This is a genomic window from Microbacterium sp., assembly GCF_017305435.1.
Lineage (GTDB): Bacteria > Actinomycetota > Actinomycetes > Actinomycetales > Microbacteriaceae > Microbacterium.
On record NZ_JAFKIP010000004.1, the window covers coordinates 285,987 to 342,759 of the forward strand.

Here is a 56,773-nt window from a genome sequence, read left to right on the forward strand (position 1 = left end):
GCGCGCGTACAGCGGCAGATGCTGCAGGACCTCGGCCGCGAGCCCACGCCCGAGGAACTCAGCCGCGAACTCGACATGACCCCCGAGAAGGTCATCGAGGTGCAGAAGTACGGGCGTGAGCCGATCTCGCTGCACACCCCGCTCGGCGAGGACGGCGACAGCGAGTTCGGCGACCTGATCGAGGACACCGAGGCGGTCGTCCCGGCCGACGCCGTCGGTTTCACGATGCTGCAGCGTCAGCTGGAGTCCCTTCTGGACTCGCTCTCCGAGCGAGAGGCCGGCGTCATCCGGATGCGGTTCGGTCTCGGCGACGGCCAGCCGAAGACGCTCGACCAGATCGGCGACACGTTCGGCGTGACCCGCGAGCGGATCCGCCAGATCGAGTCCAAGACGATGGCGAAGCTGCGGCATCCCTCGCGCTCGCAGTCGCTGCGGGACTACCTCGAATGACCGACACCCCCAACGACGGCAAGGCGCTGTCGGTCACGATCGACGCGGGGACGTTCAAGCGCATCCCGATCCGCACGCGTGTCGTCATGCCGGGCGACGACCTGGATGCCGTCGTCACCGAGTACGCGCAGGGTCTCGTCCAGCCGGGCGACATCCTGTTCGTCACGGAGAAGATCGTCGCGATCACGCAGGGCCGCTCGTACGCGCTCGACGAGATCGAGCCGCGCGCGCTCGCGCGCTTCCTGTCGCGGTACGTCACCAAGACGTCGTACGGCATCGGCCTCGGCATGCCCGAGACGATGGAGATGGCCCTGCGCGAGTGCGGCACGCCCCGTATCCTCTTCGCCGCGGCCGTCAGCGCCGTGACGAAGCTGTTCGGGCGTCGCGGCGACTTCTACCGCATCGCGGGCGACCGCGCCCGCGCGATCGACGGACCGACCGACGGGACGATCCCGCCGTACGACAACGCGGTGGTGCTCGGCCCCACGGAGCCCGACGCGGTCTCCGCGCGGGTGAAGCGTCTGCTCGGCGACGTCGCGGAGGTCGCGGTCGTCGACATCAACGACATCGGCGGCAACATCCTCGGCTCGACCCTCGACAAGGCGGGGGAGCAGCGCCTCGTGCGCATCCTCGCCGACAACCCGCTGGGTCAGGGCACGCAGTCGACGCCGATGGGCATCATCCGCAAGGACTGAGTCAAAACCCCATCGCCGCGCGGTAGCGGGGCAGGTGACCGTGGCGGATGCCGCTCGCGGTCGGCTTGTTCTCGAACACGCCCGCGCCCCAGTTGCCCTCCACGAGCACGGGGCCGTCCGCGGTGACGACGACGTCCCATCCGACATAGCGCACCTCGGGGATGACGAGGGCGACCTGCGTGATCAGGTCGACGACCTCGGCCATCATCGGCAGCTGGAAATCGGCGATGCGGTACCCGGTCTCGGGGTGGGTCTCGAACAGGGCGCCGGACGTGTTGTAGCCCATGCCCATGGCGCGGCCGTCCTCATGCAGCGCGGTGTAGAAGCCGCCGAAGGACGCCTGATCGCTGACCTGCCCGCGCCCGAACTTCTGCGCCATGTTGACGATCGCGACGTTGCCGTCGTCGGTGACGAACGTCGTGACGCGTGTCGTGTTCGCGGTGCCCGGAGCGATCGCCTCGAGATCGGCGTGCTGGACGATCTGCTCCTCGATGAGCACCTCGCCCTTCGCGATGAGAGCGGCATGGAACGCGGCCCAGTCCTCGACATCCGCGGCGTGGTAGCGCCGAACGCCGGCGCCGGACTTGCTGACCGGCACCTTCGCGATGAACACGGGATGCCGCTCCGCGAAAGCCTCGAACTCGGCCGCGTTGCCATCCTCGAGTGCGAGCCACTCGCGCCGCAGGAAGCGGTCGAAGTCCTTGTTGAACGCGATCTTGTCCTGGAAGCGGTGCACCTGCGCGGGGTCGTCGTAGCGGTTGGAGAGCTCGAGAGCGAGCGGGCTCGTTACCCACGTCGCACGTTCGGCGCGCGTCAGGATCGCGAAGTCGAACTCGATGTAGTCGTTGAACCCGACGCGGTGACGCGCTGCCGACCAGAGCATGTCGGCCAGCACGAGAGGATAGCTCTTGTCGTGGATGCGGGCCGTTTCGCGGGCCCGGCCCGTCACCGAGGCGTAGTCGAAGCCGCGCGCACGCTCGAAGAGGACCTGGATGCGATGCAGGGGCGACAGGCCGCGCGAAGCCATGGAGAGTCCTCCGGGGACGACGAAAGGGATGTCGCCCAGTCTACGGGGGTGCGCTCAGCGGGCGTCGGCCAGGCGAGCGGTCTCGTCGTGCCAGCTCGTGGCGACGCTGCGCAGCTTCTCTTCGTACTTGCGGCCGTGGTGGGCGCAGAACAGCAGCTCGCTGCCGTTGACCTCGGCGGCGATGTACGCCTGCGCGCCACACGAGTCGCACCGGTCCGTCGCGGTCAGGCGGTACTCGAGGACGGCGGGCTCAGCGGTGGTCGACATGCTCATTTCGGTTCCTCCTCGATAGTGCGACGCGATGCGGTTGCCTCACATACAACCACGCGAATGTTGCGCAAATGCCGCGATCCGGTCACATTTCGCTGTGCGCGTACCCTGTCCGCGACCGGGAATATGTCGGGCGCGTGACGACCGCGTGTGTCGGCGCCGGGGCGTCCGCACCCGGGCATACGCTTGGAGATTGTGACCGCCGAGTATTCCGCCCATCACCTCCAGGTGCTCGAAGGCCTCGAGGCCGTCCGCAAGCGTCCCGGCATGTACATCGGCTCGACGGACTCCCGCGGCCTCATGCACTGCGTCTGGGAGATCATCGACAACGCCGTCGACGAGGCACTCGCCGGGTACGGCGCGCGCATCGACATCGTCCTGCATGCGGACGGCAGCGTCGAGGTGCGTGACCGGGCGCGCGGCATCCCCGTCGACGTCGAGCCGCGCACCGGCCTCACCGGCGTCGAGGTCGTCTTCACGAAGCTGCACGCCGGCGGCAAGTTCGGGGGCGGTTCGTACGCAGCGTCGGGTGGTCTGCACGGTGTCGGCGCGTCCGTCGTCAATGCTCTCAGCGAGCGTCTCGACGTCGAGGTCGACCGCGGTGGCAAGACCTACGCGATGTCGTTCCATCGCGGCGAGCCGGGGGTCTTCGCGGGGCCCGGACCCGACTCGCCCTTCACGCCGTTCGAGAAGGCCTCCGAACTGCGGGTCATCGGCAAGACGTCGCGCGGGGTCACCGGCACGCGCATCCGGTACTGGGCCGACCGACAGATCTTCACCAAGGATGCCGCGTTCCACCTCGACGAGCTCGAGCAGCGCGCGCGCCAGACCGCCTTCCTCGTCCCGGGGCTGCAGATCGACATCGCCGATGAGCGCGGCGACGAGGCATCCGCCACGTCTTACCGCTTCGACGGCGGGATCTCGGAGTTCGCCGACTTCCTCGCGCCCGACGCCGGCGTCACCGACACATGGCGACTCAGCGGATCCGGCACGTTCACCGAGACGGTGCCCGTGCTGCAACCCGGCGGTGCCATGGTCCCCACCGAGGTCGAGCGGGTCTGCGACGTCGATGTCGCCGTCCGATGGGGGACGGGCTACGAGACGGTGTCCCGCTCGTTCGTCAACATCATCGCGACGCCGAAGGGCGGCACGCATCTGGCCGGTTTCGAGCAGGGCCTCATGAAGGTCCTGCGCGCGCAGGTCGACCAGAACGCGCGCAAGCTGAAGGTCGGCAACGACAAGCTCGAGAAGGACGACATCCTCGCCGGCCTCACCGCCGTGCTGACGGTGCGGCTGCCCGAACCGCAGTTCGAAGGGCAGACGAAGGAGGTCCTCGGCACCCCCGCCGTGCGGGCGATCGTCGCGAACGTCGTCTCGACGGCGCTGACCGAGCGGTTCGCATCGACGAAGCGCGACGACAAGGCCCAGACCGCACTCGTCCTCGAGAAGGTCGTCTCGGAGATGAAGGCGCGCATCTCCGCGCGCACCCACAAGGAGACCCAGCGCCGCAAGAACGCGCTCGAATCGTCGTCGCTGCCGGTGAAGCTCGCCGACTGCCGCACGAGTGACGTCACCCAGACGGAGCTGTTCATCGTCGAGGGCGACTCGGCGCTCGGCACCGCCAAGCACGCGCGCAACAGCGAGTACCAGGCGCTTCTGCCGATCCGAGGCAAGATCCTCAACGTGCAGAAGGCATCGATCAGCGACATGCTCGGCAATGCCGAGTGCGCCGCGATCATCCAGACGATCGGCGCCGGATCGGGCCGCTCCTTCGATCTGGATGCCGCACGCTACGGCAAGGTCATCCTGATGAGCGACGCCGACGTCGACGGGGCGCACATCCGCACACTGCTCCTCACCCTCTTCTTCCGCTACATGCGCCCGCTCATCGAGGCCGGACGGGTCTACGCCGCGGTACCTCCGCTGCACCGCGTCGTCGTGATGAATCCGGGCTCCAAGCCGAACGAGACGATCTACACGTACTCGGAGCAGGAGGTGCACGCCCTGCTCGCGAAGCTGCAGAAGGCCGGCAAGCGCTGGCAGGAGCCGGTGCAGCGCTACAAGGGCCTGGGGGAGATGGATGCCGATCAGCTGGCGGAGACGACGATGGATCGCGCCGGTCGGCTGCTGCGCCGCGTGCGCGTGCAGGATGCCGAGGCGGCGTCGAGCGTGTTCGAACTCCTGATGGGCAGCGACGTCGCTCCGCGCCGGGACTTCATCGTCTCATCGAGCGACCGGCTCGACCGCGAGTCGATCGACGCCTGAGGCGCGGCCGCCGCGCGAGCGGCCAGAAATGCGCGGGGCCCGAAACCGAGCTGGGGGGATCGGTTTCGGGCCATCGCCGCGGCATCCACATGTCGTCCGTGATGACGATGGTGCGAAACGCTGCCATCGTCCCCGAAATCACGGAGTGACACGGATGATGCACGATGAAGGATCAGCTGGGGACCGGTCCTTCGGCATGACCTATCGTACGGAGACGCGCGTCATCGCACGCTGACCGAAAGACGGAATGCGCTCATACTTTCGTCTACTTCGCAGGAGGACTAAACTCACGCCTCGAGCGGCAGCGAAGCGGACACCACCCAACCGTCGGCACGTCGCTCTGACGAGAACGATCCGCCGAACACGCGGAAGCGTTCCCGCAGACGCATGATCCCGTATCCGGAGGAAGGGAGGCCCGCTGTGCGTGCGGGAGGGGAGTCGTCGCTGAACTCGAGATGGGCCCAGCCGCGCTCGACGGTGAGGGCGATCCGCACCTCGGTGGCGCCCGTGGCGTGCTTGAGGACGTTCGTCGCGCTCTCGCGGATCACGCGGGTCAGCGCGACGAGCGACGTGCTCGGGAGCCGGAGGTCGTCCGGGATGCGTGCACGCACGCGGATGCCGGCCTGGGCGAGCTCCTTCGTGACGGCGTCGATCGTTCCCTCGATGCCGTCGGGGGCGGGAATGCGCTCCGGAGCGAGGCTCTCCTCGCCCCGAACCATCCCCAGGACGCGCCGGATGTCGGTGAGCGCCTGCACGGCGGCTTCGCGGATGGCCGTCTGCGACTGCGTGCGGGTCTGTGTGTCCTCGGTGCGTTCGAGTACCGCCGCGTGGAGTGCGACGATGGTGATCTCGTGAGCGACGATGTCGTGCAACTCGTCGGCGATGAGGTCGCGCTCGTGGCGAAGCTGCTCGGCGACCTCCCTTTCGGCCGCCTCGAGTTGGGTGGTGAGCATCCGCGCTCTTTCGTATTGGGTCCGGATCGTGAGTCCGATGATGAGGCTCACGAGGCAGATGAAGGCGACGATCACGGCGCCCAGCGGTTGGAACGGAGAGTTGGGTCGCGCTGCGACGGCGACGAGCCAGATGACCCAGGCCGTCGCGTAGACCGCTGTCAACGCCGCGCTACAGGTGAACGCAGCGAGTCCGATGATCACCGCACCGACGAGAAGACTGTCCGTGACGTTCGTGATGCCCGCAGCGAGGGCGGCGACCGTGAGAACGATCGTCGCGATCGGTGGTCTCCATGCGAACAGGGCAACAGTGACGGTGGTTGTCGTCGTCACGACCGCGGAGACGACACTCGTCGTTCCGCCGTTCGTCGCTCGCATGATCGAGTCGAGCAGCAACGAGATCGCAACAAGCGCGATCAGCAGTCGCCGTGCCCGCGTCGGCAACGGGCGGTAGCCCCAGAAGGGGGTCCGCAGATAGCCGAGCAGGCGGGCTCGCAGATCAGTCACGTCGCGATTATGCCGCACGCACGTTCACGCGGCGTCTTACTTCCAGATACCAAGGTAGCGTCCAAGCCAATCCCACATTTCCATCACCTCCGCAAGGTCTCGAATCGATTCTTCAAACATCTGGCATTGCGCAATACAGACGTTTGGCGAGAGCGCTTGCGACTTTCGTCGGATATCCGTCGGGGTCTCTTCCGAGAATGCGGACCCGGGCCGCGCCTTTCGTAGGATGGCGATGTGACGGATGTGATTCGCGTGATCATCGTCGATGACGAGTCCCTGGTGCGCGCCGCGCTGCGCGTCTTCCTCGAGTCGGCCGACGGATTCGAACTCGTCGGCGAGGCGGACAACGGCGCCGACGCTGTGACGCTCGTGCGGGCCGTCAAGCCCGATGTGGTGCTGATGGACGTGCAGATGCCCACGATGGACGGGATCGAGGCGACGCGCCGACTGACGCAGGAGTTCCCGGGCATCAAGGTCGTGGCGCTCACGACCTTCTCCGCCGAGCGCGTCATCGTCCCGATGCTGAGCGCCGGGGCATCCGGCTACCTCGTGAAGGACACTTCGCCCGACCGCATCCTCGACGCCGCTCGACTCGCTCACGAAGGCGGGTATGTGCTGTCACCTCGCGTGGCCAAGGAGCTGATCTCCTCGGTGCAGACCGGCGACTCGGGCACTCCGCGCAGTCTCGGCCGTGACGAGGAGCTCACCGATCGCGAGCTCGAAGTCGTCACCCTGCTCGCGCAGGGGATGTCGAACGCCGAGATCGCGGCGGCGATGTTCGTCTCGGAGGCGACCGTGAAATCGCACCTCGGCCGGATCACGGCGAAGTGGGGCGTGCGGGACCGCATCCAGGTCCTCATCCGCGCGACGCAGCTGCGCCTCGTGACGCTGTCCTGACCGCGCCGACACGCGCGCTCAGGCGATGGGTGCGCCGACCGCGCCGATGACGGCATCGAGCGCCTGACCCGAGGCATCCCTCTTCGCACCCGGCTCCGGCAGCGGCCGCACGGCGCCGTCGGCGGCGACCGCGCGCGGCTCGGCGCCGATCCAGGCGAGAACGAGGGCGTCTTCTCCCTTGAGGAACCGCTGCGCACGTACGCCGCCCGTCGCGCGCCCCTTCGCGGGGAACTCGTCGAACGCCGATACCTTGGCGCTGCCGGCGTCGGTTCCCGCGATGGCCTGGGACGAACCGGCGACCGTGACGACGACGGTGTCCGCGGCCGGTCGCACGGCGGCGAACGAGATCACATCGACGCCCGGCGCCAGCCGGATCCCCGCCATACCGCCCGCTGCGCGGCCCTGCGGACGTACTGACGCGGCGTCGAAGCGCAGGAGCTGGGCGTCGGATGCCACGAACACGAGTTCGATGCCGTCAGGGGCGATCCCGGCCCCGACGACGCTGTCACCGGGCTTCAGAGCGACGATCTCGACGTCGTGCTTGCCGGCGGGAAGCTCCGAGGCGGCGACGCGCTTGACGACCCCCTGCCGGGTGCCGAGCGCGATGATCTCGTCGCCGAGGGGCACGATCGCCACGACGTGCTCGCCGGATGCGAGACCGAGGTACTGATCGGCGCGCGTTCCCGCCGCGAGCTGCACGGCGTTCGCCGGCACCGAGGGGAGATCGACGGGGGAGAAGCGCACGATCCGGCCCGCCGTGGTGACCGCGCCGAGATCGCCGCGCGTCGTCGCGTCGACCGCGGAGCGGATCGCGTCGTGCTTCGCTCGACGCGTCGGTGCGACGATGCCGCCCTCGGGCGAGAGCACGGCGCGGACCATCCGCCCTGTCGCGGAGAGGAACACGCGGCAGGGCTCATCGGCGATCTGGAGGTCGGCGGGCGCGGCGGAGCGAGACCGTGCGGCGACGGGTCCGCCGTTGAGGAGGAGGGTGCGGCGCGGGGTGCCGAAGGTCTCAGCCGCGGCATCCAGCTCTGTGGCGACCTGCGCGCGCAGCAGGGTATCGCTGGCGAGGAGGGCCTCGAGGTCGGCGATCTCGTTCTTCAGGGTGTCGCGTTCGGACTCGAGCTCGATGCGGGAGAAGCGGGTGAGACGGCGCAGCCGGAGTTCGAGGATGTACTCGGCCTGCAGTTGCGAGAGGTCGAACACGCTCATCAGGCGCGTGCGGGCCTGCTCTCCGTCGTCGGATGCCCGGATGACCTGGATGACCTCGTCGATGTCGAGGATCGCGATGAGGAGGCCCTCGACGAGGTGCAGACGCTCCTGCTTGCGCGCGAGCCGGTAACGGCTGCGACGGGTGACGACGGACAGCCGGTGGTCGAGATAGACCCGCAGCAGCGACTTCAGCCCCAGTGTCTGCGGCTGGCCGTCGACGAGCGCGACATTGTTGATGCCGAACGAATCCTCGAGCGGCGTGAGGCGGTAGAGCTGCTCCAGAACCGCGTTCGGGTCGAAACCCGTCTTGATGCCGATGACGAGCCGTAGGCCGTGATTGCGGTCGGTGAGGTCGTTGACGTCGGCGATGCCCGTGAGCTTCTTGGCGTTCACGGCGTCCTTGAGCTTCTCGATGACGCGCTCCGCACCCACCATGTAGGGCAGTTCCGTCACGACGAGACCCGTGCGCCGGGGGCCCAGGGATTCGATCGAGACCTTCGCCCGTGTGCGGAACGAGCCGCGACCGGTCTCGTAGGCCTCGGTGATCCCGTCGAGACCGACGATGATGCCCCCACCGGGGAGATCGGGCCCGGGGACGAACTCCATCAGCTCGGCGGTCGTGGCATCCGGGTTCTCGAGGAGATGGATGGCGGCGGCGACGACCTCGATGAGGTTGTGCGGCGCCATGTTCGTCGCCATGCCGACCGCGATGCCGGTCGCACCGTTGACGAGGAGGTTCGGGAACGCTGCGGGCAGCACCGCGGGCTGCTGGAACTGGCCGTCGTAGTTCGGGATGAAGTCGACGACGTCCTCGTCGAGATTCTCCGTGAGCGCGAGGGCGGCGGGCGCGAGCCGCGCCTCGGTGTACCGCGCTGCCGCAGGGCCGTCGTCGAGCGAGCCGAAGTTGCCATGCCCGTCGACGAGAGGCACGCGCAGGGCGAACGACTGCGACAGCCGCACCAGCGCGTCGTAGATCGCCGAGTCGCCGTGCGGGTGCAGCTTTCCCATGACCTCGCCGACGACGCGGGCGCTCTTCACGTGACCGCGATCGGGCCGGAGGCCCATCTCCGCCATCTGGAAGAGGATGCGTCGCTGCACGGGCTTGAGGCCGTCACGGGCGTCGGGCAGGGCACGCGAGTAGATGACCGAGTACGCGTATTCGAGGAACGAGTCCTGCATCTCGGAGGAGACGTCCACGTCCTCGATGCGGCCGTGGTCTTCGGGGATGGACTCGGTGCGGGGAGCTGCCATGGAACTGAGTGGACCTCGCGTCGGGTGAGGGCGGGTGCGGGGAAAGTGCGGTCGACCAGGGCCGTGCGTCGTCGTGTGCGAGACTGGCCCGGATGTCCCTCAGCCTACCCGCGGACCCGCCCGGAGCCCGGAGCCTCACCGATGTCGTGCCGGAGCTCGTGCGGTCGCTTTCGGGCGACCCGCACTGGTTCGCACCCGCGCGGTCGGCGGTTCTCGTGCTGGTCGACGGCCTCGGCCGCGGCAACCTCACCGCACGTGCCGGACACGCACGATTCCTGACATCGCGGATGGCCAAGAAGGATGCCGCGCGCACCGTCTTCCCGGCGACCACAGCGACGGCTCTGACGAGTCTCCTCACGGGTGTCGACGCCGGCATCCACGGCATCGTCGGTTATCGAGCCAGGATCCCGGGGACGCTGCAGGCGCCCAATCAGCTGCGCGGCTGGGAGACCGACGGACTCGACCCGCTCACGTGGCAGCGCGCCACGCCGATGCTCGAGCGCGAGGCGGCCGCCGGGCGGCCCTGCTTCGTCGTCAGCAAGGGCGTCTACGCGGGGACCGGCTTCACTCGCGCGATCCAGCGCGGCGCGACCTTCGTCGCCGCCGGGACGCCCGCCGAGCGCCTCGAGACGGCGCGGGGCCTCGCCGAGGCGCATGCGGGCGCGCTCGTCTACGCGTACGTGCCCGAACTCGACACGATCGGCCATGCACGCGGCTGGGAGAGCGACGCGTGGACGGCGGGGCTGGAGGACGTGGATGCCGCGCTGCGCGTGATGCACGACCGGGCGGCATCCGACGTCGGCGTCGTCGTCACCGCCGACCACGGCATGGTGGACGTCCCCGCCCACCGGCACGTCCTGATGGGCGCGAGCGATGCCCTGCTCGACGAGGTCGACCTCGTCGCGGGGGAGCCGCGCCTGCTGCAGCTCTCGGTGGCGGACGGCGCCGCGGAGCGGGTCGCGGCGCGCTGGCGCGAGGCGGAGTCCCACCGATCCTGGGTTTTCACACGCGGCGAGGCCGTCGCCGCGGGGCTGTTCGGAGCGCGGGTGGATGCCGAGGTGCTGCCGCGCATCGGCGACGTCCTCGTCGCCGCGCGCAGCGCCGTCGCCTACTATGACGATCGACTCGCCGACAAGAAGGCGCAGCGAATGATCGGTCAGCACGGGTCGCTCACCGATCAGGAGCGCATCGTGCCGCTCATCGGTCTCGGTGCGTTCGCCCGTCCGTAAGCTCAGCAACGTCCTTCGACGGGCTCAGGAACCGTCCTTCGACGTGCTCAGGAACCGTCCTCGGTGCGCGCACCGAAGACGATCTCGTCCCACGAAGGCATCGAGGTGCGGCCCTTGCGGCGCGAGTTGTCGGAGATGACGGTGTCGTCGAGCGCCTCGTCATCGGCGTCCTCGTCGGTATCGTCGTACCCCGGCTCGAGGGCGTCGAAGAGCGCCACCGGGCTCTGTGTGCGCTCGGCCTGCTCTTCGCTCGGCATCGGCTCGCGCTGCCCGCGTCGACGTCGCAGCGCCTCGAGCAGGTCGGCGGTCTCCGCGGAGGTGACGGATGCCTCCGGCGCGCGCTTGATCGCCGCCTCCTGCACGGCAGCGGTCACCGTCGGGCGCACGTCGCGCGTCACGATCTCTGCGTCGGGTTCGAGCCGTCGAGGCCCGAAGGCCCCGGAGTCGAAGCGGGACGAATCCTTCAGGGGAGAGGCATCCAGCGCACGCAGACGGGGGATGAGGCCCTCGGGCAGTGAACCCTGTCGCGACAGCTGCGTCGCATCGGAGTTCAACGGGGAGAGCGTGGAACGGCGCGGGTCGAACCCCCACCGCGCATCGTGGTCGACCTCGCTGGCCGTGAACTCGAGCTTCACGATCCAACCGCTCTCCTCGCGCCAGCTCGTCCATCGCTCGCCGGACGCGCCCGCATCGGCGAGCTTGCTGCGCACGGCGACGCCGAACGTCGGCTGCGCGCCCGGGTCCAGCTCGCCCGCGATGAGGACGGGCACGGCGAGGGCCTGATCGACGATGTGCTCGCGCTCGGCGAGGACGGGGCGTTCGTAGCGCTGGACGTCGGAGAGGCGCGCGCCCAGGAGCTCCGCGACATCCTGCGCCGACATGCCGGCGCGGATGTGGGACTGGATGTCCTTCGGGCTCACCCGCACCGTGCGCGGTTCGGCATCGCGCTGCGCGCGGCGCAACTGCGAGTGCAGGGTCTCGTCGACCGGCAGCGCGAACCGTTCACCGGTGTCGGTCGCGACGACGAGGACGCCTTCTTCGATTCCGATGACTTTGAGCTGCTCCATGCGAGACACGCCTCCAGATCCCTGCGATGGCACCGACAACAGTGCCGTCGCCATGGTGACACGCCGCGGGCCGGGCAGCGGGAATATCGCGGGCGCGCCGCGAGTTCTCAGTGGCGCACCCACCGGAGAGGGGAGCGTGAACGGTCACCATTTGCGTAATCCCTCCCGGTCGTGCAAACTAACGCCGCCGCTCGCCCACGAGGTGCGGCGGCACATGGCAGATTCTGGAAGTGAGAGCATGGCGACCGACTACGACGCCCCCCGCAAGACCGAAGACGACAGCGAGTCGATCGAGGCCCTGAAGGAGCGCGTGCCCGACAAGCTGTCCGGTGCGGTCGGTGATGAAGACGCCGACAACCCCTCGGGCTTCGAGCTCCCCGGTGCCGACCTGTCCGACCTCGAACTCGACGTCGTCGTCCTGCCTCCGCAGGAGGACGAGTTCACGTGCGTCGAGTGCTTCCTCGTGAAGCACCGCACGCAGATCGATCACGAGACGTCGTCGGGCGCGATCTGCATCGAGTGCGCCGCCTGAGCAGCGTCTCCTGAGACCGCCGCGCGGCCAGATCGTCGTGCGGTCAGGATGACTGGCTGCGGCGGATCGCCGCCGACACCCGGTCGGGCGTGCGGGTCGAGAACACCCACACGCTCACCGGGTCGCGATCGTCCCGCACCGGGACCACGACGACACCGTCGATACCGCCGCGCAGCAGGTGCCACGCCGTGCGGGGAAGCCCCGGGCCGCGGATCTCGCGCGCCTCGTCGCCGGTGAAGCCCTGCGGCTCGCCGAGGAGGCGAGCGGGGATGTGGGCACGACCCAGACGCAGTTCGCCGTCCCGGACCTCGATCACGGGCGCGGCGAGCACGAGAGCGACGAGGATCACGGCGGCGGCCACGAGTCCCGCGATGAGCGCGATCGTGGCATCCAATGGGACGAAGACGAGCGAGATCATCGGCGCGGCGACCGCAGCGCTCAGCAACGTCCACAGCGATGGGCTGAGGCGCTCGCGGTAGGTCGGGGCGGCGGCGACGCCGCGCGGAGCCGTGTGCGCGGCGGGCGGCATGTCGGCATTCATCGGGGGGTGCATTAGCCTCGTGGGGTGATCGAATCCGTGGACGTTCCCATTATCGCGGCGCAGGTCCCCGTATACGCCCATCCGGGGGACGCGGGCGCCGATCTCGTCTCTGCGGAGGCCCTGCGGCTCGGTCCGGGAGAGCGTGCGCTCGTCGCGACCGGCGTCCGCATCGCGCTGCCCGACGGGTACGCCGCTTTCGTCGTCCCGCGCAGCGGCCTCGCGGCCAAGCACGGCATCACGATCGTGAACGCGCCCGGTACGGTCGATGCGGGCTACCGCGGTGAGATCAAGGTGTCCCTTCTCAACACGGATGCCACCGAGCCCTATGACATCGCGGTCGGTGATCGCATCGCACAGGTGATCGTCATGCCGGTTCCACGCGTGCGGTTCCTTCCTGTCGACGAACTGCCGGACTCGGCGCGTGGCGAGGGCGGATTCGGATCCACGGGCTATCAGACAGGAGCAGGCGCATGAGCGACGAACTCGCGGGCAAGGCCGTGCTGGCCGATCGCGCGACGGCGGGACCCTTCGACGAATCCGAGGCGAACCCCGTCCGGCCCTATATCGACCTCGGCGGCATCAAGGTGCTGCCGCGTGAAGGGCTGAACCTGCGTCTCGAAGTCGAGGAGCAGACCAAACGCATCGTCGCCGTCGGCCTCGACTACGCAGACTCCACGCTGCAGGTGCAGCCGTTCGCGGCGCCGCGCTCGAGCGGGCTGTGGGACGAGACGCGGGAGCAGATCCGCCAGCAGATCCGCCAGCAGGGCGGCCGGGTCGAGGAGCGTGAGGGCCCGCTCGGCCCCGAGCTGCTCGCGGAGGTGCCGGTCGCGGCCGGGCCCGATGCGACTCCCGGCAAGCGCCTCGCGCGCTTCGTCGGTGTCGACGGCCCGCGCTGGTTCCTGCGCGGTGTCATCGGTGGCGCCGCGACGAGCGATGTGGATGCCGCGGCCAAGGTCGAGGACCTCTTCCGTTCCCTCGTCGTCGTCCGCGGCGGCACGCCGATGCCTCCGCGCGACCTCATCCCCCTGAAGATGCCGGCCGCGCCCGGAACGGCATGACGATGCCCGAGGCGCCCGAACCGGAGCGCACGCCCTCGGCATCCGAGCTGTTCGGCCAAGCCCTCGGAGGAGCGGCGCGACGCGCCGGCATGGACCCCGCGAAAGACGCGCACACAGGACACGTCGTGTGGGCGGCGATGGGCGGTTGGCGTGGCGTGCTGGAGTCGGTGCTGCCGGGCCTCGCCTTCGTCCTGCTGTTCACGTTCACGCAGAATCTCGTCCTGTCGCTCGTCGTATCGGTCGGGCTCGCCGCCGTCTTCACCGTCGTGCGGCTGCTGCAGCGCTCGCCCGTGAGCGCAGCCCTCGGCGGCCTGGTCGCCGCCGCCGTCGCGGCCGGATTGGCGCTGTGGACCGGACGCGGGCAGGACAATTTCGTCCCCGGGCTCATCACCAACGCGGCCTACGGGACGGCGTTCCTCCTCTCCGCCCTCATCGGCTGGTCGTTGATCGGCCTCGCGGTCGGGTTCCTCATGAACGAGGGCGTCGCCTGGCGTGCGGATGCGCGCAAGCGGCGCGTCTTCTTCTGGCTCGCGATCGCCTGGGCGGCGCTGTTCTATCTTCGACTCGCGGTGCAGCTGCCGTTCTACTTCTCCGGCGACGTCACGACCCTCGGGACCCTCAAGCTCATCATGGGGCTGCCGCTGTTCGCACCGCTCGTGGCCGTCACCTGGCTCGCCGTGCGCGCCGTCTATCCGAAGGCCGAGACGCCCGCGACGTCGTGATAGATTTATCTTGACATCAAGATAAATTCTTCCCGTCGCGCGGCATCCAGCCGGGTAAGGCAGACCTCACTAGCCGGAGGCGACGCGGGCGGGGAAGATGGAAAGACAGGCCGCGCATCGTCGTCGTCGCCTGCGCCCCCGACGAAGGAGAGCAACGTGTCCACTGTTGACAGCTTCGGTGCCAAGAGCACCCTCACGGTCGGTGGCACCGACTACGAGATCTATCGGATCGACACCGTCGCGGGCTACGAGAAGCTTCCGTTCAGCCTGAAGGTGCTGCTCGAGAACCTCCTGCGCACCGAGGACGGCGCGAACGTGACGAAGGCGCAGATCGAGGCGCTCGGCAACTGGGATGCCGACGCGGAGCCCGACACCGAGATCCAGTTCACCCCCGCGCGCGTCGTCATGCAGGACTTCACCGGCGTCCCCTGCATCGTCGACCTCGCCACGATGCGCGAGGCGGTCACCGCCCTCGGCGGCGATCCCGACAAGATCAACCCGCTCTCGCCCGCCGAGATGGTCATCGACCACTCGGTCATCGCCGACCTCTTCGGCAGCGAGAACGCGCTCGAGCGCAACGTCGAGATCGAGTACGAGCGCAACGGCGAGCGCTACCAGTTCCTGCGCTGGGGTCAGACCGCCTTCCAGGACTTCAAGGTCGTCCCGCCCGGGACCGGCATCGTGCACCAGGTGAACATCGAGCACCTCGCGAAGGTCATCTACGACCGCACGGGCCGCGACGGCGTGCTGCGCGCGTACCCCGACACCTGTGTCGGCACCGACTCGCACACGACCATGGTCAACGGCCTCGGCGTGCTCGGCTGGGGCGTCGGCGGCATCGAGGCCGAGGCCGCGATGCTCGGCCAGCCCGTGTCGATGCTCATCCCGCGCGTCGTCGGCTTCAAGCTGACCGGCGAGATCCCCGCCGGCGTCACGGCGACCGACGTCGTCCTCACGATCACCGACATGCTGCGCAAGCACGGCGTCGTCGGCAAGTTCGTCGAGTTCTACGGCAAGGGCGTGGCTTCGGTCCCGCTCGCGAACCGCGCCACGATCGGCAACATGAGCCCCGAGTTCGGCTCGACCGCCGCCATGTTCCCGATCGACGACGTCACGCTCGACTACCTGCGCCTGACCGGTCGCGACGACCAGACCGTCGCCCTCGTCGAGGCGTACGCGAAGGAGCAGAAGCTCTGGCACGATTCCGACAACGAGCCCGTCTTCAGCGAGTACATGGAGCTCGACCTCGGCACCGTCGTCCCGTCGATCGCCGGCCCCAAGCGCCCGCAGGACCGCATCCTCCTCTCCGAGGCGAAGAGCCAGTTCGAGAAGGACATCGTGAACTACGCGACGCCCTCCACCTCGCACTCGATCGTCGACCTGGAGTCGAAGCACTCCTTCCCCGCCTCCGACCCGGGTGCGGGCCCCGGCGACGAAGAGCCCGAGACGCGTGAGGTGCACATCTCCAGCGGCGCCCCCGCGACGGCATCCAAGCCCGTCAAGGTGACGACCCCCGACGGCACCGCGTACCTCCTCGACAACGGCGCCGTGACGCTCGCGGCGATCACGTCGTGCACGAACACGTCGAACCCCTCGGTCATGATCGCGGCGGGCCTGCTCGCCAAGAAGGCCGTCGACAAGGGACTCACGCGCAAGCCCTGGGTCAAGACGACGCTCGGCCCCGGCTCGAAGGTCGTCACCGACTACTACGAGAAGTCGGGCCTCGACAAGGCGCTCGAGGGTCTCGACTTCTACACGGTCGGCTACGGCTGCACGATCTGCATCGGCAACTCGGGCCCGCTCATCGAAGAGGTCTCCGCGGCGATCAACGAGAACGACCTGGCCGTCACGGCCGTCCTCTCGGGCAACCGCAACTTCGAGGGCCGCATCAGCCCCGACGTGAAGATGAACTACTTGGCATCCCCGCCGCTCGTCGTCGCGTACGCCCTCGCCGGCTCGATGAACTTCGACTTCGAGACCGACCCGCTCGGGAAGGACCAGGACGGCAACGACGTCTTCTTGAAGGACATCTGGCCCGCCCCCGACGAGGTGCAGGAGGTCATCGACGCGTCGATCTCGCGCGACCAGTTCATCACCCAGTACGCCACCGTCTTCGACGGCGACGAGCGCTGGAAGAGCCTCCCGACGCCCGAAGGCCCCATCTTCGAGTGGGATGCCGACTCCACCTACGTGCGCAAGGCGCCCTACTTCGACGGCATGTCGATGGACCTGACCCCGGTCAGCGACATCTCGGGTGCGCGCGTGATGGCGACCCTCGGCGACTCGGTCACGACCGACCACATCTCGCCGGCCGGCAACATCAAGGCGGGCACGCCCGCCGCGCAGTACCTCACCGAGCACGGCGTCGCGCAGAAGGACTTCAACTCCTACGGCTCGCGTCGCGGCAACCACGAGGTCATGATCCGCGGCACCTTCGCGAACATCCGCCTGAAGAACGAGCTCGTCTCCGCGGTCAACGACGGTCAGATCGTCGAAGGCGGGTTCACGCGCGACTTCACCCAGCCCGGCGGCCCGCAGTCGTACATCTACGACGCGTGCGAGAACTACCAGGCGCAGGGCACCCCGCTCGTCGTCTTCGGAGGCAAGGAGTACGGCTCCGGATCGTCGCGCGACTGGGCGGCCAAGGGTACGTCGCTCCTGGGTGTCAAGGCGGTCATCACCGAGAGCTTCGAGCGCATCCACCGCTCGAACCTCATCGGCATGGGCGTCGTCCCCCTGCAGTTCCCCGAGGGCCAGTCCTGGAAGAGCCTCGGCCTCGACGGCACCGAGATCGTCTCGATCGAGGGCCTGGAGGAGCTCAACAACGGCACCACCCCGAAGACGGTCAAGGTCACCGCCGCGCCGAGCGAGTTCTCGCCGGAGGGCAAGGAGACGGTCGTCTTCGACGCGAAGGTCCGCATCGACACACCTGGTGAGGCCGACTACTACCGCAACGGCGGCATCCTGCAGTACGTGCTGCGCTCGCTCGTCTGACACGCGCCGCATAACGCCCCGGCATCTCTCCCCGCAAGGGGGTGCGGATGCCGGGGCGTCGTGCGTCATCCGACGTAGACTCGGGGGATGAGTCTGCTCGCCTCGATCACCGGACCGCGCGACCTCGATGCGCTCTCACCGGAGCAGCTCGAGCAGCTCGCGCAGGAGGTCCGCGACTTCCTCGTCGAGAACGTGTCCCGCACCGGCGGGCACCTCGGCCCCAACCTCGGTGTCGTCGAACTCACGATCGCGCTCCACCGCGTATTCGACTCACCCAACGACCCCTTCGTCTTCGACACGGGTCACCAGTCCTACGTGCACAAGCTGCTGACCGGTCGGCAGGATTTCCGAGGCCTCCGCTCGCGCGGCGGACTCGCCGGGTACCCGCAGCGGTCGGAGAGCCCGCACGATGTCGTCGAGTCCTCGCACGCCTCCAGCTCGCTGAGCTGGGCCGACGGCATCTCGCGGGCGCTCACCCGGACGGGTCGCACGGACCGGCACGTCGTCGCCGTCGTCGGTGACGGTGCGCTCACCGGCGGCATGACGTGGGAGGCGCTCAACAACATCTCCGACGACAACGAACGCAACCTCGTCATCGTCGTGAACGACAACGGGCGCTCCTACGCTCCGACGATCGGCGGCATGGCCCGCTATCTCAACCGCGTGCGCACGACCGAGGGCTACGAGAACCTGCGACGCGGCTCCGACTCGTTCTTCCGCCGGCTGGGTCCTGCAGGCCGGGCCGTCTACCGCGGGGTGCGCGGCGGCACGCACGGGTTCCTCTCGCGGTTCACGAACAACGAAGCGCTGTACTCCAACCTCGACATCAAGTACCTCGGCCCGATCGATGGGCACGACCTGCGCGCTCTCGACGAGACGCTGCGGCTGGCCAAGGCCCACCACGCCCCCGTCATCGTGCACGTCATCACCGAGAAGGGCCGGGGGTACGAGCCGGCCCGCAACGACGAGGCCGACCAGTTCCACGCCGTCGGCAAGATCGACCCCGCGACGGGAGAGCCGCTGGGCTCCTCCGACGCCGTCGCGTGGACCGACGTCTTCGCCGATGCCCTCGTGGATGCCGGTGAGCGTCGCGAGGACGTCATCGCCATCACGGCGGCCATGTTGCGCCCCACCGGCCTCCAGCCGTTCGCGCAGCGCTTCCCCGACCGCGTCTACGACGTGGGTATCGCGGAGCAGCACGCGGTCGCCTCCGCCGCTGGTCTCGCCTTCGGGGGCCTTCACCCCGTCGTCGCGATCTACGCGACGTTCATGAACCGTGCGTTCGACCAGGTGATGATGGATGTCGCGCTGCACCGCGCCGGGGTCACGTTCGTGCTCGACCGCTCCGGTGTGACCGGCCCCGACGGGCCCAGCCATCACGGCGTGTGGGACCTCGCGATGCTGCAGCTCGTCCCCGGCATCCGCATCGCCGCGCCGCGCGATGAGAAGCGTCTGCGCGAGGAGTTCGACGAGGCGATCGCCGTCGCCGATGCCCCGACCGTCGTGCGGTTCCCGAAGGGTGCGGTCTCGCCCGAGCTCCCGGCAGTGGAGCGCCTCGCAGACGGCACGGACGTGCTGTGGCGGCACGGGGAGCAGGACGTGCTGCTCGTCGGCATCGGGCCGATGGCGGGGCTCGCGATGGATGTCGCGGGCCGGCTGCGGGCGCAGGGGATCGGGGCCACCGTCATCGACCCGCGCTGGGTCGTGCCGGTACAGCCGAGCGTCGTCGAACTCGCGGCATCCCATCGCCTCGTCATCACGATCGAGGACGGCATCCGCGTCGGCGGGATCGGCACGCGCGTGCGCCAGGTGCTGCGCGAAGCGGGGGTGGACACGGCCGTCGACGAGCTGGGGCTTCCGGACGCGTTCATCGATCACGCGTCGCGCGAGCAGATCCTCGAGGATGCCGGGCTCACGGCCGCCAAGATCGCTCAGGACGTCGTCGCCCAGGTGCTCGGCACGCGCATCCCCGTTGCGCGCCCCTCGACCGATACGGGGGCCATCTGGGCGGTCGCGCCAGAGTCCGCGCCGGCGGACGAGGAGCGCCAGGAACGCTGACGAGCGCACCGGCCCCGCCCGCGGGCGGAGGGGCGGTGGCGGGCGTGACAGCATGGAGGGATGAGCTCCACCGCGAACCTGACCCGCGACGAGACGGCGGCGCGGGCCGCTGCCATTCGACTCCAGACCGTCGACGTCGAGATCGATCTGCGCGACGCGGCGTCGGCGGATGCCGCGACGTTCCCCACCGCGTCGACGCTGGCGTTCACGGCATCCTGCTCGGAGACCTGGATCGACTTCCTCGGCGCGTCCGTCGACGAGGTGACGGTCAACGGTGCCCCGCAGGCGGTCGACTGGGACGGTGCGCGGGTCCGCCTCACCGGGCTGGTCGCGGAGAACACGGTCACCATCCGCGGGGCGGGGCGCTACAGCTCATCGGGGGAGGGACTGCACCGCTTCCGAGACCCCGTCGACGATGAGGTCTACCTGTACACGCAGTACGAGCCGGCCGACAGCCGTCGCGTCTATCCCGTGTTCGAGCAGCCGGATCTGAAGGCGCGCTGGCGCTTCACGGTCACCGCTCCGGACGGGTGGGAGGTCCTCTCGAACGGTGCGGAGACGGCGCGGGAGAGCGTCGACGGCGGCGCGCGGGTGACCTTCGCGGAGACCCTGCCGCTCTCGAGCTACATCACCGCGATCGCGGCCGGGCCGTACGTGCGCGTCGACGATGTGTGGGAGGGTCCGGACGGCGCCGTCCCGCTCGGAGTGCTGTGCCGCGCGTCGCTCGCGCCGCATCTCGTCGACTCGGGGGACGCCGCGGAGATCTTGGCCATCACGCGCCGCGGACTGAACTTCTTCGGCGGCGCCTTCGGCCTCGACTACCCGTGGGGGAAGTACGACCAGATCTTCGTACCGGAGTACAACCTCGGTGCGATGGAGAACCCGGGGCTCGTGACCTTCACCGAGCGTTACGTGTTCCGTGGCGCCGCGACCGTCGCGCAGCACGAGGGGCGGGCGAACACGATCCTGCACGAGATGGCGCACATGTGGTTCGGCGACCTCGCGACGATGCGCTGGTGGGACGATCTGTGGCTCAAGGAGTCGTTCGCGGACTTCTCGGGTGCGCACGCCGCCGTGGTCGCCGGTGGATTCCCCGATGCGTGGGTCACCTTCGCGAGCCGCCGGAAGGGGTGGGCGTACGCGCAGGACCAGCTGCCGACGACGCACCCGATCGTCGCCGACATCCCCGACCTCGAAGCGGCGAAGCTCAACTTCGACGGGATCACGTACGCCAAGGGCGCGTCGGTGCTGAAGCAGCTCGTCGCCTTCGTCGGGGAGGACGCCTTCTTCCGCGGGGCACGCCGGTACTTCGCGGACCACGCGTTCGGCAACACGACCCTCGATGACCTGCTGGAGGCGCTCGACTCCGAGTCGGGTCGTGACCTCCGGGCGTGGAGTGCGGCGTGGCTCCAGACGACGGGCATGTCGCGGATCTCCGTCGAGCGCGGTACGGACGGCACCCTCGCGGTCGTGCAGACCGACCCGCGCCCGCACCGACTGTCCCTCGGCCTGTACGCGTTCGAGGGCGACCGCCTCGTGCGGCGCGGGGTTGTCGACGTCGACATCGCGAGTGAACGCACCGCTGTCGCGGCGGGTGCTCTCCCCGCGGACGTCGACCTCGTCCTCCCGAACGACGGCGACCGGACGTACGCAAAGGTGCGCCTCGACGAACGGTCGACGGATGCTGCGGCCCGAGCCCTCTCGACGATCGACGACGCGCTCGCCCGCGCCGTGATCTGGGCCGCGCTGTGGGACGCCACGCGCGACGGAGAGCTGCCTGTCACGCGCTACCTTGACGTCGTCGCGCGGCACGCTCCGGCTGAGGACAACGCCGCTCTCCTCGCCGATGCGCTCGCGCACGCGCAATTCGCGATCGGGCACTACGCCGCCGCCGATCAGCGTGACGCGCTGTCGGACGCGTGGCTGGAGACCGCGTGGAACGCCCTGTGGGCGGCAGCCCCGGGGTCGGACGCGCAGCTCGCGTGGGCGCGTGCGGTCGGGGCCGCGGCATCCCGCAGCGACGGTCGCGCCGCGGAGCTCACGGCGATCCTCGCGGGGGCGGCGGACGCGCCTGCAGGCCTGCCGCTGGATCCCGAGCTGCGCTGGGACTGGCTCACTGCGCTCGCGGCGACCGGACACGCCGGTGTCGCGGCGGCGGACGCCGAGCTCGCGCGTGACGGCTCGTCGCAGGGCCGCACCGCGTACCGCACGGTGCTCGCTGCACGACCGGATGCCGAGGTGCGAGCGGCCGCGTGGCGTGCGGCTTGGGAGGACGAGAGTCTCACCAACGACCACCTTGACGCGACGATCGCCGGCGTCCGCCGCCGCGACGCCGCCGCGCGGCGGGAGCTCGTCGCGCCGTTCGATGAGGAGTACTTCGCGCGGATCCGGCCTGTCTGGTCGTCGCGCAGCATCGAGATCGCGCGTCGACTGGTGGTAGGTCTCTTCCCGGCATCCGACACCCTCGACATCGTGGATGCCTGGCTCGACGAGAACACGGATGCCGCGGGAGCGCTCCGCCGCCTCGTGATCGAGCAGCGCGACGGCTTGGCTCGCGATCTCCGTGTCCGCTCTGCTCAACCCGCCGCGCCCGAGCGCATCGAGACCGCGCGATAGCACCTCTCGCGCGGCTGGGGCGGTGCTATCGCGCGGTCTCGACGACGTCGGTGCCCACGCTGAGATCGGCGAGCGATCGCGACGCGGGCCGGGGGAGCGGCTCGGACCACCCGAGGGCTCGGCTGGCTGCGCTGCGCCAGCCGAGCGCGACGGCGACGGCCCCGCAGCTCACGTTCACGACGTAGAGCATCGGGGCGAAGCCGGTCAGCCCGCCCGCGTCGAGAAGGGAGTAGCCCGCGGTCGTCGCCGCCCCGACGAGGGCGCCGAGGAGAGCGAAGAGCAGGAGGTGGATGCCGACACGGCGGACGCGGCGGAGCGCCCGGCCGAGTGTCCACGCGAGGACGGCGAACAGCACCGTCGCCGCGGATGCCGCGGGCACCACGATCGGAAGCGCGACGGCGATGCCGATACCGCCGGTGCACACCGTCCAGACGATGGTCGTCAGGCTCATCGCCCAGATCCACGCCGACACGGCTCCCCGGAAGAACTCGCGCCCGGTGAACGCCATCGGATCGGCATCCGAGCGCGGCGAGACGGTCGCGTTCACGTGCGCACGTCCCCGATGAGCGCGAGCAGCTCCGCGAGAGGCTTTCGCACGAGCGGCATCCGCGCGAGCGGGAGAGCGAGCTTCAGCAGCGCGAGCCCGCGATCGAGGAGGGCGCGTGTCCGCTGCTGGCCCGGCGTGCCGTCGTACACCCACGACAGCGCGAGGAGCAGATGCGCGAGGAAGAGAGCTCGGGGGAGTGCTCCCTCGAGGTCGGCCGGGAGGCTGTGCTTCGCACCGCTGACCGCTTCGCTGAAGAGAGACTCGGTGATCGAACGGGCTGCGGCGGAGTCGTCGGACAGCGGGTTGATGGTCGAGCGCGGGGCGAGGGCTGCGGAGACGAACTCGGCCGCGTGCGAGTGATAGGGCCCGAGCTGATCCAGACCGGTCGTGTAGACGATGCGCAGCCGGTCGATGAGGTCGGTCGCGTGTGAGAGCAGGGGAGTTGCGGCATCCCGATGCTGCTCCTGGACCGCGACGTAGAGTTCCTGGACGAGATCGGCCTTCGACGCGAAGTGATAGTTGGTCGTGCCCACCGAGACACCCGCCTCGGTCGCGATCAGGCGGATCGTCGTCGCGTCGTAGCCGCGGTCGCGGAACGAGCGCAGTGCGAGATCGCGCAGGAGGGCCCGCGTCCGCTCGCTCTTGGGTGTCATGCGCGGAGCTTCAGAACTGAACATGTTCAGAAGCTAGCACACGGTGCAGCTCAGACGCGGCGCAGTTCAGACACTGCGCAGCGCTGTCACGGCGCCCGCCCACACGGCCTCGTCGCCGTCGTCGCCGTCGATGACCCGCGCGGTGATCGCCTCGGACAGGAGATACCCGTCGGTGAGGGCGTCACCGGTGATGACGACGGAGAGCAGCTCGATCCCGCATGCCGCGCGCACCCGATCGGCACAGGCGGCGACGACGGATGCCGAGAGGTCGGCGTTCACGGGCAGCACGGCGCCGTGATCGGCGCGGACGAGGTCGCGCAGCGCCGCGCCGACGAGGTTGCCCGTGCGTTCCGTGACGTGCACGACCTCCAGTTCGAAGACCCGCAGGTCGGCGCCGGTGACGTACGGGCGCCAGTCGAACGAGGCGTGCACGAGGTGCTGCCGCCCGCCGCCGGCCGTCAGCTGGCGCGCGGGCAGGTCCGTCGAGCGGACGCGCGTGTCGACGCGGCGATACCACGCGAGCACCGGGAAGACGGCGTGCGTGCCCGGCCCGAGGACGACGACCTCGCCCGCGTCGTTTCCGCCGCGGGTGCGGCGCCGGATGATCGGTCGCCCGTTGCGGGTGCGGATCGCGGCTTCACCCTCGTCGATCGTCACGACGAGCAGCTTGAACAGGGCCGGCACGACAAGCAGGACGGTCAGCACCGCGCCGCCGGTCTTGATGAGCGCATTCATGCTGCTCGTGCCGAACATCGACGTGAAAGCCTCGATCACACCCTCAGGATGCCGTGTCGCGCAGCGTGGATCCGCCGATTCGCACGCCGCGCGGGGAGTGTTCCGCCGCGCGTCACCGATTGTTCGTCGTCGCGTGTCCGGGAGAGACGGAAGACGCGAACGGGATCGGATGCCGCGCGCTGCGGCATCCGATCCCGTCGCGATCGTGCGAATCCGGCGCGTGGGCGCTCAGCCGCCGATGCCGCGGGTCCTTAAATCCCCTTGATCACGGGGTGGTGGAACGTGTCGCCGAAGGCGCGCTCCGACGCCCCCTCGCGGTCGAGGTAGGGCGACGCACCGCCGTCGATGAACGGCCACCCGGCACCGAGGATGAGGCACAGGTCGATGTCCTCGACCTCGGGCACGACGCCCTCGTCGAGCATCAGCTTGATCTCGGTGGCGAGGCCGTCCTGCACACGCCGCAGGATCGTGTCGGCGGATGCAGGGGCGGACCCCGCGGCATCCTTCACGATCTTCTGCGCGGCCTTCGTGAAGCCGGTGACGCGGCCGCCCTTGTCCTTCTCGACGACCTCCGGGAGCTCTGCGAGACGGTGGAAGTTCTCGTTCGCGTAGAAGCGATCGGGGAACGCGTGCACCATCGTGTCCTGGACGTGCGCGGCCACCTTCCAGCCGACCAGGTCGATGAGCTGGAACGGGCCCATCGGCAGCCCGAGCGGAGCGAAGGCCTTCTCCACGTCAGCGACGGGGGTGCCTTCATAGACGGCACGGGCGGCTTCGCCCATGACCTTCGCGAGGAGGCGGTTGACCACGAACCCCGGCGCGTCGGCGGTGAGGACCGCGTTCTTGCCGAGCCCGCGGGCCACGACGAACGCCGTCGACAGCGCTGCCTCCGTCGTGACGGGCGTCTTGACGATCTCGATGAGCGGCATGACGGCGACCGGGTTGAAGAAGTGGAAGCCGACGAGGCGCTCGGGGTGGGCGAGCTTCGAGCCGATCTCCTCGACCGACAGCGACGAGGTATTCGTCGCGAGGATCGTGTCCTCGGCGACGATCTTCTCGATCTCGCCGAACACGGCCTGCTTGACGCCGACCTCTTCGAAGACCGCCTCGATGACGAAGTCGCAGTCGGCGTAGAGGGTCTTGTCGGTCGTTCCCGTGATCAGTGCGCGCAGCTCGTTCGCCGTGTCGCCGTCGAGGCGTCCCTTCTGCTCGAGCTTGCCGATCTCGTCGCGGATGTAGGCCACGCCCTTGTCGACACGAGCCTGGTCGAGGTCGGTGATGAGGACGGGAACCCGGAGCTTTCGCACGAACAGCAGCGCGAACTGGCTCGCCATGAGCCCCGCTCCGATGATGCCGACCTTCGTGACCTTCTTCGCGAGGGCCTTGTCGGGCGCTCCGACGGGGCGCTTGGCGCGCTTCTGCACGAGGTCGAACGCGTACATGGATGCCGCGAACTGGTCACCCGTGACGAGGTCGGCGAGCGCATCGTCCTCGCGCGCGAAGCCCTCCTCCTTCGTGCCGGAGCGTGCCTTGTCGAGGAGGTCGAGCGCGACGTACGGGGAGCGGGGCACGGTGCCGATCTTCGACTCGAGCATCCCACGCGCCATCTTGATCGCGACCGGCCACTTGACCGTCCGCTCGATCTTGCCGGGCTGGTTCTTCCGCTCGACCTTGATCCTGCCGGTCAGCACACCGTCGGCCCACGCGAGGGAGCTCTCGAGGAACGTCGCGGCGGGGAAGATCGCGTCCATGATGCCCAGGTCGAACGCCTGCTGCGGCTTCAGCATGCGGTTCTGCTTGAGCGGGTTCGAGATGACGACCTCGAGCGCATTCTCGATGCCGATGAGGTTCGGCAGCAGGTATGCGCCGCCCCAGCCGGGGATGATGCCGAGGAAGACCTCCGGCAGCGCGATCGCCGCTGCCGAGGCATCCACCGTGCGGTAGTCGGAGTTGAGGCCGATCTCGAGACCGCCGCCGAGAGCGAGGCCGTTCACGAAGGCGAACGTCGGCACGCCGATCTTCTCGAGCGTGCCGAACACCTTGTGGCCGAGCTGCGCGACGAGCTTCGCGTTCGCCTTCGAGCCGACCTTCGTGATGTCGGACAGGTCGGCACCGGCGGCGAGGATGTACTGCTTGCCGGTGATGCCGACGGCCTGGATCTCGCCGGCTGCAGCGCGAGCCTTGAGGGCGTCGAGCGTCTCGCCGAACGCCGTCATCGTGGCGGGGCCGAGCGTGTTCGGACGGGTGTGGTCGCGCCCGTTGTCGAGCGTGATGAGCGCCAGAACCTTGCCCGAGGGCAGCGTGATGTCGCGGACGCGGGAGTGGGTGATGACCTCGCCCTCGGTGAGCGCGGTGATGGGGGAGAAGTCGATCTCGTCGTAGTTCGTCATGACGCTCAGCGCTTCTTTCCGTTGTAGTGCGGGTTCTCCCAGATGACCGAGCCGCCCTGGCCGAGACCGACGCACATCGCCGTGAGGCCGTAGCGGACGTCCGGACGCTCGGCGAACTGCGCCGCGAGCTGGATCATGAGGCGGACACCGGATGCCGCCAGCGGGTGCCCGAGCGCGATCGCACCGCCCCACTGGTTGACGCGCGGGTCGTCGTCGGCGATGCCGAAGTGATCGAGGAGCGAAAGGACCTGCACCGCGAAGGCCTCGTTCAACTCGAACAGGCCGATGTCGCCGATGGTGAGGCCCGCCTTCTTGAGGGCCTTCTCGGTCGAGGGGATCGGCCCGATGCCCATGATCTCGGGCTGGACGCCCGCGAAGGCGAACGAGACCATGCGCATCTTCGGTGCGAGGCCGAGTTCCTTGACGGCGGCGCCGCCCGCGAGCAGCGACATCGTCGCGCCGTCGGTCAGGGGCGACGAGGTGCCCGCCGTCACGCGCCCGTGCGGGCGGAACGGGGTCTTCAGCGCGGCGAGGTCCTCCATCGTCGTCTGAGGGCGGCGGCCCTCGTCCTCCGTGGCGAGGCCCCAGGTGCCCTCGGCGTCCTTGATCGCGACCGAGACGAGGTCCGGCTGGAACCTTCCCGCCTCGTAGGCCGCCTCCGCCTTGTGCTGGCTGAGCATGCCGAACCGGTCGCTGCGCTCCTTCGTGAGCTGCGGGAAGCGATCGAAGATGCGCTCGGCCGTGACGCCCATGTTGAGGGCGCCCGGGTCGACCATCCGCTCCGCGACGAAGCGGGGGTTCGGGTCGGCGTTGCCGCCGATCGGGTAGTGGCCCATGTGCTCGACGCCGCCGGCGAGGGCGATGTCGTACATGCCGGAGCCGATCGATGCCCCCATCATGGCGACGCTCGTCATCGCGCCCGCGCACATGCGGTCGATCGCGAAGCCGGGAACCGTCTGCGGCAGCCCTGCGAGGATCGCGACCGAGCGGCCGAGCGTCAGGCCCTGTTCGCCCGTCTGACTCGTCGCTGCGATGGCGACGTCGTCGACGCGGTCGGCCGGGACGTTCGTGTTCCGCGCCATGAGCCCGATCGTCGCCTTGACGGCGAGGTCGTCCGCGCGGGTGTTCCAGTACATGCCCTTCTCGCCGGCGCGCCCGAACGGGGTGCGCATGCCGTCGACGAAGTAGACGTCCGAGATCTCGGCCACACTGCCTCCAAGGTAAGTGAGATTGAGTACAGCCTAACGTGACACTCAGTCTCGCGAAATCGCTTGGTTCGATTCTACGAGACGGCACCCGCGTCGTCGCCGGTCGGCTGAACGGACTCGACAAAGGCGACAGCGATCTCCGGTGCGGTCGCGGCGATCTGCCACGGTCGTGCGCCGTGCGCAGCGAGTACGGCGGCGATGGATGCCTCGTCGGTCGGGGCCGGCGGAGCCCAGGCGACGCGCCGCAGCGTCTCCGGCGTGAGCAGGTTCTCGACCGGCATGCCGAGATCGGCGGCCACCTGGTCGACGCGAGGCTTGGCGGCTTTCAACCGTGCGTCGGCCTCGGGGTTGCGGTCGACCCAGGCGCGCACCGGCGGCAGGCCTTCGCTCGGGAGACGCTCGGGGGGAAGGGCGGTGTCAGCGCGGCCGGACTCGATCGCGGCCCACCAGCGATCGAGCTGAGTGCGGCTCGCGCGGCCGGTGAACTCCCTCACCTGGGCCAGATCGTGCTTGCTCTTCGGATCGGCGAGGACGGCGGCGATGAGCGCCCGATCGGGAACGAGGCGCCCGGGAGCGGTGTCCTCCGCGCGGGCGAAGTCCTCGCGCGCCTGCCACAGCGACCGGGCCACGGCGAGTGCGCGGCGTCCGCGGACGGTGTGCAGGCCGCTGAGCCGTCGCCACGGCTCTTCGCGCGGCGGCTTGTCGGGCCGCGTGCGCACGGCCTCGAACTCCTGCGTCGCGATCTCGGTCTTGTGCTGCTCCTCGAGCTCTGCGCGGAGCACCTCGAACACGTCGACGAGATGCAGCACGTCGAGCACCGCATACTCGAGCCACGGCTGGGGGAGCGGGCGCGTCGACCAGTCCGCAGCAGAGTGCGCCTTGGCCAACGTGATGCCGAGGGCGTCTTCGACGACCGCGCCCAGCCCGACCCGCTCGTGCCCGAGCAGACGCGCCGCGAGCTCGGTGTCGAAGATCGACGGCGGATCGAGGTGCAGTTCGCGGAGCGAGGGGAGGTCCTGGCTGGCTGCGTGCAGGATCCACTCCTCGCCGCCGATCGCGTCCTGGAGAACGGTCATGTCGCCCAGGGCGGGCGGGTCGAAGAGGAACGCGCCCGCTTCTCGCCGGTACACCTGTACGAGATAGGCGCGCTGCGAATAGCGGAAGCCCGACGCCCGCTCGACGTCGACCGCGACGGGGCCGACGCCGGAGGCCAACGCGTGCGACGCTGACGCGAGCTCTCCAGGGTCGGTGATGACGTGGTACTCAGGCACGCGGCATCCTGTGCGATCCGAACACGGCAATCCCTTCCGACCCCGGCGGCAGTCCCGCCAGCATGCATACCAATTCTGCCCACGCGTCGATGTGGGCGGTGAGCTCTCCCGCCGGCGACCACGAGGCGCGCAACTCGATCTGCGCGCCGTCGCCCTCGTCGGCGAGGCTCCCGAACCCCTTCGACAGCGTCTTGGTGGCGGTTCCGGATGCCGAGTGGAACCCGGCGCCCCGCGCCTCGAGCGCGTCCATCATCCATGACCAGGCTACGTCGGCGAGGAGGGGGTCGGTGCCGATCTCGGGTTCGAGCGGAGCCTGTGCGAAGCAGACGATCCGCCACGGGCCGTTCCACGCGTCGGGTTCGGACGGATCGTGGAGCAGGACGAGCCGGCCCGTTCCGTAGGTGGAGTCGATCCCCTCCGTCTCCGGGCGGACGTCGCCCGCGATCGCGTACGCGTGCGGCGCGAGGCTCGCCGGCTCGGGGATCTCACGCACGGCGAAGTCGGCGCGGAACGACATCTCGCGCACGGCATCGACCACCGCACGGAACGCCTCGGGCGCTGACGTCGCGCGGGGTTCATCCACGCAGTCAGACTAGAATGCAGGGACGATGAAGGCATCCAGGCGCGCCGTCGCCCCCGGCGCACGAGCCGCCCGCGACGCACGAAGCGGCCGGCCGCCCGCGTTCCGCACGGCGCTCGGGGCGACCGCCGTCGGACTGGCGTCGGCTCTCGTCGCGGTGACCGCCGGGCTCGCCTTCGTCACGGTGCGCGTCGCGCGTCGGGTCGTGATGCCCGCTCGCCGCGCAGCCGACACGCGCATCCTCGATGTCGACGTCGCCGCGCAGACGATCACGCTGGGTCGCACACCGGACACTGCCCTGCCCGGGAGGTACGGCCTGTTCACGACCGGCGCGACCGACTACCTGAAGATCGGCTCGGTCCTCGCGAGCGATGCGGGCTCGGTCAAGCGGAAGCTCCTCACGGAGGTCGAGGGGGATATGCACCTCGCGCCGGAGGCCGCGTTCAGCGGCTGGTACTTCCACCGGCCGGACGAGCTGCACCTCCCATATACGCAGGAGTACGTCCCGTCGGCGCTCGGCCCGTGTCCCGCGTGGCTCTTCCCTGCCGGGCCGGACGGTGACGCCGGCGACCACTGGGTGATCCAGATCCACGGGCGCGGCACGACACGAGCGGAGTGCCTGCGCGCCGTCCCGGTGTTCCATGCGCTCGGCATCACCTCCCTCATCGTTTCCTATCGCAACGACGGCGATGCGCCGCGCACCCGATCCGGCACGTACGCGCTCGGCGCGACGGAGTGGCGCGACGTCGATGCGGCGATCACGTGGGCGCATCGACGGGGCGCGCGTCGCATCCTCCTCATGGGCTGGTCGATGGGCGGGGCGATCGCCCTCCAGGTCGCGCTCGGGTCTGCGCATCGCGAGGAGATCGTCGGCGTCGTCCTCGACTCGCCGGTCGTCGACTGGCGCACCGTGCTGAACTATCAGGGGCACGAGCTCGGCCTGCCCGCCCCCGTGACGGAGCTGGCGATCGGGACCCTCGGCACCGAGTGGGCCTCGCCGGCGACGGGAGCCGACGGCGCGATCCCCTTCGACCGGCTGGACATGGTGGCGCGGGCCGCGGAGCTGCGGCATCCCGTCCTCATCCTGCACAGCGACGACGACGGCTTCGTTCCCTCCAGCGCGTCGCACGCTCTCGCCGCGGCGCGTCCCGACCTCGTCGAGCTGCAGAGCTTCACGACCGCGCGGCACACGAAGCTGTGGAACTACGACCAGCAGCGCTGGACAGATGCGATCGAGGACTGGCTGCGCCGGCACGATCCGACCTTCGCCGAGGAGAACGCGCCGTGAGCTCGCCCGTGCACCTGATCGACCGTTCGCCGCAGGTCTCCGGCGCCGAGATGGTCGCCGCGCTCGTCCCTCCGCCGCAGTTCGACGACGCGACCTTCGAGACGTACCGTGCCGACCCCGACTACCCGTCGCAGCAGGAGACGAAGGACCTCCTGATCGCGTTCAGCCGCGGTGGCGCGCCCGCGGAGCGCGGCGGGCTCTTCCGCCGCCCCAAGAAGGCGCCCGAGATGAAGCCCGGCGTCTACCTCGACGGCGGGTTCGGTGTCGGCAAGACCCACCTCCTGGCATCCGTGTATCACGCCATGCCGGCCCGTCGGAAGTACTTCGGTTCGTTCATCGAGTACACCGCGCTCGTCGGCGCGCTCGGATATCAGAAGACGGTGGAGCTGTTCCGCGGTGCGGATCTCCTCTGCATCGACGAGTTCGAGCTCGACGATCCGGGCGACACGATGGTCATGACGCGTCTCCTGGGCGAGCTCGTCCCGACGGGCACGAAGCTCGCGGCGACGTCCAACACCCCCCCGAACGCGCTCGGCGAGGGTCGATTCGCCGCGCAGGACTTCCTGCGCGAGATCCATGCCATGGCGTCGAGCTTCGAGACGCTGCGCATCGACGGCACCGACTACCGGCAGCGCGCGATCGACGGGCATGCGATCGCGCTGGATGAGGCGACCTACGCGCGGGAGCTCGCGGATGCCGCGGCGCGCGGCACCGTCTCCGACGACGACTTCTCAGCGCTGATCCGACACCTGGCATCCGTGCACCCCTCGCGTTACATCCGCGTGATCGACGGGATCACGACGATCGGCCTGCGGGACGTCTCCCAGCTCGAGGACCAGTCCGCGGCGTTGCGGTTCGTGGCATTCGTGGATCGCGCGTACGACGCGCAGATCCCGGTGCGCGCGACCGGCCGCCCGCTCGACGAGGTGTTCGCGCCCGAGATGCTGGGCGGCGGGTACCGCAAGAAGTACCTGCGCGCGATCTCGCGCCTGAACGCGCTGACGCATTCCTGACGCCGCGCCGGGCTGCCCGCCGCGCACCCGCGAAACGTGATGTTCACACGCACGCAGGTCTCGTAACGCCTCGGAAACACGACCTGCACGCCGCAGGAAACGCCACGTGGTCACACTGGGACTCGCCTCGACCCGGCGTCCCGAAACGCTCAGGGAGGGGAATCGAGTAACACAACCCCGAGTGAGGATCTCATGGACAGCGGAAACCTCGCGTGGTCTGTCGCGGCGACAGCCCTCGTACTTTTTATGACGCCCGGCGTGGCGTTCTTCTACGGCGGGCTCGTCAAGGCCAAGAGCGTCGTCAGCATGATGATGCTGAGCTTCGGCGCGATGGGCCTGGTCGGCGTGCTCTGGATCCTCTATGGATTCAACATGTCCGCAATCAGCGACGGTCCGACCTGGCTCGCCGGCAACCCCTTCTCGGACTTCGGTCTGGGCAGTGCTGACAGCGACACGCTCGTGGGAGCCACCTTCGGGGCGACCTTCGCGATCATCACCGTCGCGCTCATCTCGGGTGCCATCGCCGACCGCGCGAAGTTCGGCTCCTGGATGATCTTCGCCGGCATCTGGGCGACGGTGGTCTACTTCCCGGTGGCCGCATGGGTCTGGGGCGGCGGCTGGATCATGGAGCTCGGCGCGACCTTCGGCTGGGATGTCTCGGTCATCGACTACGCCGGCGGCACCGCCGTCCACATCAACGCCGGTGCAGCAGCTCTGGCTCTCGCCCTCGTCCTCGGCAAGCGCGTCGGCTTCCAGAAGGGCATCCACAAGCCGCACAACGTGCCGCTCGTCATGCTCGGTGCGGCCATTCTGTGGTTCGGCTGGTTCGGGTTCAACGCCGGCGCCGAAGGCACCACCGGAGCGCTCGGCACGGACGGATCGGTGGTCGGCCTCATCATCGTCAACACGCTGGGGGCCACGGCGGCTGCCATCCTCGGCTGGGTGGTCGTCGAGAAGCTCAAGGACGGCAAGTCGACCTCGGTGGGCGCCGCCTCCGGCGCCGTCGCGGGTCTCGTCGCGATCACGCCCTCCTGCGCCAACCTCGCTCCGGGCTGGGCTCTGCTGCTCGGCCTGATCGCCGGCGCCGTCTGCGCCCTGGCGATCGAGCTCAAGTGGAAGCTCGGCTACGACGACTCGCTCGACGTCGTGGGTGTCCACCTCGTCGGCGGTCTGATCGGTACGCTCTACCTCGGCTTCTTCGCCACCGACACCGGCCTGTTCCTCGGTGGTGGCTTCGAGCAGCTCGTCGTCCAGTTCATCGCGGCGTTCGCCGTCCTGATCTTCTCCTTCGTCGTCGCCTACGTCCTGGGCCTCGCGATCGAGAAGACGATCGGGTTCCGCGTCAAGAACGAGGACGAGATCGCCGGCATCGACACCGTCGTGCACGGTGAAGAGGGCTACGCGCTCGTCGACTGACCCGTGAGCACCGGAGGGCGTCGGACTGCGGTCCGGCGCCCTCCGTCATGTTCGGTGGACCCCGAGGGTCGTTAGGGTGGGGGCATGGCAGGCAGATCGGACGGCTACCTCGCGGGGCTCCTGAAGGGCATCGTCAACGTCTTCACCGGGGGAGCGGCGGTCGTCGACGAGCAGCTCCAGCAGGCGAAGAGGCGAGAGGATGCCGCCTCGTCGACGGATTCCGCGGGCCAGCACGGGCGGACGGCGACGATCGAGATCGCGCCGCCGCGAGCCGACGGCCTGCGCATCACATACGCGCCCGAGCGAGACGGCGACCCCGACGCCGGCGAGGTCGTGTGGACCTGGGTGCCGTACGAGGAGAACGACGGGCGCGGCAAGGATCGGCCTGTTCTCGTCGTCGGCCGTCAGAGCGCCGACCGCGTCTTCGCAGTGCGGCTGACGAGCAAGGCGCACGACGGCAACCGCGATTATCTGCCGATCGGTTCGGGCGCGTGGGACTCGCAGGGGCGACCGTCCTGGGTGGACATCGAGCGGCTCTACTCCGTGCACCACGAGGGGATGCGTCGCGAGGCATCCGCCATCGATCTGAAGCGCTTCGCCGTCGTCGCCCAGGCACTGCAGCGCCGCTACGGCTGGCAGGTCGGCGAGTAGCGGCTCATGCCTCGGTGGTCGTCGCGTGCGGCTCTTTCGGTGTCAATCGCAACCTTGATCAGCGGACATCCGCTCAGCGACCCCGGACACCAGTGACTCGAGTTCCGCCTGATCGAGTTGGTTCGTGGAAGACATCGTGATGGTCTCCAGGAGGAGGTCGCCACAGGCGGCGACCATGTTCGACATGACCCAGCTTCCCGCGTCGTCAGTGCCCGCGGCCTGGTAGGCGAACGAGTCCTCGCCGATGGCCTCGATCATCGAGCCGTTCCTCCGCGGCAACTGGCCGAGTGCGCACGGTGCGACGGACCGGCGCACCGCGTCGACGCTCGGCGCCGCGGCGCCGTCGAATCGCTTGAGGACGACCGCTACGCTCTCCCCTTCACGGTCCAAGAACTGGGAGGCGTGCGCAACGATCGTGGTGTCGGGCCATGCGAACGGAGCTCCGGTGCAGTCGGAGGATTCTCCTCCGACGTCGCCGTGGTCCGCCGTCACCGTCCAACCTGGGGCCTCCGACACGGTCACCATCAGGCGGTCGAGCGCCGTGCCTGTGCTCTCATCGAGCGAGCGGTCCGAGAGCAGAGGCGTGCAGGCGGTCAATGAAACTGCCACGAGGAGGACCGTCAGCGCCGTCGGAAGAGAGGGGATGCGCACGGAGTCAGCTTGCCATCCCAGGAGCAGAGAGGAGGGGAATGGACGGTGCGGGCCTCGATCGCATCGCATCGCGCCCAAGTGTGAGCATCCGCATCGGCGTGCTCATGCCTCGGTGGTCGTCGCGTGCGGCGCGAGGATGATGATCGCGGCGCCCAGGAGCGCGACGGCGGATCCGACGTAGTCCCAGACGGTCGGGCGGAAGCCGTCGACGACGATGCCCCACGCGAGCGAACCTGCGACGAAGACGCCGCCGTATGCGGCGAGGACGCGGCCGAAGTGCGCGTCTGGCTGGAAGGCGGCGATGAAGCCGTAGGCGCCCAGCGCGATGACGCCGAGCGCGGCGAACAGCCAGCCGCGGTTCTCCCGCACCGACTGCCAGATCAGCCACGCGCCGCCGATCTCAGCGACGGCGGCGAGGGCGAAGAGGGTGACGATGCGCAGCGTGGTCATGTATGCCAGTCTGCCGAACCCGTGTTTCCGCGTCGTGACGGGCCATGCGAGGAGAGGCGCGCGAATGAAAAGACCCCCGCCGAGGCGCGGGATGTGGTGGGCGATACCAGACTCGAACTGATGACCTCTTCCGTGTGAAGGAAGCGCGCTACCAACTGCGCCAATCGCCCGTGATCCGTGAGGACCGAGATCCGATGCTACCGGATGCCGGGCGCCCCGCCCAATCGACGCGCGTGACACGCGCGGGGGCGCACCGGTTTTGCGCTCGCGCGATCGTCGGCTAAAGTCATTCAAGTGCTCAGGGGAACCGGAGTGCGAATGCGGATGTAGCGCAGTTGGTAGCGCATCACCTTGCCAAGGTGAGGGTCGCGAGTTCGAGTCTCGTCATCCGCTCGAGTGCGGGGATCTCTTTTCGAAGGGGTCACTCCACGTGGGTCGAACCCCACACGGTGGCGTGGCCGAGCGGCTAGGCACCGGCCTGCAAAGCCGTTTACACGGGTTCGAATCCCGTCGCCACCTCGCCTCATAACTGAATAGCCTGTTTAGGCGCGATTGGCGCAGCGGTAGCGCGCTTCCCTGACACGGAAGAGGTCACTGGTTCGATCCCAGTATCGCGCACTCCTCAAAACCCCTGATGATTCAGGGGTTTTTTGCGTTTCCAGGACAATGATCCGCCGGCTGTGCCGTCCACGTGCGATTCCGGGGCTTCTCAAAGGAACACCCGCCAAGATGGGAGCGGCGCTGCGCGTGCATCGCTTCATCGACCAGGGGGAGAGGCCAATGGCATCCGAGGAGTTCGCCGGTCCTATCGACTACATCGTGTTCGCACTCGACGAGGGCGCTGACCTCAGCGCGGGTCTCGCCGCGATTCTCGAACGCGTCGACCAGGGCATCGTCGAGATCCTAGACATCGAGCTGATCGCGCGCGACGTGGACGGCCACCCCATGCGCCGCCATCTGGAGTCGACGGACTTCGACGGCGCGGAGAGTGACATCCTGGACGACGAGGATCTCGCCGGCATCGCGGATGCCCTCGGGGAGGGGCAGGTCGCTCTCGCGATCGTCTACGAGGACCGCTCACTCGCCTCGGCGGCCGCGGCCTTCCGCGCGCTCGGCGGAATGGAGCTCTTCTCCGGCGGGATCGCGGTCGACGACCTCGAGCGGAACCTCGATCGCGCCACCGCGGCGACGGCCTGATCGCCCGCACCTCTTCTCGCCCGCCTCGTCACGATTGAGATACAGACCATGAGCCTTCTCCGCACCGCCGCCCGCGCCCACGTCGCCACGCGCGTCATCGGGAGCACCCATCGCCGTCAGCAGCAGCGCTGGGCTGCGCAAGATGCCGCAGCCGCACAGACCGCACACGCCGCACCCCCGGCGACGCCCGCCCCGTCGGCAGAACCCGTTCCCGCACCCGCTCAGGGCTCGATGCTCGACCAGCTCGCGCAGCTCGGTCAGCTGCGCGACGCCGGCGTGCTGACGGCGCAGGAGTTCGAGACCCAGAAGCAGCGCATCCTCGCGGCAGGCTGAGACGCGCCGCGAGGGCTAGGCTCACGGCATGGCTCAGCTCGTACTCACCGTCGTCGGCGACGATCGCGCCGGACTCGTCTCCGCCCTCGCCGAGCGGGTCTCCGCCGCAGGTGCGAACTGGGAGCAGAGCGAGCTCGCAGAACTCGCCGGCGCGTTCGCCGGCATCGTGCTCGTGAGCGTGCCCGACGACCGTGTCGCCGAGCTCACCGCCTCCCTGCGGTCCCTCGACGGTCTGTTGAACGTCGCGGTGCACAGCGGGAGCGCCGTCGAGGGACGTCAGAGCGAACAAGCGCGCACCCTCGAGATCACCGTCCTCGGCAACGACCGCCCCGGGATCGTGCGCGATGTCACTTCGGCCATCGCCGCGCACGCGCTCTCGATCGACACGTTCCGCAGTCGCACCCTCGAGGCGCCTATGGCGGGTGGAACGCTGTTCGAGGCGACAGCTGGCATCCAGCTTCCGCACGATGCGGATGCCACCCAGATCGCCCGAGCGCTGGAAGCCCTCGCCGGCGAGATCCAGGTCGATCTCACGATCGCGTGATGACCGGCGACGCGACGGACGGTGACGAGGTCGGTCGCCTCGCCTCCGCGATCAGAGCGGACCTGCGCGCACACGCCGATCCGCTGCGCGCCCCGGGCCAGCAGGCGTACATGAAGTCCGCGATGCCCTTCCTCGGCGTGAGCGTGCCCGTCGCACGGCGGATCGCTCGCACGCACGCGCGTCACGTGCGGCCCGAGGTCCTGCGGCGGACGGCGGGTGTGCTGTGGGATGAGGCATCCCAGAGGGAGGAACGGTACGCCGCGCTGGCGCTCCTCGGCCTCGACGGGCTGCGAGGCGACCCGGAGACGGTTCCGCTCATCGAGCACATGGTGACGACGGGCCGCTGGTGGGACATCACCGACGAGCTCGCCCATCGGGTCGCGGACCTGCTCGACGCCGATCCGCTCCCGGCCGCCGCGCTCGTCCGCGCCTGGAGCGTGGACAACGACCTCTGGCTCCGCCGGCTCGCGATCATCTCCCAGCTCGGGCGGCGCGACGACCTCGATCGCGACCTCCTCACGGATGTCGTCGAGCAGAATGTGGACGATCCCGAGTTCTTCATCCGGAAGGCGATCGGCTGGGCTCTGCGCGACGCCGCCCGTGCGCACCCGGACTGGGTGCGCGAATTCGTCGCCACGCACACGCTCAGCCCCCTGAGCGTGCGGGAGGCGACCAAGCACCTGTGATCGGCGCGGCCCGTATCAGCGGAGCGCGAGCGGAACCACGGCGGCGGCCACGATGACGGGCGCGGCGACGAGTCCGGCCAGCACGTACCGGCCCCACGGCACCTCGATGTCGAGCGCGCGGAGCCGTTCGTGCCACAGCAGGGTCGCCAAGGACGCCCACGGGCTCACGAGGGGACCGGCGCCGACGCCGATGAGCAGAGCGGCGAGGCGCACGGGCGAATCGGCGACGGATTCGAGCGCCAGGTATGCGGGGAGGTTGTTGACGACGTTCGCCGCGACCGCGCCGACACCCGCGAGCCGCCACAGCTCGAGGAGGCCGTCACCGGTGCCGGTGGCGGCGCTGAGGAGGGCCGGCAGCCCCCAGGCCTCGAGCGCGCCGACGGCGAGGAAGAGTCCCGAGGCGAAGACGACGAGCTGCCAGGGCAGGAGCGCGAATCGAAGGAATCGGGGCGAGCGCCATGCGAACACGAGGGCGAGGGCGACGGCCGCGCCGACGGCCGGAATCCAGGGCGGGATGCCGCTGACGAGGAGCGGCAGCATCACGACGAGGACTCCCGCCGCCCACCGCAGGAGGACCGGGTCGCTCACGCGGGGCGCCCGGGCCACGGTGAAGCGGCCACGCAGGGCACGGCGATGCCAGATCCACAGCAGGGCGACCGTCACCACGACCGCGACCACCGCGGACGGGCCGAGCAGGGCGAGGAACGCTCCGGCACCGCCCCCGAGCCGATGGTCGGCGAGGAGGTTCGTGAGGTTGGACACCGGGAGGAAGAGGGATGCCGCGTTCGCGAGCCAGACCGTCGCGAACGCGAACGGAAGCGGCGGCAACCGGTTCGACCGCGCGACGGCGACGACGACGGGGGTGAGAAGGACAGCCGTCGTGTCGAGGGAGAGGAACGCCGTCACCACGACGGCGAACACGACGATCGAGAGCCACAGCACGACGACGCGGCCGCGCGACAGACGCGCGAGACGCGCGGCCACGAGATCGAACACGCCCGCGTGGGCCGCGAGCTCGGCGACGACGGTGACCGCCACCACGAACAGCAGGATCGGCCAGACGCGGTCGGCGATCGCGAGCGCGTCGGCGCCCGGGAGCACACCGAAGACGACGGCGCCGCCTCCGAACAGCAGCAGCGTCGCTCCGATCACGGCCTGCATCACGGCATCCATCATGGACCGTGCCGCGGCGATAGACTGGCGATATGGGACAGAGCCGGATGATCGATGTCGCGTCCCGTATGCGAACGTCGGGCACGCGGACGCCCGGTGCACGAACGATCCGGGCCTGAGCGGGCGGGGCGCGGCAGCGCCCGAAGCTGAGCATCCCATCCGATCCATCCTCTGGAGACCCTCCCTTGACTGACGTCTCACCCGCGGCGGACGTGACCTACCCCGCCGACGGCTTCACCCTGTTCCCCGACCGCTCCGTCATCGCACTGCGCGTGAACGGCGACCTCAAGGACCTCGCGACGCTCGTCGCGGAAGGCGACACGGTCGAGCCCGTCACGGTGTCGAGCCCCGATGGACTCGCGATCCTGCGGCACTCGACGGCACATGTGCTCGCCCAGGCCGTCCAACGCATCCGGCCGCAGGCGAACCTCGGCATCGGCCCGCCCATCACCGACGGCTTCTACTACGACTTCGGCGTCGCCGACCCCTTCACACCGGAAGACCTCAAGGCGATCAAGAAGGAGATGGAGCGGATCGTCCGCGAGAACCAGCGGTTCGTCCGTCGGGTCGTCACGGAGGACGAGGCGCGCGCCGAGATGGCGGACGAGCCGTTCAAGCTCGAGCTCATCGACCTCGCGGGCGGCCCGGGTTCGGGCGCGAACGCCGCCGAGGGTGCGTCGGCCGAGATCGGCGCGGGCGAGCTGACGGTCTACGACAACGTCACCCGTGACGGCGAGACCGCGTGGCGCGACCTGTGCCGCGGCCCGCACGTGCCGTCGACGCGCCTGGTCGGCAACGGCTGGGATCTCACCCGCATCGCCGGCGCCTATTGGCGCGGCAGTGAGAAGAACCCGCAGCTGCAGCGCATCTACGGCACCGCATGGCCGACGAAGGACGAACTGCGCGCGTACCAGCAGCGTCTCGAGAAGGCCGCCAAGCGCGACCATCGCAAGCTCGGCAAGGAGCTCGACCTGTTCTCGTTCCCCGACGAGATCGGGTCGGGACTCAGCGTCTGGCATCCCAAGGGCGGCATCGTCCGCGGCGAGATGGAGCAGCACGCGCGTCGCCGTCACATCGCGGGCGGCTACACCTACGTGTACACGCCGCACATCTCGAAGGAGGATCTCTTCCTCACGTCGAACCACCTCGTGACGTACAAGGAGGGCATGTTCCCCCCGATCGTCATGGACGAGGAACGGGATGCCGAAGGCAACGTCACGAAGCAGGGTCAGGACTACTACCTGAAGCCCATGAACTGCCCGATGCACATCCTCATCTACAAGGAGCGCGCGCGCAGCTACCGGGATCTGCCCATGCGGCTCGCAGAGAACGGCACGGTGTACCGCAACGAGCTCTCCGGAGCTCTGCACGGCCTGACCCGCGTCCGCGGCTTCACGCAGGACGACTCGCACCTGTTCGTCACCGAGGATCAGCTCGAGACCGAAGCGACCCGTGTGCTGGAATTCGTCATCTCGATGCTGCGCGACTTCGGACTCGACGACTTCGAGCTCGAGCTCTCGATGCGCGACGACGAGAAGAGCAAGTGGATCGGCTCGGACGAGTTCTGGGAGTACTCGACCAACGCCCTCCGCAACGTCGCCGTGGCATCTGGCCTCAAGCTCACCGAGGTTCCCGGCGAGGCGGCGTTCTACGGGCCGAAGATCGACCTGAAGACCCGCGACGCGATCGGACGCACGTGGCAGCTGTCGACCGTGCAGGTCGACCCGAACCTGCCTGAGCGTTTCGGTCTGGAGTACACCGGTCCCGACGGCGAGAAGCACCGGCCGATCATGATCCACCGGGCGCTGTTCGGTTCGATCGAGCGCTTCTTCGCGATCCTGCTCGAGCACTACGCGGGCGCGTTCCCGGTGTGGCTCGCGCCGGTGCAGGTCGTCGGGATCCCGGTCGCAGACGACTTCGCGCCGTACCTCGACGACATCGTGGAGCGCCTGCGCGCGCGCGGAGTGCGTGCCGAAGTCGACCACTCCGCCGATCGGATGCCGAAGAAGATCCGCACCCACACGACGCAGAAGGTGCCCCTGCAGCTCATCGCGGGGGAGCAGGACCGCTCCGCCGGCACGGTGTCGTTCCGCTTCCGCGACGGGTCGCAGACCAACGGCATCCCCGTCGACGAGGCGATCGAGAAGATCGTCGGAGCGATCGCGGCGCACGCCCTCGTCAACACCGCGGAGGATCTCGCGTGACCGACCGGGACGCCCGCGACACGCCCTGCCCCGACCTCGAGCAGGCGGCCGAGTTCGCGGGCGTCCCGGACGGCTTCCAGCGGCTGTGGACGCCGCATCGCATGGCGTACATCAACACGGGCGCGGATGCGCTCCGGGGGACCGGATGCCCCTTCTGCGCGGCGCCGCAGAAGTCAGATGCCGACGGACTGATCGTGTACCGGGGTGTCACGTCGTACGCGTTGCTGAACCTGTTCCCGTACAATTCCGGGCACCTCCTCGTCTGCCCGTACCGTCACATCGCGACGTACGACCAGGCAAGCGCCGAGGAGGTCGCCGAGATCGGCGCGATCACCCAGACCGCGATGCGGGTGCTGCGCCAGGTGAGCAACTGTGACGGCTTCAACATCGGCATGAACCAGGGCGCCGTCGCCGGTGCCGGCGTCGACGAGCATCTGCACCAGCACATCGTGCCGCGGTGGGGGAGCGACGCGAACTTCTTCCCGATCATCGCGCGGACGAAGGCCCTGCCACAGCTGCTCGGCGAGGTGCGCGAAGCCGTGGCATCCGCCTGGCCCGCCTGACCCCCCCCGCGCGCCGCCCTCTCCGACCGTGAGACCGCACTGGCGCGCCGAGACAGCTGCCCCCGGCTGCAGTCTCGGGGCAGCACTGCGGTCTCGCGGGTGGGAGAGGGGGCGTCAGCGCACGCGAGTGACGGGGAACTGCTCGCGCGGGTGGGCGTAGAACTCCTGCGCCTCGACAAGCTGCAGCTCGCGCTGCCCCGAGTCGTAGGTGAGCTGCAGCAGGTCGTAGACGCTCGAGACCGTCTTGGACAGTGCGGATGCCGCATCGCCCGACGCGCGGTAGTGCGCCGTGAACAGGGCCGCCGTGACGTCGCCCGACCCGTTCGCCTTCATCGGGATGTGCGGGGTCTGCACCATCCACGCCCCGTCGTCGTCGACGGCGAGCATCTCGATCGTCTCGCGGCCGTCGTCCAGCGTGGGGCGGTCGGGGCGCTCGACGCTCGTGACGAGCACCGTCCGCGGTCCCATCGCCCGTGCGGCGTCCGCCGAGGCGAGCGTCGAGTGGAGATCGCCGGGCTCCGTGTCGGTGAGAAAGCCCAGCTCGAACTGGTTCGGCGTGATGATGTCGGCGTGCGGGACGACGCGTTCGCGAAGCAGGATCGGGATCGCCGGGGCGACGAAGCATCCGCTCTTGGCGTTCCCCATGACGGGGTCGCACGAGTACACGGCATCCGGGTTCGCCGACTTCACCCGCGCGACGGCGTCCAGGATCACGTCGCCGATGCCGTCGCTGCCCTGATATCCCGAGAGGACGACGTCGATCTCGCCGAGCACGCCGCGCTCCTCGATACCGGTGATGACGTCGCGGACGTCGTCCGGCGAGATGAGCGGTCCACGCCACGCGCCGTACCCGGTGTGGTTCGAGAAGTTCACGGTGTACACGGGGAGCACTTCGACGCCGATGCGCTGCAGGGGGAAGACGGCGGCCGAGTTGCCGACGTGACCGTAGGCGACGGCGGACTGGATCGAGAGGATCTTCATCGGGATCATCCTGCTTTCGTGAGGGTGGCCGCGCGGACGGCGTCGGCCAGGTCGGATGCCAGACGCTCGAGATCGGCGTCGGTGAGATCGTGCACCGTGAGGCGCAGGTGATGGGCGGCGGCGGGATCGCTCAGGACGAACTCGTCGCCCGGGCGGGCGAGCCACCCACGGCGCATGAGCTGTTCCGAGACGGCGCGGGCGGGGGCAGTGAGGGGGACCCACAGGCTCAGGCCGTCGCGCGCGACGGTCGGAACCCCCGCTGCGGTCAGCGCCGCCGCAGCAAAGGCGTTCCGTAGCGAGTAGTGCTCGGCGGCGGCCGCGACCGCCGCGCGGGCGTGCGGATCGGTGAGCAGCTCGAGCCCCAGTCGCTGCAGCAGGTGGCTGACCCACTGCGAACCCGGATTGAGGCGGCGGGCGAGACGTTCGGCCGTGTCGGGGTCGGAGGCGGTGACGGCGAGGCACATGTCCGGGCCGAGGAACTTCGACACCGACCGGATGAGCGCCCAGCGCTGGTGATCGGGTCCGATGACCGAGTGGAAGGGCTGTGACGACAGGAGCGAGAAGTGATCGTCCTCGATCACGAGCACGTAGGGGTGGTCGGCCAGCACCGCGCGGAGCTCTGCGGCGCGCCGCGCGCTGAGGCTCGCGCCCGTCGGGTTCTGCGCGCGCGGCGTGCACACGACCGCTCGCGCCCCGGCATCCAGTGCGGCCTCGAGCCCCGCGACCGTCATTCCCTCCGCGTCGACGGGCACCGGAATCGGACGGTATCCGCCGAGACGCACGGTATTGAGACTCGCGAGGAAGCAGGGGTCCTCGAGCGCGACGGCGTCGTCGCGGGTGAGCGTCTGCGCGAGGAGGCGCTCGATCGCGTCGGAGGCGCCGCCGGTGACGGTGAGGCGCAGCGGGCGCTCGTCGGCGACCGCCTCGCGCATCCACGCGGTCGCCCACTCCGCGAGGTCGGGGTCGATGACGGGCTCTCCGTAGAGGACGGGCCGAGACGCGATGCGGCCGAGGGCGGCGCCCGCGTCGGGGATGAGCGCGGCGTCGGGGTTGCCCGTGCCGAGGTCACGCAGAACCGTGCCGCGGGCGAACCCCTCCTGGGCGACGAGGGTGCGTGCCGCCACGCGTGTGCCCGCGCGTCCGCGTGCCTCGACGAGGCCGGCCTGGGTGAGATGACGGTAGGCGGCGACGACGGTGTTGCGGTTGACCTGCAGCTCGTCCGCGAGCGCACGCACCGGGGGCAGCGCGTCGCCGGGTGCGAGCTCGGCGCGCTCGATCTGCTGCCGCACGCTGTCGGCGATCTCGGTCGCCGTGGCGCCGATGATGAGCATTCATCCCCCCTCGTCGGCGTCCATCCTATGTGACAGGTCATGCTACGTTTTGGCCTAGGTCAAATGCTGGCCTTGTGTTCTGATCAGTCCCCGTCGGCAAGGAGCCCCGCGATGTCCACGTCCACCACCGGATCCTCCCGCGTCAAGCGCGGCCTCGCCGAGATGCTCAAGGGCGGCGTCATCATGGACGTCGTCACGCCCGACCAGGCGAAGATCGCCGAGGATGCCGGTGCCGTCGCGGTCATGGCGCTCGAGCGCGTGCCCGCGGACATCCGCGCGCAGGGCGGCGTGTCGCGCATGAGCGACCCGGACATGATCGACGGGATCATCGACGCCGTCTCGATCCCCGTCATGGCCAAGGCGCGCATCGGCCACTTCGTCGAGGCGCAGGTGCTGCAGGAGCTCGGCGTCGACTACATCGACGAGTCCGAGGTCCTCTCGCCCGCCGACTACGTCAACCACATCGACAAGTGGAGCTTCACCGTGCCGTTCGTGTGCGGTGCGACGAACCTCGGCGAGGCGCTGCGCCGTATCACCGAAGGGGCCGCGATGATCCGCTCGAAGGGCGAGGCCGGCACGGGCGATGTCTCCGAGGCGATGAAGCACATCCGCAAGATCCGCGGGGAGGTCGCGGCTCTCGCCGCGCTTCCGAAGGACGAGCTCTTCGTCGCGGCGAAGGAGCTCCAGGCTCCGTACGGGCTCGTCGCCGAAATCGCCGAGACGGGAACTCTGCCGGTCGTCATGTTCGTGGCAGGCGGCGTCGCGACGCCGGCGGATGCCGCGATGATGATGCAGCTGGGTGCGGACGGGGTGTTCGTCGGCTCCGGCATCTTCAAGAGCGGCAACCCCGCCGCGCGCGCCGCGGCGATCGTGAAGGCGACGACCTTCTTCGACGACGCGAAGGTCATCGCGGAGGTCTCGCGCGGACTCGGTGAGGCGATGGTCGGCATCAACGTCACCGATCTGCCCGCCCCGCACCGCCTCGCCGAGCGCGGCTGGTGACCCTCGTCGTCGGATCGGTGGGGCGGATGGATACTCGTGCGCGCCGCGAGGCGGCTTCACCCCCACGGCTCCGACGTCCGGCGCGACCACCGCGGGCCGCGGCATGAACCGGGTGGGTGTCCTCGCCCTGCAGGGCGACGTGCGCGAGCATGCGCGGATGCTGACGGCGCTCGGCGCGCAGGTCACGCTCGTGCGGCGGCCCGATGAGCTGGCCTCGGTGCGGGGCCTCGTGCTGCCGGGCGGCGAGTCGAGCGTCATCGACAAGCTCGCGCGAGCGTTCGGGCTGCAGCAGCCGATCCGTCGCGCCATCGCCGCCGGCATGCCCGTCTACGGCACCTGCGCGGGTCTCATCCTGCTCGCCGAGCGCGTCGTCGACGGCATCGCCGGCCAGGAGAGCTTCGGCGGTCTCGATGTGACGGTGCAGCGCAACGCCTTCGGCGGTCAGGTGGAGTCGTTCGAGACCGAGCTGACCGTCGAGGGCTTCGACAGCCCGACCCACGCGACATTCATCCGGGCGCCCCGGGTCGTCGAGGTCGGCCCTGCCGCCCGCCCGATCGCGGCGCTCCCGGACGGAACGGTCGTCGCCGTGCGGCAGGAGCACCTGCTCGGTACCGCCTTCCACCCGGAGGTGACGGGGGAGCCACGGTTCCATGAGCTCTTCCTCGACGCCGTCCGCTCGGCATAGGCCGCTCGTGTCGGTGCCAGGCTGTAGCGTGCTGGCATGACGACCTGGGTAGCGCTCCTCCGCGGAGTGAACGTCGGCGGCATCACGATCCGGAGCGCCGACCTCGGGGCGCTCTTCCGCGACCTCGGCTTCGACGGCGTGAGAACCGTGCTCGCGAGCGGGAACGTGCGGTTCGAGGCGGATGCCGAGGCATCCGCCCGCGCGGAGCTGAAGACCCGGATCGAGGCGGGTCTGCGCGAGCGCTTCGGCTACGAGGCCTGGATCGTCCTCGTGACGCTCGACGAGCTGCAGCAAGCGATCGACGACTTCCCGTTCGATGCGACCGATGCCGCGCGGCAGCCCTACGTCGTGTTCACGAGCGACGACGCCGTCCGCGACGAGCTCGTCGCGGCGATCACGGATCTCGACTTGGGCATCGACCCGGCCCGAGCCGGCATCGCTGTCGTCTACTGGCACCCCGCGAAGGGCTCCTCGACCGATACTCCGTACGCCAAGCTGCTCGCGAAGGCGCGGTTCGCGGCATCCACGACGACCCGCAACCTCCGCACCCTCGCGAAGATCACGGGCTGATCACCGTAAACTGGCCTGTATGTCCGGACACTCCAAATGGGCCACGACCAAGCACAAGAAGGCCGTCATCGACTCGCGCCGTGCCAAGTCGTGGGCGAAGCTCATCAAGAACATCGAAGTCGCCGCGAAGCTCGGCGGCCCCGACCTGCAGGGCAACCCGACCCTCTTCGACGCCGTTCTGAAGGCGAAGAAGACCTCTGTCCCGAAGGACAACATCGACCGCGCGATCAAGCGCGGGGCGGGCATCGGCGGCGAGTCGGTCGAGTACACCTCCATCATGTATGAGGGCTACGGCCCGAACGGCGTCGCCCTCCTGATCGAGTGTCTGACCGACAACAAGAACCGCGCCGCCGCAGAGGTGCGTACGGCGCTCTCGCGCAACGGCGGCACGCTGGCCGATCCGGGTTCGGTCGCGTACAACTTCAGCCGCAAGGGCGTCATCGTCGTCTCGGGCGAGGGGACGACCGAGGACGACGTCATGATGGCGGCGCTCGAGGCGGGGGCTGAGGAGATCGAGCCGCACGCCGACGGGTTCGAGGTCGTCACAGAGGCATCCGATCTCGTCGCCGTCCGTTCGGCGCTCGTGGATGCGGGCATCGAGTACGACTCCGCCGACGTCGAGTTCGTGCCGAACCTCAAGGTCGAGATCGACGCCGACACGGCGCGCAAGATCTTCCGGCTGATCGACGCGCTGGAAGACAGCGACGACGTCCAGAACGTCTTCAGCAACTTCGACCTGTCCGCCGACGTCCAGGCGGAGCTCGAAGAGGACGACTGACCCGCACCGCGTTTCGCAGCGCGGGTCCGCCGGGTCGGGCCCCTAGCGTGGAACGGTGACATCCGCTCTCCGCGTCCTCGGCATCGACCCCGGCCTCACCCGCTGCGGTGTCGGCGTCGTCGATGTGCGGGCGGACCGGGCGGCCTCGCTCGTGCACGTCGGAGTGATCCGGTCGGACACCGACCTGCCGATCGGGGAACGTCTCGCCGTCATCGCGGCAGGCCTGCGCGCCGTCCTCGCCGAGCACCGTCCCCATGTCGTCGCGGTCGAGCGCGTGTTCGCCCAGCAGAACCGCGCGACCGTGATGGGTACGGCTCAGGCCAGCGGCGTCGCCCTGCTCCTCGCCGCCGAGCACGGGCTGCCGGCGGCGACGCACACGCCGTCCGAGGTGAAGGCCGCCATCACCGGTTACGGGTCGGCTGAGAAGCTGCAGGTGCAGACGATGGTCGCGCGGGTCCTGCGCCTCGACGCGCTCCCTCAGCCGGCGGATGCCGCGGATGCGCTCGCGATCGCGCTGTGCCACGCCTGGCGACGCGGCGCACCGCAGGCGGGCGCGGCCGCAGACGGGGCGCTGACGCCGGCGCAGCGCGCGTGGGCGCAGGCGGAGAAGGCGGCGGCGCGCCGCTGATCCGGCCCGGCGCGTGGCGTGGATCCGCGCCGATGCGTGTCGCTCGAACAAACGTCCGAAGCCGCCCGTAGGGTGGGGACATGATCTCCTCCCTCCGCGGTGTCGTGCTGCATTCGGACGCCGACTCGGTGATCGTCGAGGTCGGCGGCGTGGGGTTCTCCGTCGCGGTACCCGTCGATGTCGCGCGCGGTCTGCGCGCGGGCGACGACACGTTGCTGCACACGAATCTCGTCGTGCGCGAGGACGCCCTGTCGCTGTTCGGGTTCGCCGCACGCGACGAGCTCGACACGTTCACCCTGCTCCTCAGCGTCTCAGGCGTCGGGCCGAAGTCTGCCCTCGGAGTCCTGTCGGCGCTGAGCGTCGCGCAGATCGCCGAGGCGGTCGCGAACGAGGACGACGCCCCGTTCCGCCGCGTGTCGGGGATCGGGCCGAAGACGGCGAAGCTGATCGTCGTCCAACTCGCCGGCAAGCTCCATGCTCCGGTCTCGCTCACCGCGGGCGCTGCGCCCGGCGTCGCGCCCGCCGCCGTCAGTGCGAAGGTGGTCGCCGCCCTCATCGCCCTCGGCTGGAGCGAACGCGTGAGCACCGAGACGGTGCACGAGATCGCCGGGACGGCGGCGGCATCCGATCTCGGCTCCGTGCCCGCCCTGCTGAAGCTCGCGCTCGCGCAGCTCGGCCCGAGCAGGACGGAGCGGACGAGTGTCTGACGATCCAGCCCGAGATCCGGGATTCGTCGAGGACGAGACGGAGCTCGCCGTCGAAGGCGCCCTGCGTCCGACGTCGCTCGCCGAATTCGTCGGGCAGCAGAAGGTGCGCGGTCAGCTCCAGCTGCTGCTGGATGCCGCGAGGATCCAGCAGCGTCCCCCCGACCACATCCTGCTGTCGGGCCCGCCCGGGCTCGGCAAGACGACGCTCGCGATGATCGTCGCCCACGAGAGCGAGCGGCCGCTGCGACTCTCCAGCGGACCGGCGATCCAGCACGCGGGCGACCTCGCCGCGCTCCTGTCGAGCCTCGTCCCCGGCGAAGTGCTGTTCATCGACGAGATCCATCGCATGGCGCGGTCCGCGGAGGAGATGCTGTACCTCGCCATGGAGGACTTCCGCATCGACATCATGGTCGGGAAGGGCGCGGGCGCGACGAGCATCCCGCTCGACCTCGCCCCGTTCACGCTCGTCGGCGCGACGACGCGGTCGGGACTGCTCCCGAACCCGCTTCGCGATCGCTTCGGCTTCACGGCGCACCTGGAGTACTACGAGCCGGAGGAACTGGAGCGCGTCGTCGCGCGGTCGGCGGGCTTCCTCGGTGTCGACGTCCCAGCCGCCGCCCGTGACGAGATCTCACGGCGCTCGCGCGGCACACCGCGCATCGCCAACCGACTGCTGCGGCGGGTGCGTGACTACGTCATCGTGCACGGGGCGGGGGAGAGCGCGACCGAGGCGGACGTGTCGGCCGCGCTCGAGCTCTACGACGTGGACGCGATCGGTCTCGACCGCCTCGATCGTGCGGTGCTGGATGCCGTCGTGCGTCGCTTCCGCGGCGGCCCGGTCGGCCTCTCCACGCTGGCCGTGACGGTCGGCGAGGAAGCCGAGACGATCGAATCGGTCGTCGAGCCGTATCTCGTCCGGATCGGATTCCTCGGTCGCACGCCGCGGGGGCGCGTCGCGACGCCGGAGGCGTATGCGCATCTGCGCGTGCCCCAGCCGGGGGAGCCCGCGATCTTCGATGACCTATAATCTCTGAAGGTCGGTTCCTGAGCCTGTCGAAGGCCTGCCGCGCTTCTTCGCGCATCTCGCGCGCACCCGAAAGGTCGTACCCATGGATTGGATCCTGCTCGTCGCGATGGCGGCGCTGCTCATCTTCATGTTCTGGAGCTCGCGTCGTCGCGCTGCCCGCATGAAGGCCGAGCAGGAGGCGAAGGCACGGGCCATGCTCCCCGGCGTCAAGGTGCTGCTGCAGGGCGGTCTCTACGGCACACTCGTCCAGTACGACGGCGATGATCTGTCGAAGGCTGCGCGCGTAGAGCTGGCCCCGGGCGTCGAGGTCGAGGTGCACAGCCAGGCGATCCTCCGCGTCGTCGACGAGGAAGAGGGCACCGTCACCGAGGACGAGTTCATCGAGGCCGAATCCGACGCGGCCGAGTACGTCGCGGACGTCGCCGACGGCGAGATCACGTCGATCAGCGACGATGCGCAGAACGCTCACGCCGCCGCCGAGAAGAAGGTCGCCGAGAAGAACATCGCCGACGGCACCGAGCCCGGCGACAAGCCGCAGGCCTGATACACCGCTTCCCACCACCGCTGCGCGGTATCGACGAAGAAAGCTGACCCTCCGTGGCCACACCCACCCCTGTGCGTCATGCCTGGCGCGCACTGACCGGCCTGCTCGCGATCGTCGTGGTGCTCTTCGGCGTCAACGCGCTCGGCGTCTACGCGTTCGGCAAGAGCTCGTGGACGCCCGAGCTCGCCCTCGACCTGCAGGGCGGCACGCAGATCATCCTCTCGGCCAAGACGCCCGACGGCGCGGCGCCCACGACGGAACAGATGAACCAGGCGGCCGCGATCATCCGGCAGCGCGTCGATGCCTCGGGCGTCGGTGAGACCGACATCACGACCCAGGCCGGCAACCAGATCGTCGTGCAGATCCCCGGTCCCGCCGACGACGAGACCCGCGACCGCATCGCGGCATCCGCCCAGATGCAGCTGCGCGCCGTGCTGTACACGACCGCGGCATCCACGTCCTACGTCGGGGAGGACGGCAACCAGACGCCGTACCCGACGCCGGACCCGAGCCTCGTCGCGACGCCCACCGCGTCGCCGACGAACGGCAGCGACCTCAACTGGGTGACCCCGGCGCTGCAGGCGCAGTTCCTCGCGTACGACTGCAGCAACCCCGCGAACGACCCGGCGAACGCTCCGAAGGATCAGCCGGTCATCGCGTGCGACCCGGCAGGCACAGCGAAGTACATCCTCGGCCCCGTCGAGCTCGACGGCTCATCGATCACGGATGCCACCGCGGGCATGAACACGCAGAACGGCCAGTGGGTCGTCAACGTCGTGTTCGACGCGGACGGTGCGAAAACGTTCGGCGAGGTCAGCCAGCGCCTCTACGCGTTCACGCAGGCGGGCCAGACACCGCAGAACCAGTTCGCGTTCGTGCTCGACGGCGCCGTCATCTCCGCCCCGTCGATGAACGGCGTGATCCTCGACGGCAAGCCGCAGATCTCCGGCTCGTTCACGCAGGAGAGCTCCAAGACGCTCGCGGACCAGCTGAAGTACGGCGCACTGCCGCTCAGCTTCGAGGTGCAGAGCACCAACTCGATCTCGGCGACGCTCGGCTCTCAGCAGCTCCAGATCGGCCTCATCGCGGGCCTCATCGGTCTCGCGCTCGTCGCGCTGTACTCGTTGATCGTCTATCGCGCGCTCGGCTTCGTCATCATCGCGTCGCTCGCGGTCATGGGCATCCTGACCTACATCACGCTGTGCATCCTCGCGTGGCGCATGGGCTTCCGCCTGTCGCTCGCCGGTGTCGCAGGCCTGATCGTGACGATCGGCTTCACAGCCGACTCGTTCATCGTGTACTTCGAGCGCATCCGCGACGAGCTGCGCGACGGCAAGTCGATCACGGGCGCCGTCGAGGACGGCTGGGGCCGCGCGAAGCGCACGATCTACATCTCGAAGTCGATCAACATCCTCGCGGCCGTCGTGCTCTACATCCTCGCGGATGCCACGGTGAAGGGCTTCGCCTTCACCCTCGGGCTCACGACGCTGATTGACATCCTGATCTTCATCCTGTTCACCCATCCCGTGATGCAGCTGCTCGCGCGAACACGATTCTTCGGCGGGGGCCATCCTCTGTCCGGCCTCGATCCCGAGGCCCTCGGCGCGGTCTACCGCGGCCGCGCGCAGTTCCGCGCTCCGGTCGCCGAGACCGCCCAGGGCGGCGCCGCACGACGCGCGAAGCGCTCGCGTGGTGAGGCCGAGCGCCGCCAGACGATCGCGGAGCGCAAGCAGGCGGAGCTCTCGAGTAGCCGCTCGACGACGGAGGGGGACGACTGATGCGCTCCATGAACCAGCTCGGCAACGACCTCTACACCGGAAAGACCTCGTTCCCGTTCGTCGGGCGCCGACGTCTGTGGTTCATCATCGCGGCGATCCTCGTGATCGGCGCGGCGCTCGTGCCGCTGTTCCGCCCGATCCAGTTCTCGATCGAGTTCACCGGCGGTTCGCAGTTCACGGTGAGCGGCATCAGTGCGCCCGACCAGGCCCTCGCGACGAGCGCTGTGCAGTCGGTGGTGCCCGGCACCACGACGAAGGTCACGACGATCGGCGCCGCCGACGGCGAACAGTCCATCCGCGTGCAGACCGATCAGATGACCGACGAGGAGACCCGCGCGGTCTCCGCCGCCCTCGCCGAGGCGTACAGCGTGTCGGCGGACGAGGTGAGCTCGTCGTTCATCGGCCCCAGCTGGGGTCAGGACGTGACACGCCAGTCGCTGTGGGGCCTCGCGATCTTCCTCGCGCTCACGTTCATCATCCTCGCGGTGTACTTCCGCACCTGGAAGATGTCCGTTGCGGCCATCGTCGGGCTCGTGGACGTGCTCGTGGTGACGGTCGGCGTCTATGCGCTGTTCGGCTTCGAGATCTCGCCCGCGGCCGTCATCGGCTTCCTGACGATCCTCTCCTACTCGCTCTATGACACGACGGTCGTCTTCGACAAGATCCGCGAGAACACGCGAGAGGACGGCGAGGGATCGGGGCGCACGTTCGGCGAATCGGTGAACCTCGCGGTGAACCAGACGCTGATCCGCTCGATCAACACGACGGTCGTGGCGGCGATTCCGACGGGGGCGATCCTCTTCATCGGCGCGCTCTGGCTCGGCGCGCAGACGCTTACGGACATCTCGCTGTCGATCTTCGTCGGAACGATCGTCGCGGCCTACTCGACGCTGTTCGTCGCCGCTCCGCTGTTCTCGCTCCTGCGCGAGAACGAGCCGGCCATCAAGGCTCGCGATGCCCGTGCCCTTGCAGCGCGCGAGCGGGCCGCCGTGGCGGCGTGACCTGCGCATAGTGAGCGCATAGCCAGCGCTTCACCGACGCATGATCAGTGGGCACCTGCCCCGGGCGTAGGATTGTGGGATTGCTTCGAGCGGAGGTGAGCGGATGACCGAGACGGTGCCCGCCGCCGCCCCTGGAGCGACACCGCCGCCGCAGAGTTCCTCTCTGCGGCGGCTCGTTCCGCGCATCTTCTCCCGCGCCCCATCGCGCGACGGCGTGGAACCGCTGATCCGCACGGTCCGCACGCATCACCCCAAGGGCGACACGTCGATCATCGAGCGGGCCTATCAGGTCGCAGCACGCGCCCACGCGACGCAGAAGCGCCAGAGCGGCGAGCCGTACATCACGCACCCGCTGGCGGTCGCACAGATCCTCGCCGATCTGGGGCTGGGTCCGCGTGCGATCGCGGCGGCGCTGCTGCACGACACCGTCGAGGACACCGACTACAGCCTCGATCAGCTGACCGCCGACTTCGGCGACGAGGTCGCGATGCTCGTCGACGGCGTCACGAAGCTCGACAAGGTCAAGTACGGGGATGCCGCGCAGGCCGAGACCGTGCGGAAGATGATCGTCGCGATGTCGAAGGACATCCGCGTCCTCCTCATCAAGCTCGCCGACCGCCTCCACAACGCCCGCACCTGGGGGTTCGTCCCTCCGGAGAAGGCGGCGAAGAAGGCCACCGAGACCCTGGAGATCTACGCTCCGCTCGCGCATCGCCTCGGCATCCAGGCGGTCAAGAGCGAACTGGAGGATCTCTCCTTCGCGGTCATGCACCCCAAGCTCTACGCCGAGATCGATTCCCTCGTCAAGCAGCGCACTCCGCAGCGCGAGGAGTACGTGCACACCGTCATCGATGCCGTCGAATCCGATCTGCGCGAGCTCCGCATCCGCGGACGGGTCATGGGGCGTCCCAAGCAGCTGTACTCGGTGTACCAGAAGATGGTCGTGCGCGGGCGCGAGTTCGACGACATCTACGACCTCATCGGCATCCGCGTCCTCGTCGGGACGGTGCGCGACTGCTACGCGGTGCTGGGCTCGATCCACGCGCGCTGGACGCCCATCCCCGGGCGATTCAAGGACTACATCGCGACGCCGAAGTTCAACCTCTACCAGTCGCTGCACACCACGGTGATCGGACCGGGCGGCCGGACCGTCGAGATCCAGATCCGCACGAACGAGATGCACCAGCAGGCCGAGTACGGCGTCGCGGCGCACTGGAAGTACAAGGAGCGGATGGCGGGGAAGACCCCCGACGCGAAGTCCGTCGACGCCGATATGGCGTGGCTCGCGCACATCTCCGACTGGCAGGCCGAGACTGCCGATCCGGGCGAGTTCCTCGACTCCCTGCGCTTCGAGATCGGCGCGAAGGAGGTCTACGTCTTCACCCCCAAGGGGCGCGTGATCGGCCTCCCGGCGGGGGGGACCCCCGTGGACTTCGCCTACGCGGTGCACACCGAGGTCGGCCACCGCACGATGGGTGCGAAGGTCAACGGACGCCTCGTGCCGCTCGAGACCCCGCTGGGCTCGGGTGACGTCGTCGAGGTGTTCACGTCCAAGAACCCCGATGCCGGCCCCAGCCAGGACTGGCTGACCTTCGTCAAGTCCACGCGCGCGCGCAGCAAGATCCGCGGCTGGTTCACGAAGGAGCGTCGCGAGGAGGCCGTCGAGCAGGGCAAGGATGCCATCGCGCGGGCGATGCGCCGGCAGAACCTGCCGCTGCAGCGCCTGATGAATCAGGACTCGTTCACCGAGGTCGCCCATCAGCTCCGCTACGAGGATGTGACAGCGCTCTACGCCGCCGTCGGTGAAGGACACGTCTCCACGCAGTCGGTCATCGAGAAGGTGACCGCGCTCGTGAGCTCGGAGGAGGATACCTCCACGGGCCCCATCGAGATCCCGCACGTCGGGCGCTCGCGCGCGCCTCGCGGGGGCGACTCCGGCGTCCTCGTGCGCGGCGCGCCGGACATCCTCGTGAAGCTCGCGAAGTGCTGCACCCCCGTTCCCGGCGACGAGATCGTCGGCTTCGTGACGCGGGGCAGCGGCGTGTCGGTGCACCGCGCAGACTGCACCAACGTGAAGTCGCTCCTCGGCGATCCGGAGCGCATGATCGAGGTGTCCTGGGCGCCGACGACGAAGAGCGTCTTCCTCGTACAGATCCAAGTCGAGGCGCTCGACCGCTCGGGGCTGCTCAGCGACATCACGCGTGTGCTGAGCGAGCACCACGTCAACATCCTCTCGGCGTCGGTGCAGACGACGAACGACCGGCTGGCGCTCAGCCGCTACGTCTTCGAGATGGGCGACATCGTGCATCTGGATCGTGTGCTCAACGCGGTGCGTCGCATCGACGCCGTGTACGACGTCTACCGGGTCACCTCGTCCTGATCCCGACCCCGTCCGGGGGAGACCCGGACCGGGCGCGACGGCGTAGCTCGGTCATGGCGGGGCGCTTGAAGCGCAATCCGCGTGTTCGCGTGAGGACCTCGAGCGCATCCGTCGCGAGGCCCGGGTGAGCGGCGAGCATCGCGTCGATCGCCCTGTCGACATCCTCGCCGTCCGGGCGCAGCCGGACGAGGTCGGCGAGGGTGCGTGCGGGGGTCGAGACCCAGACGCCGCCGATGCACTCGAGGTCGTCGCTCGACACGGGCTGCTCCCGGCACACGAGCCTCAGATCGACGGGAGGGCTGCCGCGGGCTCCTCCCGCACGGCGCTGCACGGTGTGCCGCGTCGGCGGCTCGGCGAGCGCGCCGTGCACCCATGCGGCACTCTGCCGAATCACCGCAAGTGCGTCCGACACGTACGCCGTGAGCGAGGCGGCACGCAGTTCGCGCGTCTCGACGGCGTCGGCCGGCATATAGGCGTCGCCGATCTCGACGAGGTCGCCGTCGAGACGCGCGGAGGCGAGTTCCGCGATCGAGAGGCGATCGCCGGCGAAGTAGAGGAAGGGCGACGGCATGTCCGGCATCGTGTCATGCGAGCCCGACGACGGAGGGCCGGTTCCGCACATCTGTGGATGGATGCGCGGAACCGGCCCTCTGTGGACAGCGGGATGTCGCTCAGCCGCCGAGGGCCTTGAGCCACCCCTTGCGTGCTTCGAGAGCGTCGGTCGCGCGCGCGATCGCCCCCTTGTCCTTCGACGCCTTCGCCTTCTCGAGGTCGGCCTCGAGGCCCGCGATCGCGTCACGGAGCTGGCTCGTCATATCGTTCTGACGGGCCTTCGTCTCCGGGTTGTTCGCCTTCCAGTCGGCATCCTCCCGCGACTTCAGACCCTGCTCGATCTTGCGGAGCTCGTCATCGAGCGAGCGCTCGGCCTCGCGGGGGAAGATCCGACCGATCTCATCCCACTGGCGCTGGATGCCGGTGAGCAGAGCCCGCGCCTTGGCGTTGTCCTTCTCCTTCGGCACCGCTGCCGCCTCGACGAGCAGCGCGCGTTTCGCCTCGATCTTCTCTTTCGACGCCTCGGCATCGGCCTGCTCACGGCCCGCGCGCGCGGCGTACAGGGCGTCGCCGGCCGCTTTGAAGCGCGCCCACAGCGCGTCGTCGGCCTTCTTGCCCGCACGACCGGAGGTCTTCCACTGGTCGAGGAGCGAGCGGTAGTCGCCGATGGCGTCCTCTCCGCGAGAGACGAGGGCTTCGGCGCGATCGACGAGACGCGCCTTGGTGTCACGCGCCGACTTGTGCTGTTCGTCGAGGCCGGCGTAGAACTCACGACGGTGCTTGTCGAGCGTGGCGCGCGCGTCGCGGAAACGCTTCCAGAGCTGCTGACCGGTGTTCTTGGGGAGGCGCGGGCCGGTCGTCTGGTGGCTCTGCCACTGCTCGAACAGCGCGGTGACCTCTTGCGAGGTCTGCTTC

At 69.3% G+C, this 56,773-nt stretch carries 53 protein-coding genes and 4 tRNA genes (2 of these 57 only partly in view); 36 read left to right on the forward strand and 21 right to left on the reverse strand.

All coding sequences use genetic code 11. The features are described 5' to 3' along the window. A protein-coding gene (locus J0I43_RS07460; protein ID WP_292861359.1) for an RNA polymerase sigma factor crosses the window boundary here: on the forward strand, positions 1 to 450 show its end. The gene continues 891 nt to the left of window position 1, outside the view; the window shows 450 of its 1,341 coding nt (coding positions 892–1,341); the start codon falls outside the window, past its left edge; its stop codon occupies positions 448 to 450. After that, a complete protein-coding gene (locus tag J0I43_RS07465; protein WP_292861362.1) occupies positions 447 to 1,145 on the forward strand; it encodes a coenzyme F420-0:L-glutamate ligase in 699 nt (232 codons plus the stop codon). Before J0I43_RS07460 ends, J0I43_RS07465 begins: the two co-directional genes overlap by 4 nt. A 1-nt stretch (position 1,146) precedes the next feature. Here the strand turns inward: J0I43_RS07465 and J0I43_RS07470 are convergent, their stop codons facing one another. Together J0I43_RS07470 and J0I43_RS07475 are read right to left on the reverse strand one after the other, a co-directional pair. Next, positions 1,147 to 2,172, reverse strand: a complete 1,026-nt coding sequence (locus J0I43_RS07470; RefSeq protein ID WP_292861365.1) for a sugar-transfer associated ATP-grasp domain-containing protein — start codon at positions 2,170 to 2,172, stop codon at positions 1,147 to 1,149. Positions 2,173 to 2,226: 54 nt separating this feature from the next. Next, on the reverse strand, positions 2,227 to 2,445 hold the full coding sequence (locus J0I43_RS07475; protein ID WP_292861368.1) for a hypothetical protein: 219 nt from the start codon (positions 2,443 to 2,445) through the stop codon (positions 2,227 to 2,229). 189 nt (positions 2,446 to 2,634) lie between these two features. Here J0I43_RS07475 and J0I43_RS07480 point away from each other — a divergent pair, with 189 nt between their 5' ends. Further along, a complete protein-coding gene (locus J0I43_RS07480) occupies positions 2,635 to 4,707 on the forward strand; it encodes a DNA topoisomerase IV subunit B (RefSeq protein ID WP_292861959.1) in 2,073 nt (690 codons plus the stop codon). Positions 4,708 to 4,994: 287 nt separating this feature from the next. On the opposite strand, the gene J0I43_RS07485 is transcribed toward J0I43_RS07480, so the two are convergent. After that, complete coding sequence (locus tag J0I43_RS07485) at positions 4,995 to 6,164, reverse strand: histidine kinase (protein ID WP_292861371.1); 1,170 nt, start codon at positions 6,162 to 6,164, stop codon at positions 4,995 to 4,997. A 234-nt stretch (positions 6,165 to 6,398) separates the two neighbouring features. On the opposite strand from J0I43_RS07485, the gene J0I43_RS07490 reads away from it, so the two are divergent. Continuing rightward, on the forward strand, positions 6,399 to 7,061 hold the full coding sequence (locus tag J0I43_RS07490; RefSeq protein WP_292861374.1) for a response regulator transcription factor: 663 nt from the start codon (positions 6,399 to 6,401) through the stop codon (positions 7,059 to 7,061). 18 nt (positions 7,062 to 7,079) lie between these two features. Here the strand turns inward: J0I43_RS07490 and J0I43_RS07495 are convergent, their stop codons facing one another. Beyond that, on the reverse strand, positions 7,080 to 9,524 hold the full coding sequence (locus J0I43_RS07495) for a DNA topoisomerase IV subunit A (RefSeq protein ID WP_292861377.1): 2,445 nt from the start codon (positions 9,522 to 9,524) through the stop codon (positions 7,080 to 7,082). 92 nt (positions 9,525 to 9,616) lie between these two features. Between J0I43_RS07495 and J0I43_RS07500 the strand changes: the two genes are divergently transcribed. After that, positions 9,617 to 10,753, forward strand: coding sequence for an alkaline phosphatase family protein (locus J0I43_RS07500; RefSeq protein WP_292861380.1), 1,137 nt, complete (start codon positions 9,617 to 9,619; stop codon positions 10,751 to 10,753). A gap of 47 nt (positions 10,754 to 10,800) precedes the next feature. Here J0I43_RS07500 and sepH read toward each other — a convergent pair whose 3' ends face one another. Continuing rightward, entirely contained in the window at positions 10,801 to 11,820 is a 1,020-nt protein-coding gene (gene sepH / locus J0I43_RS07505; RefSeq protein ID WP_292861383.1) for a septation protein SepH, read from the reverse strand. Positions 11,821 to 12,058: 238 nt separating this feature from the next. Between sepH and J0I43_RS07510 the strand changes: the two genes are divergently transcribed. After that, on the forward strand, positions 12,059 to 12,352 hold the full coding sequence (locus tag J0I43_RS07510; protein WP_292861962.1) for a DUF4193 domain-containing protein: 294 nt from the start codon (positions 12,059 to 12,061) through the stop codon (positions 12,350 to 12,352). Between the two features lie 43 nt (positions 12,353 to 12,395). On the opposite strand, the gene J0I43_RS07515 is transcribed toward J0I43_RS07510, so the two are convergent. Then, positions 12,396 to 12,893: a DUF3093 family protein gene (locus J0I43_RS07515; protein WP_292861386.1), complete on the reverse strand. Its 498-nt coding sequence runs from the start codon at positions 12,891 to 12,893 to the stop codon at positions 12,396 to 12,398. A gap of 24 nt (positions 12,894 to 12,917) precedes the next feature. Between J0I43_RS07515 and dut the strand changes: the two genes are divergently transcribed. The 6 genes from dut (at position 12,918) to pepN (ending at position 22,341) form a co-directional block, all read left to right on the forward strand. Then, entirely contained in the window at positions 12,918 to 13,367 is a 450-nt protein-coding gene (gene dut / locus J0I43_RS07520) for a dUTP diphosphatase (RefSeq protein WP_292861389.1), read from the forward strand. Then, positions 13,364 to 13,951 (forward strand): DUF3710 domain-containing protein, encoded by a 588-nt coding sequence (locus tag J0I43_RS07525; protein WP_292861392.1) that lies wholly within the window; start codon positions 13,364 to 13,366, stop codon positions 13,949 to 13,951. The genes dut and J0I43_RS07525 overlap by 4 nt, the downstream gene beginning before the upstream one ends. Next, entirely contained in the window at positions 13,948 to 14,673 is a 726-nt protein-coding gene (locus tag J0I43_RS07530; RefSeq protein WP_292861394.1) for a DUF3159 domain-containing protein, read from the forward strand. The genes J0I43_RS07525 and J0I43_RS07530 overlap by 4 nt, the downstream gene beginning before the upstream one ends. A 156-nt stretch (positions 14,674 to 14,829) precedes the next feature. Next, on the forward strand, positions 14,830 to 17,667 hold the full coding sequence (locus J0I43_RS07535) for an aconitate hydratase (RefSeq protein ID WP_292861397.1): 2,838 nt from the start codon (positions 14,830 to 14,832) through the stop codon (positions 17,665 to 17,667). An 87-nt stretch (positions 17,668 to 17,754) separates the two neighbouring features. Then, positions 17,755 to 19,725 (forward strand): 1-deoxy-D-xylulose-5-phosphate synthase, encoded by a 1,971-nt coding sequence (dxs, locus tag J0I43_RS07540; protein ID WP_292861400.1) that lies wholly within the window; start codon positions 17,755 to 17,757, stop codon positions 19,723 to 19,725. Between the two features lie 60 nt (positions 19,726 to 19,785). Next, entirely contained in the window at positions 19,786 to 22,341 is a 2,556-nt protein-coding gene (gene pepN / locus J0I43_RS07545; protein WP_292861403.1) for an aminopeptidase N, read from the forward strand. A gap of 25 nt (positions 22,342 to 22,366) precedes the next feature. Here the strand turns inward: pepN and J0I43_RS07550 are convergent, their stop codons facing one another. From J0I43_RS07550 to J0I43_RS07580, 7 genes are all read right to left on the reverse strand, one after another. Next, positions 22,367 to 22,888 (reverse strand): hypothetical protein, encoded by a 522-nt coding sequence (locus J0I43_RS07550; RefSeq protein ID WP_292861406.1) that lies wholly within the window; start codon positions 22,886 to 22,888, stop codon positions 22,367 to 22,369. Beyond that, positions 22,885 to 23,541, reverse strand: coding sequence for a TetR/AcrR family transcriptional regulator (locus J0I43_RS07555; protein ID WP_292861409.1), 657 nt, complete (start codon positions 23,539 to 23,541; stop codon positions 22,885 to 22,887). Before J0I43_RS07555 ends, J0I43_RS07550 begins: the two co-directional genes overlap by 4 nt. A 66-nt stretch (positions 23,542 to 23,607) precedes the next feature. Beyond that, the gene (locus tag J0I43_RS07560) at positions 23,608 to 24,315 is read right to left on the reverse strand and encodes an SPFH domain-containing protein (RefSeq protein WP_292861412.1); all 708 of its coding nucleotides are present in this window, start codon (positions 24,313 to 24,315) and stop codon (positions 23,608 to 23,610) included. A 212-nt stretch (positions 24,316 to 24,527) separates the two neighbouring features. Continuing rightward, on the reverse strand, positions 24,528 to 26,666 hold the full coding sequence (locus J0I43_RS07565) for a 3-hydroxyacyl-CoA dehydrogenase NAD-binding domain-containing protein (RefSeq protein WP_292861415.1): 2,139 nt from the start codon (positions 26,664 to 26,666) through the stop codon (positions 24,528 to 24,530). Between the two features lie 5 nt (positions 26,667 to 26,671). Then, positions 26,672 to 27,874 (reverse strand): thiolase family protein, encoded by a 1,203-nt coding sequence (locus J0I43_RS07570; RefSeq protein ID WP_292861418.1) that lies wholly within the window; start codon positions 27,872 to 27,874, stop codon positions 26,672 to 26,674. A 74-nt stretch (positions 27,875 to 27,948) separates the two neighbouring features. Further along, the gene (locus tag J0I43_RS07575; RefSeq protein ID WP_292861421.1) at positions 27,949 to 29,145 is read right to left on the reverse strand and encodes an HRDC domain-containing protein; all 1,197 of its coding nucleotides are present in this window, start codon (positions 29,143 to 29,145) and stop codon (positions 27,949 to 27,951) included. After that, complete coding sequence (locus J0I43_RS07580) at positions 29,138 to 29,728, reverse strand: DUF3000 domain-containing protein (RefSeq protein ID WP_292861424.1); 591 nt, start codon at positions 29,726 to 29,728, stop codon at positions 29,138 to 29,140. Before J0I43_RS07580 ends, J0I43_RS07575 begins: the two co-directional genes overlap by 8 nt. 25 nt (positions 29,729 to 29,753) lie before the next feature. Between J0I43_RS07580 and J0I43_RS07585 the strand changes: the two genes are divergently transcribed. The 4 genes from J0I43_RS07585 to J0I43_RS07600 all read left to right on the forward strand — a co-directional run bounded on the left by J0I43_RS07585 (position 29,754) and on the right by J0I43_RS07600 (position 34,093). Then, positions 29,754 to 31,013 (forward strand): alpha/beta fold hydrolase, encoded by a 1,260-nt coding sequence (locus J0I43_RS07585; protein ID WP_292861427.1) that lies wholly within the window; start codon positions 29,754 to 29,756, stop codon positions 31,011 to 31,013. Between the two features lie 50 nt (positions 31,014 to 31,063). Then, a complete protein-coding gene (gene zapE, locus J0I43_RS07590; protein WP_292861965.1) occupies positions 31,064 to 32,026 on the forward strand; it encodes a cell division protein ZapE in 963 nt (320 codons plus the stop codon). Between the two features lie 192 nt (positions 32,027 to 32,218). Further along, positions 32,219 to 33,442 carry an ammonium transporter gene (locus J0I43_RS07595; RefSeq protein WP_292861430.1) on the forward strand — a complete coding sequence of 408 codons (1,224 nt, stop codon included), beginning with the start codon at positions 32,219 to 32,221 and terminating at the stop codon, positions 33,440 to 33,442. A gap of 84 nt (positions 33,443 to 33,526) precedes the next feature. Further along, positions 33,527 to 34,093, forward strand: coding sequence for a type II toxin-antitoxin system PemK/MazF family toxin (locus J0I43_RS07600; protein ID WP_292861432.1), 567 nt, complete (start codon positions 33,527 to 33,529; stop codon positions 34,091 to 34,093). Between the two features lie 42 nt (positions 34,094 to 34,135). Here the strand turns inward: J0I43_RS07600 and J0I43_RS07605 are convergent, their stop codons facing one another. The 3 genes from J0I43_RS07605 to J0I43_RS07615 form a co-directional block, all read right to left on the reverse strand. After that, complete coding sequence (locus tag J0I43_RS07605; protein ID WP_292861436.1) at positions 34,136 to 34,744, reverse strand: hypothetical protein; 609 nt, start codon at positions 34,742 to 34,744, stop codon at positions 34,136 to 34,138. Between the two features lie 102 nt (positions 34,745 to 34,846). Then, positions 34,847 to 35,194, reverse strand: coding sequence for a YnfA family protein (locus J0I43_RS07610; protein ID WP_292861439.1), 348 nt, complete (start codon positions 35,192 to 35,194; stop codon positions 34,847 to 34,849). Positions 35,195 to 35,288: 94 nt separating this feature from the next. Next, a tRNA-Val gene (locus tag J0I43_RS07615) sits at positions 35,289 to 35,364 on the reverse strand. A gap of 150 nt (positions 35,365 to 35,514) precedes the next feature. On the opposite strand from J0I43_RS07615, the gene J0I43_RS07620 reads away from it, so the two are divergent. The 7 genes from J0I43_RS07620 (at position 35,515) to J0I43_RS07650 (ending at position 37,954) form a co-directional block, all read left to right on the forward strand. Continuing rightward, positions 35,515 to 35,587 (forward strand) — tRNA-Gly (locus J0I43_RS07620). A gap of 55 nt (positions 35,588 to 35,642) precedes the next feature. After that, positions 35,643 to 35,713, forward strand: a tRNA-Cys gene (locus J0I43_RS07625). A 27-nt stretch (positions 35,714 to 35,740) separates the two neighbouring features. After that, positions 35,741 to 35,812, forward strand: a tRNA-Val gene (locus J0I43_RS07630). Positions 35,813 to 35,923: 111 nt separating this feature from the next. After that, on the forward strand, positions 35,924 to 36,391 hold the full coding sequence (locus J0I43_RS07635) for a hypothetical protein (RefSeq protein WP_292861442.1): 468 nt from the start codon (positions 35,924 to 35,926) through the stop codon (positions 36,389 to 36,391). 48 nt (positions 36,392 to 36,439) lie between these two features. Next, entirely contained in the window at positions 36,440 to 36,724 is a 285-nt protein-coding gene (locus J0I43_RS07640; protein WP_292861445.1) for an SHOCT domain-containing protein, read from the forward strand. 28 nt (positions 36,725 to 36,752) lie between these two features. Further along, positions 36,753 to 37,268, forward strand: a complete 516-nt coding sequence (locus J0I43_RS07645) for an ACT domain-containing protein (protein WP_292861448.1) — start codon at positions 36,753 to 36,755, stop codon at positions 37,266 to 37,268. Continuing rightward, on the forward strand, positions 37,268 to 37,954 hold the full coding sequence (locus J0I43_RS07650; RefSeq protein WP_292861451.1) for a DNA alkylation repair protein: 687 nt from the start codon (positions 37,268 to 37,270) through the stop codon (positions 37,952 to 37,954). Before J0I43_RS07645 ends, J0I43_RS07650 begins: the two co-directional genes overlap by 1 nt. A 15-nt stretch (positions 37,955 to 37,969) precedes the next feature. Here J0I43_RS07650 and J0I43_RS07655 read toward each other — a convergent pair whose 3' ends face one another. After that, positions 37,970 to 39,127: an SLC13 family permease gene (locus tag J0I43_RS07655; RefSeq protein WP_292861968.1), complete on the reverse strand. Its 1,158-nt coding sequence runs from the start codon at positions 39,125 to 39,127 to the stop codon at positions 37,970 to 37,972. A gap of 185 nt (positions 39,128 to 39,312) precedes the next feature. On the opposite strand from J0I43_RS07655, the gene thrS reads away from it, so the two are divergent. Continuing rightward, entirely contained in the window at positions 39,313 to 41,331 is a 2,019-nt protein-coding gene (gene thrS / locus J0I43_RS07660; RefSeq protein ID WP_292861454.1) for a threonine--tRNA ligase, read from the forward strand. Further along, positions 41,328 to 41,894 carry an HIT domain-containing protein gene (locus J0I43_RS07665; RefSeq protein WP_292861457.1) on the forward strand — a complete coding sequence of 189 codons (567 nt, stop codon included), beginning with the start codon at positions 41,328 to 41,330 and terminating at the stop codon, positions 41,892 to 41,894. The genes thrS and J0I43_RS07665 overlap by 4 nt, the downstream gene beginning before the upstream one ends. Positions 41,895 to 42,008: 114 nt before the next feature. Here J0I43_RS07665 and pdxY read toward each other — a convergent pair whose 3' ends face one another. Both pdxY and J0I43_RS07675 read right to left on the reverse strand, forming a co-directional pair. After that, positions 42,009 to 42,875, reverse strand: coding sequence for a pyridoxal kinase PdxY (gene pdxY / locus J0I43_RS07670; RefSeq protein WP_292861460.1), 867 nt, complete (start codon positions 42,873 to 42,875; stop codon positions 42,009 to 42,011). A 5-nt stretch (positions 42,876 to 42,880) separates the two neighbouring features. Then, a complete protein-coding gene (locus J0I43_RS07675) occupies positions 42,881 to 44,206 on the reverse strand; it encodes an aminotransferase class I/II-fold pyridoxal phosphate-dependent enzyme (protein WP_292861463.1) in 1,326 nt (441 codons plus the stop codon). Positions 44,207 to 44,317: 111 nt separating this feature from the next. On the opposite strand from J0I43_RS07675, the gene pdxS reads away from it, so the two are divergent. The 11 genes from pdxS (at position 44,318) to J0I43_RS07730 (ending at position 55,306) form a co-directional block, all read left to right on the forward strand. After that, positions 44,318 to 45,208: a pyridoxal 5'-phosphate synthase lyase subunit PdxS gene (gene pdxS / locus J0I43_RS07680; RefSeq protein ID WP_292861466.1), complete on the forward strand. Its 891-nt coding sequence runs from the start codon at positions 44,318 to 44,320 to the stop codon at positions 45,206 to 45,208. 103 nt (positions 45,209 to 45,311) lie between these two features. Continuing rightward, positions 45,312 to 45,893 (forward strand): pyridoxal 5'-phosphate synthase glutaminase subunit PdxT, encoded by a 582-nt coding sequence (pdxT, locus tag J0I43_RS07685; RefSeq protein ID WP_292861469.1) that lies wholly within the window; start codon positions 45,312 to 45,314, stop codon positions 45,891 to 45,893. Positions 45,894 to 45,929: 36 nt separating this feature from the next. Further along, positions 45,930 to 46,463 carry a DUF1697 domain-containing protein gene (locus J0I43_RS07690; protein ID WP_292861472.1) on the forward strand — a complete coding sequence of 178 codons (534 nt, stop codon included), beginning with the start codon at positions 45,930 to 45,932 and terminating at the stop codon, positions 46,461 to 46,463. A gap of 19 nt (positions 46,464 to 46,482) precedes the next feature. After that, positions 46,483 to 47,241, forward strand: coding sequence for a YebC/PmpR family DNA-binding transcriptional regulator (locus tag J0I43_RS07695; RefSeq protein WP_292861475.1), 759 nt, complete (start codon positions 46,483 to 46,485; stop codon positions 47,239 to 47,241). Positions 47,242 to 47,296: 55 nt separating this feature from the next. After that, positions 47,297 to 47,869, forward strand: coding sequence for a crossover junction endodeoxyribonuclease RuvC (gene ruvC / locus J0I43_RS07700; protein ID WP_292861478.1), 573 nt, complete (start codon positions 47,297 to 47,299; stop codon positions 47,867 to 47,869). Between the two features lie 80 nt (positions 47,870 to 47,949). Further along, positions 47,950 to 48,576: a Holliday junction branch migration protein RuvA gene (gene ruvA, locus J0I43_RS07705; RefSeq protein WP_292861481.1), complete on the forward strand. Its 627-nt coding sequence runs from the start codon at positions 47,950 to 47,952 to the stop codon at positions 48,574 to 48,576. Beyond that, positions 48,569 to 49,603: a Holliday junction branch migration DNA helicase RuvB gene (gene ruvB / locus J0I43_RS07710; protein WP_292861484.1), complete on the forward strand. Its 1,035-nt coding sequence runs from the start codon at positions 48,569 to 48,571 to the stop codon at positions 49,601 to 49,603. The genes ruvA and ruvB overlap by 8 nt, the downstream gene beginning before the upstream one ends. Positions 49,604 to 49,685: 82 nt before the next feature. After that, positions 49,686 to 50,147 carry a preprotein translocase subunit YajC gene (gene yajC, locus J0I43_RS07715; protein WP_292861487.1) on the forward strand — a complete coding sequence of 154 codons (462 nt, stop codon included), beginning with the start codon at positions 49,686 to 49,688 and terminating at the stop codon, positions 50,145 to 50,147. Between the two features lie 53 nt (positions 50,148 to 50,200). After that, complete coding sequence (gene secD / locus J0I43_RS07720) at positions 50,201 to 51,925, forward strand: protein translocase subunit SecD (protein ID WP_292861490.1); 1,725 nt, start codon at positions 50,201 to 50,203, stop codon at positions 51,923 to 51,925. After that, positions 51,925 to 52,926: a protein translocase subunit SecF gene (gene secF / locus J0I43_RS07725; RefSeq protein ID WP_292861493.1), complete on the forward strand. Its 1,002-nt coding sequence runs from the start codon at positions 51,925 to 51,927 to the stop codon at positions 52,924 to 52,926. The genes secD and secF overlap by 1 nt, the downstream gene beginning before the upstream one ends. A gap of 103 nt (positions 52,927 to 53,029) precedes the next feature. Next, the gene (locus J0I43_RS07730; RefSeq protein WP_292861496.1) at positions 53,030 to 55,306 is read left to right on the forward strand and encodes a bifunctional (p)ppGpp synthetase/guanosine-3',5'-bis(diphosphate) 3'-pyrophosphohydrolase; all 2,277 of its coding nucleotides are present in this window, start codon (positions 53,030 to 53,032) and stop codon (positions 55,304 to 55,306) included. On the opposite strand, the gene J0I43_RS07735 is transcribed toward J0I43_RS07730, so the two are convergent. Next, positions 55,293 to 55,886: an SAM-dependent methyltransferase gene (locus J0I43_RS07735; protein WP_292861498.1), complete on the reverse strand. Its 594-nt coding sequence runs from the start codon at positions 55,884 to 55,886 to the stop codon at positions 55,293 to 55,295. The genes J0I43_RS07730 and J0I43_RS07735 overlap by 14 nt on opposite strands. Positions 55,887 to 55,977: 91 nt before the next feature. Then, positions 55,978 to 56,773, reverse strand: the 3' portion of a protein-coding gene (locus J0I43_RS07740) for a DUF349 domain-containing protein (protein WP_292861971.1). Its footprint extends 482 nt past the window's final position; the window shows 796 of its 1,278 coding nt (coding positions 483–1,278); its start codon lies off the right edge, out of view; it ends in the stop codon at positions 55,978 to 55,980.

Coding starts and splice junctions, on each gene's coding strand:
- J0I43_RS07695 (WP_292861475.1), top strand. CDS start 46,483: ATGTCCGGACACTCCAAATGGGCCACGACCAAGCACAAGAAGGCCGTC.
- J0I43_RS07645 (WP_292861448.1), top strand. CDS start 36,753: ATGGCTCAGCTCGTACTCACCGTCGTCGGCGACGATCGCGCCGGACTC.
- J0I43_RS07610 (WP_292861439.1), bottom strand. CDS start 35,194: ATGACCACGCTGCGCATCGTCACCCTCTTCGCCCTCGCCGCCGTCGCT.
- J0I43_RS07635 (WP_292861442.1), top strand. CDS start 35,924: ATGGGAGCGGCGCTGCGCGTGCATCGCTTCATCGACCAGGGGGAGAGG.
- J0I43_RS07595 (WP_292861430.1), top strand. CDS start 32,219: ATGGACAGCGGAAACCTCGCGTGGTCTGTCGCGGCGACAGCCCTCGTA.
- ruvA (WP_292861481.1), top strand. CDS start 47,950: ATGATCTCCTCCCTCCGCGGTGTCGTGCTGCATTCGGACGCCGACTCG.
- J0I43_RS07655 (WP_292861968.1), bottom strand. CDS start 39,127: ATGGATGCCGTGATGCAGGCCGTGATCGGAGCGACGCTGCTGCTGTTC.
- J0I43_RS07510 (WP_292861962.1), top strand. CDS start 12,059: ATGGCGACCGACTACGACGCCCCCCGCAAGACCGAAGACGACAGCGAG.
- yajC (WP_292861487.1), top strand. CDS start 49,686: ATGGATTGGATCCTGCTCGTCGCGATGGCGGCGCTGCTCATCTTCATG.
- J0I43_RS07515 (WP_292861386.1), bottom strand. CDS start 12,893: ATGAATGCCGACATGCCGCCCGCCGCGCACACGGCTCCGCGCGGCGTC.
- J0I43_RS07470 (WP_292861365.1), bottom strand. CDS start 2,172: ATGGCTTCGCGCGGCCTGTCGCCCCTGCATCGCATCCAGGTCCTCTTC.
- J0I43_RS07735 (WP_292861498.1), bottom strand. CDS start 55,886: ATGCCGGACATGCCGTCGCCCTTCCTCTACTTCGCCGGCGATCGCCTC.
- J0I43_RS07525 (WP_292861392.1), top strand. CDS start 13,364: ATGAGCGACGAACTCGCGGGCAAGGCCGTGCTGGCCGATCGCGCGACG.
- J0I43_RS07675 (WP_292861463.1), bottom strand. CDS start 44,206: ATGCTCATCATCGGCGCCACGGCGACCGAGATCGCCGACAGCGTGCGG.
- J0I43_RS07600 (WP_292861432.1), top strand. CDS start 33,527: ATGGCAGGCAGATCGGACGGCTACCTCGCGGGGCTCCTGAAGGGCATC.
- pdxY (WP_292861460.1), bottom strand. CDS start 42,875: ATGAAGATCCTCTCGATCCAGTCCGCCGTCGCCTACGGTCACGTCGGC.
- sepH (WP_292861383.1), bottom strand. CDS start 11,820: ATGGAGCAGCTCAAAGTCATCGGAATCGAAGAAGGCGTCCTCGTCGTC.
- J0I43_RS07565 (WP_292861415.1), bottom strand. CDS start 26,666: ATGACGAACTACGACGAGATCGACTTCTCCCCCATCACCGCGCTCACC.
- J0I43_RS07640 (WP_292861445.1), top strand. CDS start 36,440: ATGAGCCTTCTCCGCACCGCCGCCCGCGCCCACGTCGCCACGCGCGTC.
- J0I43_RS07690 (WP_292861472.1), top strand. CDS start 45,930: ATGACGACCTGGGTAGCGCTCCTCCGCGGAGTGAACGTCGGCGGCATC.
- J0I43_RS07495 (WP_292861377.1), bottom strand. CDS start 9,524: ATGGCAGCTCCCCGCACCGAGTCCATCCCCGAAGACCACGGCCGCATC.
- J0I43_RS07500 (WP_292861380.1), top strand. CDS start 9,617: ATGTCCCTCAGCCTACCCGCGGACCCGCCCGGAGCCCGGAGCCTCACC.
- J0I43_RS07530 (WP_292861394.1), top strand. CDS start 13,948: ATGACGATGCCCGAGGCGCCCGAACCGGAGCGCACGCCCTCGGCATCC.
- J0I43_RS07475 (WP_292861368.1), bottom strand. CDS start 2,445: ATGAGCATGTCGACCACCGCTGAGCCCGCCGTCCTCGAGTACCGCCTG.
- zapE (WP_292861965.1), top strand. CDS start 31,064: ATGGTCGCCGCGCTCGTCCCTCCGCCGCAGTTCGACGACGCGACCTTC.
- pepN (WP_292861403.1), top strand. CDS start 19,786: ATGAGCTCCACCGCGAACCTGACCCGCGACGAGACGGCGGCGCGGGCC.
- pdxS (WP_292861466.1), top strand. CDS start 44,318: ATGTCCACGTCCACCACCGGATCCTCCCGCGTCAAGCGCGGCCTCGCC.
- J0I43_RS07465 (WP_292861362.1), top strand. CDS start 447: ATGACCGACACCCCCAACGACGGCAAGGCGCTGTCGGTCACGATCGAC.
- J0I43_RS07730 (WP_292861496.1), top strand. CDS start 53,030: ATGACCGAGACGGTGCCCGCCGCCGCCCCTGGAGCGACACCGCCGCCG.
- J0I43_RS07650 (WP_292861451.1), top strand. CDS start 37,268: ATGACCGGCGACGCGACGGACGGTGACGAGGTCGGTCGCCTCGCCTCC.
- pdxT (WP_292861469.1), top strand. CDS start 45,312: ATGAACCGGGTGGGTGTCCTCGCCCTGCAGGGCGACGTGCGCGAGCAT.
- dxs (WP_292861400.1), top strand. CDS start 17,755: ATGAGTCTGCTCGCCTCGATCACCGGACCGCGCGACCTCGATGCGCTC.
- J0I43_RS07555 (WP_292861409.1), bottom strand. CDS start 23,541: ATGACACCCAAGAGCGAGCGGACGCGGGCCCTCCTGCGCGATCTCGCA.
- J0I43_RS07585 (WP_292861427.1), top strand. CDS start 29,754: ATGAAGGCATCCAGGCGCGCCGTCGCCCCCGGCGCACGAGCCGCCCGC.
- secF (WP_292861493.1), top strand. CDS start 51,925: ATGCGCTCCATGAACCAGCTCGGCAACGACCTCTACACCGGAAAGACC.